Source organism: Pseudomonas sp. FSL R10-2964 (genome assembly GCF_009600035.1).
Taxonomy (GTDB): domain Bacteria; phylum Pseudomonadota; class Gammaproteobacteria; order Pseudomonadales; family Pseudomonadaceae; genus Aquipseudomonas; species Aquipseudomonas bubulae.
Genome location: NZ_WIWH01000014.1, coordinates 55,986 through 113,335 on the forward strand (window position 1 = coordinate 55,986; position 57,350 = coordinate 113,335).

Consider the following 57,350-nt stretch of genomic DNA (forward strand, 5'->3'; position numbering starts at 1 on the left):
CCCGGACATGAATCACCCCATCCATAGCACTTGCCCCGCCAGGCGCGCGTTGCGCACAGGGGGGATGAATGACGATACGCAAGGAAACGGTCCCGAAACACAGGCGTTGCTTAGACCAAGACCGGAGCTAAGCCCCAGATTTATCAGCGCCGATGACGCTGCGGTCTATGCCCATGACCTGATCGGCAACCGTCGTGACAAAGAGTACGGTGGTTTTATCCTGAGCAAGGACGGCCGGTTTTACGCGACATTGCCGGTGTGCAGCGACGGGAACCTGTTTCGTCCGTCCGATGTGCTTTCGCGAGCCTCTAATGGCGATATGGTGCCGCCGCAAGGCTACGTGCTTGAAGGCCTCTATCACTCACATGCAGCGTTCCAGCGAACAATTTTGGCAGGTGATCCCGAAAGCGAGTTGCAGGACAATTTTTTCTCGTTGATGGACTTGCGCATGGCCATAGCCTTTCGCCATAACTATCCGCGTTTGTACTTGTCCAGCGTGGATCAAAGCCTGATCTGCTATGCGGCCAGCGGCTCGGCCCAGGAGCTGGCGCTGGAACCGTTGCTGATGCTGGTACACCCGCAAACGCCTGATCACCTTGAGCAGTCGTATCCGCCTAGCATTTTTCTGCCCAGCCACCTGCTGTCGATGGTGCATGTCGCCGGGGAGCTGACTGTGGTGCTTGCGGGCTCGTTCTGGCGCAGGCGCGGCAGGATTTCCGCGGGGTGGCGGGAATGGCAGGCGCAAATCCTCTGGGAGGCCGACGTGCCGCCCATTTATGGGCCCGCTCTTGCCAGTGCCGATGCCGCTGCATTGTTTGCCCACAGCCAACTGAGCCAAGGTCGCCAGACCCAGCAGGCGGGCTTTATCCTCAAACATTCGCAAACTTCATCGTTTATTTGCACCCGGCCCCTGTCAACGGTCTACCGCACGTTCGACCGACCTGAGGTTTTTCCCAGGAACAGCGGCGGCATACCGCAATTGCCAGAGGGCTATCAGATGAACGCGGTGTATCACACGGCGGATGTCCATCGCTATACCGTGCCTGTGGCGCAGGCTCGCGTGTTGAGCGACTTTTTGAGCCCGGACAACCTGTGGGTCGATTTCTTATTGATGCAGGCGACCCCCGGCACACGTGCCTATTTTTCTGCACCGGAGGGGGCGTTATTGTCCTGTAGGCGCTTTTCGGAAGACGCCGAGCGCGAGTTGATCGCCAGCGTTACCCACCCGGATGACTTCACCAGCCCATTGGACAGGCAGTTGGCCCGGGGCCAAGTGGACGCAACGGCTTATGTGCGACGTGTCGCGGCTGCGTTTGTCCTCCAGGTGGTAAAGACAGACGCAGTCTGGACTCAGGCGGGCCAGGTCATGGACAACTGGGTGCCGTTTGCACCCGTTGTCGAATAAGCGGGTTATTGCTGCTCGACGTTGCGTGCGTGGCGATAGTCGCTGACCGCGTCATACACCGCCTTGCGCAGGCGGTTGATCCCGCCAATCGGCCGGTGTTCCTCAATGCCATGCCATGGGCTGAACGACAGGTTGTCACAAGCCAGATTCTGGCCTGGCGTGTCAAAGTCCTGAGCTGGCACCTTGACCCGTGCGACGGTTTCAAAGGGCGCGTCCGATTCTTTCCACTCGATGCTGGTGTCTTCGATCGGCATAAAACGATTGGCGTCCTGACGCTGGATCTGCAGCACAAAGCAGGCGGGCACCCGATCCGTTGACAGTTGCTGGTTCAAGGCGTTACGCAAAAAATTGGGCAGCGCCTCATTCTGCTTGGGCAGGCTGTAAGCCGGGCAACTGTCGGGGTCAGGGGCTACGCGGTACTTGGCATTGGCTGTGCCGAACTTGTAGGGCGACACAGAAAAATATGTCGTTTGTGTCGGGCTGGTCGGGGCAGGCGCCAGGGTAGCCAGGGCGATAAACAGATGGCGCACTTGCCAGCTGCGCGGGTCCCAGGACGGGAAAAACGCCAGGACCTTTTTGCCATCGGCTTGCGCGCCGATGTTCTGGCGGTATTCAGCGACATCGCTGACAAAGAAATTGGGATGGTTGAACATCACAAAGTCCTGCTCGGTGCGCCCTTGCTGGCCTGGCATCAGTTGAGTACCGGGCACGTCCTGCAACTTGATGGCCATGCCGCGGGCATCGCGAATGCTGTCGAACTGCGGGTAGGCGTTGCCATTGGACAGGCGCATCACCGCTTGCCAGGTTTTGCCCGGCGTGGCAAACACACCCTGGCGCAGCGCCGGGTCGAGGTCGGCGAGCACCTCGACTTCGGCCTTGACGCAGCCGTGGGCCTTGGCATGGGCATCGCGCAAGTAGCGGGTGTTTTCGCGGTGCTGGTCGACGATGCGGATTGCGGTCTGGATGGTGTCCCGGGTCATGGCGGCTTCACCGTCCGGGATCTGCTCGCGCGCCGAAACCGGCCCGCGATGTTGCCAGGCGTACCAGCCGGAGGCCAGCGCCCAACCGAGCAAGCCCAGGGCAACGAGCAGTAAAAGCAGCTTGCCCAGCCATTTGCCGAGTCGAAGCCAGAAAGTGGTCAGCATGCAAACATCCTTTTAGCGATTTTTTTCAGATGACGGAGATCTTTCATGGCTGTGGCAATTCCTGCTCAAGAGGACCGCCGAGCACTTTCAGGTACTCCAGCAATGCCCAGCGTTCTTCGGGTTGCAGCAGCCGCCCGATGACCCCGTTGCCGCGAGGGCCGGCGCGGAACTCGTGACCGCTGTTGTGGTTGCCGCTGATGCGGGTGTCGAGTACAAAACCGCCGTCAAAGGCCTCGGTGCGATAGCCCAGGTGGCGCGGGTCATATTCAAAACTGCCGCGATAAAAGGTCTGATCACGCTCGGCCTGAGGCGAGAGCAATTGGTACACCGTAGGCACCGAACCATTGTGCAGGAAGGGTGCTGTGGCCCAGATCCCGTCCAGCGGCCGCGCCTTGTAGGCACGCACCTCCAATACGCCGATCGGCAAGCCAAAGCCGTTGAGGCGATCCTGTTCTTCGGGGCCGATATTGGCATCGTGATAGGCACGCTTTTCAACAAAGGCGGTGACATAGGCCAGGCCCTTGGCCACAGACAGCTTGCTCATGTCCAGAGGTGCGTCGGTCCTGGGGTACAGGTCGACGTTCATCCTGGCCAGCTCCTCTGCGTCCCATTGCAGCGCACTGAGGTCGTAGCGGTTGTCGGCGATATTATTGGCGGTATTGGGGTCGGTACCGATCACTTCCACAGGCAGCAACTTGAGTTGCTTGACCATCCGCCCGTTTTCTTCAACTTCAGGCGGCACATGGCAACCGGCGCAGTTTTCGCTGAACAGGGTTCGACCCTTGGCCGCCAGTGGGCGGTCAATTTTACCGAACAGCGCTTCAGGCCAGACCGGTGGTTTGAGCTTTTGCAGGGTTTCTTCGATCAGGTGCAGATCGTTGACGCGAACACTGGACGGATAACGGGCATCGCCCTGCAGGGGTTGGCCATGTTTGTCGAAAAAGTTCAGGGTCGCGCCCACGCCAAGCGCCTCACCGATGTTGCGTGCCATCGGCTGCTTGGCTGACCCGTTCCACTGCACCCAGTCGAAGGTCCACATGTCCCACAGGTGCGGATAGTCTACCGGGGCATTGGCTACGCGATAGTTGTCGGGGGAAATCGCGTCGCCGAAACTGGCGTTGGCGATCCGGCCGAAGGCATCGGTACGGCCCGGGCCTTCGAGTGTCGGATAAAGGCCGCGATGGGTATCGTTCCAGGCCACGCCAAGGAAGGTGTCCAGCGATGCCTTGAAGTCCTTGCGCAGTTGCTGGTGCTGCGCATCATATTGATCGCCCAGTACGGTGCGGGCGAATCGTTCGAATTTCCACGGGTTGTAGTAGGTCGCTGCGAGGCTGGCGACCAGCGCCTGGCCGAAGCTGCCGCCGCGCAGGGTTGGCACGCTCGATGGCAGCACATGCTGTGCCGGAGCCCCGTCAATGCGCACCGCCTGGCCTTTGAAACGCAATTCGCCGGTGTGGCAGGCCGCGCAGGTGATATCCAGATACTCCACGTTGCTGCCGGGGTTCTGGTGGCGGGTAAAGCCTACTGGCAGGTTACCCGGGTTGGCAGCACTGGCCTGCTGCTTGGGGTCCACCAGAAAGCCGAAGCGCGCCAGGTACTCGGGGGCCGCGAAGGGTTGTTTGGAAAACGGCAGCTCCAGGGCGCTGAACCAGTCGTAATGCAGGCCTTTAACCTGAGTGCCCTGGGGGGTGTAGTAGTAGGTCTGGCGCTCAGCAGGACTCCACTGATCCAGGTAGTGCAGTTGCTGCACAGGCTGGTAGGCTGGCAGTTTTGGATTGGCAACAAAATAGATCACCAGGCCAAGGCCCATGGCTACAGCCACCAGCAGCCCCAGCAGAACACGGTAAAACAGACGCACAGTAACGCTCCTTGTAAAAATAATTACAGCCTTATGCCTCAGCTGCGGTCAGGCATCAAGAGAGCAGGGGGGTGCATTGCCGGGTTTACCGATGTGTTAACAAAAGTTGCGGCTAAAATGAATTGTTATTAATGCATGAACTTATCCACCAATTGCCTCTCTTATGCCGGTAGCCATTGGTCGCGGCCGCCTGATAAGCTCGCGGCTTTATTCGATTGCCCATTTGGCGCATGAACAAGGAAATAGCATGAAACAGCATCGGTTGGCGGCAGCTGTGGCCCTGGTAAGCCTGGTACTGGCGGGTTGTGATTCGCAGACCAGCGTAGAGCTGAAAACTCCGGCGCAAAAAGCCTCGTACGGCATTGGCCTGAACATGGGCAAGAGCCTGGCTCAAGAAGGCATGGATGATCTGGATTCCAAGGCCGTAGCCCAGGGCATCGAAGATGCCGTCGGCAAAAAAGAGCAAAAGCTTAAGGATGACGAACTGATCGAAGCGTTCGCAGCCCTGCAAAAACGTGCCGAAGAACGTCTGACCAAAATGAGTGAAGAAGCCTCTGCGGCAGGCAAAAAATTCCTCGAAGAAAATGGCAAGAAGGCCGGTGTTGTCACTACCGCTTCCGGCTTGCAGTACGAAGTTATCAAGAAAGCCGATGGCCCTCAGCCAAAAGCTACCGACGTAGTCACTGTTCACTATGAAGGCAAACTGATCGACGGCAAGGTGTTCGACAGCTCGGTTGAGCGCGGCAGCCCGATTGATTTGCCGGTTAGCGGCGTGATCCCGGGTTGGGTTGAAGGCCTGCAACTGATGCACGTTGGCGAGAAGTACAAGCTGTATATCCCTAGCGAACTGGCTTACGGCGCGCAAAGCCCGAGCCCGGCTATCCCGGCCAATTCGGTGCTGGTATTCGACCTGGAGCTGCTGGGCATCAAAGACCCTGCAAAACCGGCACAAGACGCTGCCCAGTAAGCAGCTTCTGGTACAGGCAACGCCCCGTCTCGACGGGGCGTTGTCGTTTATGTAGTCCACCTTTTGTTTCTGTAGGCTTTGTCCTGCAGTATTTTCAATACCCATAAGTTCTCTTGGCTAGTAGTTGCTGACTGCCAAGTCAATGAATTTATGGGTTTTTTTATGTGTGTAAAAAATGCCCGATCTGAGTACAGCCCTTATGGGACGGGCCTTTCAGGGTTGAAAAACAGCTCTGTTCACAAGGTTATCCACAATTTGTGTGGATAACATTTTCAGCAAATGACGGCTTTTTCGGTTGTTTTCACAAATTATTCACTTTTGAGTGAAAACCCCAGAGACCTTCGCGGCTGATAGGATTAAGCTCAAAGGGAAAGTTCTGACTCGATTTACGAAAAAAGTCTGACGGGGTTTAGTAATGGATCTTCAAATCATCAAGCGTAATGGTGAGCCTGAATACGCCGTTCTTTCATGGGAGAGTTATCAGGCACTGCTCAAGGCTGCTGGAGTCCAGGAGCCAGTTGCCGAGCCTGACAAGGATCTGCAGCCACCGGCACCCGAGCAGGTGCACCCCGGACTCGATCAGTTGCGTCACTTGCGCGAGAACAAGGGCCTGGCCCTTGAGGTGCTGGCACGCACGGTAGGCATTAGTCCGTCATATCTGGGAATGATCGAAACCGGCGAGCGTCTGCCAGACCTCGCTATCCGTCGCAGCTTGGCCTGGGAGCTTGGTATCGCAGGCTGGAGGGAAGCATCATGAACGTGCGCATCAGTCGTCAACACTGGGATGGGTTGTTGGCTGAACTCGATCAGGCGCGTCGACAGCGCCACTTGCTGACTTACCGTGCATTACTGGAACGGTTGCAATTGCCGAGCCCCGCCATGTTGACCCTCACCGCCGCACTTGAACATCTGGCGGCGATGGATGCCAAGGCCGATCAGCCATTGCGCAGTTCGTTGGTGATCAGCCAGGGTGCAAGCCGTCTGCCACGTACCGGTTTTTTCGAATGCGTGGAGCGCCTCGGGCGTTTCCCCGGCCCGCCGGACGGGATTGCCGCTGCGTCCTGGCATGCCTCTGAGGTGGTGCGGGTGTTCGAGTATGTTTACGAGCACGAGGAGGCTTGAGTGCTCTGGCGGCTCAAGGCGCGCCTGAGTTACTGGCTGGCGCGCAAGTTGTTTCACTGGCCATGGTGTGTCCGTCAGCCGCGTATCTGGCGCTGGATGGAGGGCCAGTTCGCACGCATGGCCAACCTCGGCAGCACCAGTGCCCAAAGTTTCTACGGCCATATCCTGGCCTTTCGCGGTCAAGGGATGGGCGCCAGGGAGGAGGGGGTGCGTTTGTTGCGTCTGGCGGCACTCAGTGGTGACGCCAAGGCAGCCTACCAGGTAGGCGTTTTCAGCCTGGCAGGGACGCTGAGCAAGACGCCTGACGCTGCCGAGGCTGCACGCTGGTGGACGATGGCGGCAAAAGCCGGGCACCCGCTGGCAGGGCACAAGCTGGCGGTGCTGTATCAACAGGGTGGCCCGGGGTTGATGGCTGACCCGCAGATGGCCAGGCTTTACCGTTAGCCAATAAAAAGGGCGGCCCGCATCATGCGGGCCGCCCTGTTTTTACCGATCTGACTTACTTCTTGGCCACCTGTGAGGTGAGCTTGAGGTAGTCCAGCAGAATCCGCCCGGTTTCACTCAGATAGGCGTCATCTTCCGGCTTGGTCTTTTCAGGCTCGACCGGCAGTGCATCTTCGTCTTCTTTCTTCATTTCCTTGAGCGGCGCTTCGCCCTTGGCCTGGCGGCGGGCGTTTTCCATCACCAACTGCTTGGCATCGATATCGGCGTGCTGGGCGCGACGCTCGGCTTCGTTGAGGCTGACGGTCTTTTCGGCCATCAGCTTCTCGGCCAGGGCCAGTTTGTCACGGATAAAGATGAACTCGGCATCCTTGGCCACCCGGGCTTCGTGCTCGGCCTTGAGCTTGTCGATATAAGGCTTGAACGGGTCGACGGCGGGCTTGATCGCAGGACGGATAGTGTCCCACGGCATGGCTTCGGGCAGTGCGCTTTCGCCGATTTCCTTGGTGTCGATAATCGACGGGAAGGCGACGTCAGGCAGAACGCCCTGATGCTGGGTGCTCTGGCCGGAAACCCGGTAGAACTTGGCCAGGGTCAGTTTCAGCTCACCGTGATTCAGCGGCTGGATGGTTTGCACCGTGCCCTTGCCGAACGTCTGGCCGCCGATAATCAGCGCGCGGTGGTAGTCCTGCATGGCACCGGCGAAGATCTCCGAAGCCGAAGCCGACAGGCGGTTGACCAGCAATGCCATCGGGCCTTTGTAGAACGCCCCCGGGTTTTCGTCTTCAAGCACGTCGACCTTGCCGTCTGCATTACGCACCAGCACGGTCGGGCCCTTGTCGATAAACAGACTGGTCAGTTCGGTGGCTTCCTGCAACGAGCCGCCACCGTTGTTGCGCAGGTCGATAATCACGCCATCGACTTTTTCTTTCTGCAACTCGGTCAGCAGTTTTTTAACGTCACGGGTGGTGCTCTTGTAGTTCGGGTCGCCAGCACGGAACGCCTTGAAGTCCAGGTAGAACGCCGGAATTTCAATCACGCCCAGCTTGTAGTTCTTGCCATCCTGCTTGAGGTTGAGGATCGACTTTTTCGCCGCCTGCTCTTCAAGCTTCACCGCTTCACGGGTGATGGACACGATCTTGCTGGTCTGGTCATTGGGTGCGTTGCTCGCCGGAATCACTTCCAGGCGCACCACGGAGCCTTTAGGGCCACGAATCAGCTTGACCACTTCATCCAGACGCCAGCCGATCACGTCGACCATCTCTTTGTCGCCCTGGGCAACGCCGATGATCTTGTCTGCCGGTGCGACCTGCTTGGTTTTATCGGCCGGGCCTGCCGGCACCAGACGGACAATTTTTACCTGGTCGTTATCGCTCTGCAACACGGCGCCTATGCCTTCCAGCGACAGGCTCATATTGATATCGAAGTTTTCCGCGTTATCTGGCGACAGATAGTTGGTGTGCGGATCGTAAGACATGGCGAAGGTGTTGATATACGCCTGGAAGATGTCTTCGCTGCGGGTCTGGTCAAGGCGCGACAATTGATTCTTGTAGCGCTTGGTCAACAGTTCCTGGATTTTCGCAGGCTCTTTGCCGGCGATTTTCAGACGCAGGACTTCATCCTTGATGCGTTTGCGCCACAGGTTGTTGAGTTCGGCTTCGGTCTTGAGCCATGGAGCGTCCTTGCGGTCGATCTCCAGGGTTTCCTTGGCATTGAAGTCCAGCGAGTCAACGCCCTTGTTCAACTCGGCAAGCGCAAAGTCCAGGCGCGATTTGACGCGATCCAGATAGCGTTTGTAGATAATGAAACCGGGGTTCAGATCGCCGCTTTTGAGGAAGTCGTCAAACTGGAATTTCCATTTGTCGAATTCGGCAATATCGCTCGCCAGAAAGTAACTGCGCGAAGGGTCGAGCAGCTTCAGATAGCTGTCATAGATGATTGCCGAGCGGGCATCATCCAGTGGCGGCTTGCTGTAATGATGGCGCTTGAGCAGCTCAACAACGTTAAGACTGGCAATTACCTCATCACGATCGGGCTGAAGGTTATCCCAACTGTTAGCGGCGAACGTATTGGCCGAAAACGGCAAAACGCCTAGGCCAATGAATAGGGCAAGTGCGGTGCTAGGGAATAAATGCTTCATGCTGATTCGACGCGGGGGCAATTGATAACGCATATTAGGCCGTCTTTGAAGTCGCCGGTTCCATCAAGGACCGGTCGCATAATGCAAAAAGCCCGGTGCAACAGCTCCGGGCTCAGTCCAGACTCACTATGGAGGCACTGTGAAAGCATTGCAAGGCGTTGAAGGTCAAGTGAAGTGGGTTGAAGAGCCAAGCCCCACCTGTGATGTAGGGCAAATCCGTATTCGTGTGGCGGCAGCCGGACTCAATCGGGCCGATCTGTTGCAAAGCGCCGGCTTGTATCCGCCGCCGCCGGGGGCCAGTGAGGTATTGGGCCTGGAGTGTTCAGGTGTGGTCAGCGAAGTAGGGCCAGGGTCGTCCTGGCAAGTGGGTGATCGCGTCTGTGCCTTGCTGGCCGGGGGTGGCATGGCCGAGGAAGTGGTGGTTGATGCCCGTCATGCACTGCCGGTGCCTGAAGGTTTGTCGCTGCTGGAGGCTGCGGCATTGCCCGAGGTGTACAGCACGGCATGGCTGAACCTGTTTCAACTGGCCGCGCTCAAGCCGGGCGAAAAAGTATTGCTGCACGCGGGGGCAAGTGGTGTTGGTTCAGCGGCCATTCAGCTGTGCAAAGCCTTTGGTAGCCCGTGCTGGGTGAGCGTGGGCTCGGCCGAGCGCCTGGCTTACTGCCAGGCGCTGGGTGCCCAGGGTGGCGTGGTGCGTACCGAGGGGCTGGACAGTCTCAAGGCGCTGGGGCCTTTCGACGTGGTGCTGGACCCTGTGGGGGCCAACTATGCCGAATCCAACCTCAAACTGCTGGCCCAGGACGGGCGCTGGGTGTTGATTGGCCTGATGGGCGGGCGCAAGGCCGAGCTGGATCTGGCGCTGGTCCTGGGCAAGCGTATTCAGTTGCTGGGCTCGACCCTGCGCAGCCGCAGCGATCAGTTCAAGGCGGATTTGCTCAGTGATCTGGGGCAGCAGGTATGGCCATTGTTTACCGAAGGCCGCCTGAGTCCGCAACTGGCCAAGACCTTCCCGATTGAGGACGCGCAGGCAGCGTTTGCCGAACTGGCCAGCAACCAGGTGTCGGGCAAGCTGGTGCTGGTGATCGACAGCAGCTTAACCTGATCCTCTGTGGGAGCTGGCTTGCCTGCGATACAGGCGATAGGGTCTGGCAGGCAAATCGCGGTGATGCCATCGCAAGCAAGCCCGCTCCCACAGTTTCAGGGGGTCATTTCCAGTGATGAATCGGCCACCCGGCCTTTTCAGCCTGTTCGCGCAGCACCGGGTCCGGGTTTACCACATGGGGGTGATCGACCTTGAGCAGCAGCGGCAAGTCGTTGCGCGAATCGGAGTAAAAGCTCGCGCCTTCCAGGTTTTCTTCCTGCTCATCCAGCCACTCCAGCAGGCGCGTAATCTTGCCTTCGCGGTAAGTCAAAGTGCCCACCGTGTGCCCGGTATAAAAGCCGTGAGCCACTTCCAGCTCAATGCCCAGCACTTCATCGATACCCAGGCGCTCGGCAATGGGTTTGACCAGGTGGGTGCCCGAGGCCGAAATGACCAGGATCCGGTCGCCCGCCTTGCGGTGCGCGGCAATGGTTCTGGTTGCGTCACTGAAGATGATCGGTTCGATATAGTCCTCAACCCAGGGCTCGACCAGGTGCGCGACTTCTTCGGGGCTGCGGCCGATCAGCGGCTCCAGGCTGAAAGCCATATAGTCTTCCATGGCCAGCTCGCCCCGGCTGTAGGCGGCCATCAGTTCGTTGTTGCGCTGCATGAACGACACCGGGTCGACCCAGCCCAGGCGGCCCATCTGCTCGCTCCAGAGGGTGGCGCAGTCGCCATGAATCAGGGTTTCGTCCAGATCAAAAATTGCCAGGGCCATCAGCGCAACTCTCTCTTCAGTGAATTCAGGAACATCAGGCTACCTCACAAAGGGTGCTCGAATCGATGGATAGCGCAACGGCTTGGCCGTCCGGGTACAAATCGCCGGGCGCACGGTTGAGTACGTCGACGATCAATTGCACGCCACGCACCTCGACGCGATAGCGGATCACGTTACCCAACAAGCTGTGGCTGAGAATCACCCCGTCCGGCTCACCCTGCACACTCAACCCCAGGGTTTCCGGGCGAATGGCGATGCGGCTGCTGACCGGGCGCTGCAACAGGCGGCTGGCAGTTTGCGCGTCCAGCAGGTTGTAGTTGCCGATAAAACCTGCGGCGAAGGCATCTGCCGGGGCCGCATAGAGGGTCTGAGCATTGCCGCTCTGCACGATATGACCCTTGTTCATCAGAAAAATGCGGTCGCTCATCACCAGTGCTTCTTCCTGATCGTGGGTCACGAAGATAGTGGTCAGGCCCAGCTCGCGCTGGATGGTGCGGATCTGCTCGCGCAAGTGCTTGCGAATTCGCGCATCCAGCGCCGACAGCGGCTCATCCAGCAGCAGCAGGCGCGGACGCGTCACCAGTGAGCGGGCCAGGGCCACACGCTGGCACTGACCACCTGACAACTGGTGCGGATAGCGCTTGGCGAAGTCATTCAGCTCCACCAGTTGCAAGGCTTCGGCCACGCGTTTGTGGCTGTCATCGGCCTTGACCTTCTGCATGCGCAGGCCGAAGGCCACGTTTTGTTCGACAGTCATGTTGGGGAACAGCGCATAACTCTGAAACACCATGCCGATGCCACGTTTTTGCGGGCTCACTGGCACGATGTCCTGGCCATCGAGCAGGATCTTACCGCCATCTACCGGCGTCAACCCGGCGATACAGCGCAGCAGCGTGGACTTGCCGCAACCGGACGGACCGAGCAGGGTGACGAATTCACCCTTGGCGATGCTGCAGTTGATATCACTGAATACCGGGGTGCCGGAATAGGATTTTTGCAGGTGTTCAACGCTGACGAAGCTCATTGGCTTTTGTCCTTGTTCAGGAAGGTGGCAACCCAGGTCAGCACCAGTACAAAGAGGAAATAGGATATGACCAGCGCGCTGGTGAAGTGGCCGCTGCTGTTGCGCATATTGTTCAGGAATACCTGCAAGGTCTCGTAGCGGGTGCCGACCAGGATATTGGCGAACACAAACTCGCCAAACAGGAACGAGAATGACAGCAGCAGGGCTACCATCAGGCCTTTACGCAAATTGGGCAGCACCACCAAAAATGCCGCCTGCCAGGTGCTGGCACCCAGCAGTTGGGCCGCGTCCATCAAGTCGCGCAGGTTGATCGCCTGCAAGTTGTTGGTGATCGCGCGGTACATGAACGGCAGTGCGACGGTGAAATAACAGCCGATCAGGATCCACGGCGTACCGACCATTTGCAGCGGGCCGGAACCATAGAGTTGCAGCAAGCCTACCGATGACACCACCGGCGGCACGGCGAAGGGCAGCAGGATCAGGATGTTCATCAGCGCATCCAGCTTGGGGAAGTGGTAATGCACCACAAACAGCAGCGGCAGGATCAGCACTACGGACAGCACCAGCGCCGCGACGCAGACCAGCAGCGACTGGCCGAAGGCCTTGAGGAAGCGCGGGTCGCTCCACAGCTGGTCATACCACTTGAAGGTAAAGCCGCTGGGCAACACCGTGGCTGACCAACTGCTGGCGATGGAGTAGATAAACGTGCCCAGCAGCGGTAGCAACAAAATCAGAAACAGCAGCCAGACCACACTGCGGTGGTACAGGCTGGCGGAAGTGGTTTCAGCGCGCGACATGGTAGCTCCTCTTTAACAGCCACTGATGCACCAGGGTTACCAGGGTCATCAGCCCCACTAGGATCACCGCCAAGGCGCTGGCCATGTTCGGATCCAGGCTGATATCGCCTGACACCATCGCGGCAATGCGGATGGGCAGTACGTTGAAGTTGCCGGTGGTCAAGGCATACACCGTGGCATAGGCCCCCAGGGCGTTGGCCAGCAGGATAACGAAGGTGCCGAGCAGTGCCGGGGTCAGTACCGGCAGGCCGATAAACCGCCAGAACTGCCAGCTGTTGGCGCCCAGCAGGGAGGCCGATTCGCGCCAGTCCTCGCGCAGGGCATCGAAGGCAGGGTAAAGCAGCAGCACGCCGAGGGGGATCTGGAAGTAGGTGTACAGGATGATCAGGCCGGTTTTCGAGTAGAGGTTAAAATCCTCGATGATCCCTGCCTGTTTGAGCATGATCGTGATACTGCCGTTAAACCCCAGCAAAATGATGAAGGCGAAGGCCAGCGGTACGCCGGAGAAGTTGCTGGTCATGTTGGCGAATGCGTTGACGAAATTGCGCAGCCGCGAATCCACCTTGCGCAGCGAATAGCTGCCCAGTATGGCAATGATGATGCCGAACAGGCTGGACCAGACACTGATCTCCAGGCTGTGTTGGATGGCCTGCAGATAGAATTTGGAGTTGAAGATCTTGATGAAGTTGGCCAGGCCCCAGCCACTTTCTTCCGATTGCACACTGTGGATCAGCACCCACACCAGCGGGGCGATCTGAAACACGATAAAAAATACCGCGAAGGGCACCAGGCACAGGACTGCAAGCCATTTGCCCCGGGTCATGGCGCGGGCCTCAGCAGCTCGCGGCACAGCGGTTTGTCGTGAGCTACGCCAAGCAACTCGCAGATCGTGCCGCACAACTCGAGCTGTTTTGGCATGACATCCGGGTTCAGGCTGAACGCATCGCCCAGCACAAACAGTGGCACTTCACGCTCTTCGGGCAGCAAGCCGTTATGGGAGCGATCGTTGTTCATGCCGTGGTCAGCAGTGACCAGTACTTGGTAGCCGGCCTGCAGCCAGCCTTGCAGATAGTCGGCCAGGATAATGTCGGCCGAACGCGCACTGTTGCGGTATTGCGCGGTATCGAGGCCGTGTTTGTGTCCGGCATCGTCGATATTCATGGGGTGGACCAGTAAAAAATTCGGCTTGTGCGCCAACCGCAGGCTTTCTGCGTCGGCGAACAGGTGGGAGTCAGGGTAATGATCACTCCAGTAGAAATGCCCGTATTGGATTGGCAAGTCCCCAGCCAGGGTATGGCGATCCCGGGCAATCACGAATGGCGAGCGGTTATAGAGCTCACTGACCCAGTGATAGGCCGCTGCCGCTGTGATCAATCCGGCATCACGAGCGTAATGGAACACGCTGCGCTGGTTGGACAGGCGCGAGACATTATTGTGGACAATGCCGCTTTCAATCGGCGGCACGCCGGTGAGGATGCACTCGTAGAGCGGGCGCGACAGGGCTGGCAACTCGCAGGTGAGCTTGTACAGTGCGGCCCGTTCTGCACTGACATAGGCCTGCAAATGGCCCATGGCAAGGCGGGCGACCTCAAAGTTCAAGCCGTCGAGCACTACCAGAATGACGTTGTGTTTCATGTAGGACTCCGCTGGCGCAGCGCAAAAGCTGTTGTCGGAGCGGGCTTGCTCGCGATGGGTACAACCCGGCACATCAGATGGATCGAGTCGATGGCATCGCGAGCAAGCCCGCTCCCACGCAGATCAAGGCGCAGGGTTACTGCATATTGATGATGACTTCTTCCTGCCACAGCTGCGGCAAGGCCTTGGAGGTCTTTTCCCAGGCGTCGGCGTCTTTGATCGGGGTGACATTTTTGTACTGGTCGTTGGACAGCAGCTTGGCCTGCACGTCAGCCGGCAGCTTCAGGTGCTCGGCACGAATCGGCCGTGCATTGCCCCGCGCCAGGTTGGTTTGCCCGGCATCGCTGAAGATGAATTCACGGGTCAGCTTGGCGGCGTTCGGGTGTTTGGCGTATTTGTTGATGATGGTGGTGTAGCCCGAGATCACCGAACCGTCGGACGGGATCAGCACCACATAGTCATCCGGGTTGGCCATTTTGGCTTTGTAGCTCAAGCCGTTGAAATCCCAGACCACGCCGACTTCCACTTCACCTTTCTCCATCGTGGCGATGGTCGGGTTGGCCAGTGACAGGCGGCCTTGCTTGGCGATGTCGGCAAACATCAACAGGGCCGGTTGCACGTTCTTTTCATCGCCGCCATTGGCAATGGCTGCAGCCAGCACGCCATTGGTGGCCTGTGCCGCGGTGCTGACATCACCGATCGAGACCTTGTATTTACCCGACTTCAGGTCAGCCCATTTGGTCGGCACTTCAGAGCCGTGCAGCAGCTTCTTGTTGACGATAAACGCAATGGTGCCGGTGTAGGCCAGGGCCCAGTTGCCGTCTTTATCCTTGGCCCAGTCCGGGATCTGTTCCCAGGTGGTTGGCTTGTACGGCTGGGTTACGCCTTTGGCCACGGCAATCGGGCCAAAGGCGGCGCCCACGTCACCGATGTCGGCACTGGCGTTGTCTTTTTCCGCGGCAAACTTGGCCACTTCCTGGGCCGAACTCATATCAGTGTCGATGTGCTTGAGGCCGTAGAGCTTGTTCAGATCGGCCCAAGTGCCTTTCCAGTTGGCCCAGTCATCGGGCATGCCGACGCTGTTGACCGTGCCTTCAGCCTTTGCTGCGGCTTCCAGGGCTTTTAAATCGACATCGGCGGCCATGGCCGATGTGCACAGGGCAATGCTTGAACCTAACAGTGATGCGAGGAAAAACTGTTTCATCCGAAGCTCCTTGGGCGTTTTCAACGCTGGGTTTTATTGCTCTTTTGCGGTGGGTTGGTCTAGGTCAGCAATACCTGAGCCAATTTAAGCCCGGCAGATGACACTTTAATGTCGGCATTGGTTGTGCAAGGCATATCGCCAGCCAGCGTGTGTGTTCCGGCTAAGCGTAGACCATCGGGAAGGCCCCGGCTGGCAAGGGGTTTGGCGCATTTTGACGGGTATATGAGCGCCCTCTTGTCATCGAACAGTCATATGTTCTGCCTAGGCTGACAGGTTCAGGGAGTGACCGTTTGACGGCCATGTTTGCCCACTTTTGGTGCTGGACTAGTCCAGCCAGGTAACGTTGATGCGAGAAGGTGCACCCAAGGCGGTAACAGCGATAAGTCGCACGCTGCAAGAGCAGATTGAGCACGGTCTACTGGCGGGAGGCAGTCAGCTGCCGGCCGAGCGCAAACTCAGCGAGTTATTCGCCACCACCCGCGTCACCGTGCGCGAAGCGTTGTTACAGCTTGAATCCCTGGGGCTGGTGTATCGGGAGGAGCGGCGCGGCTGGTTTATTTCGCCGCCGCGTCTGGCGTACAACCTGATGCAGCGCAGCCACTTTCATGCCATGGTCACGGCCCAGGGGCGAGTGCCAACCACCGAGGTGATATCGGCGCGCCTGCTGCCGGCCACGGCTGCGGTGTGTGAGCGCTTGCAGCTACCAGCGTTATCCAGCGTGATCCAGATCTGCCGGGGCCGGCGGATTGACGGGCGGCTGGTGCTGTATGTGGAGCACTACCTGAATCCGCAGTACTTCCCGCAGATCCTTGACCTTGATCTGACGCAGTCGATTACTGAGCTGTATGCCCGGCATTACGATTTGCATTACGGCCGGGTGCGTTTTGAGATTGTGCCTACGGCGCTGCCGGTAGAGGCTGCAGCGACGCTCAAGGTATCAACCGGCAGCCCGGGTTTGCGCATTGCGCGGGTCAATTACGACCAGCACGAACGGCTGATCGACTGTGATCTGGAGTATTGGCGACATGATGCGATTCATGTCGGGGTGGATGTGCAGGAGCGTTGAACAAACCTGCTTTTGTGGGAGCGAGCCTGCTCGCGATGCATACTGCGCGGTCTGTCAGGAGAACCTGGCCGATATCATCGCGAGCAGGCTCGCTCCCACAAGTTATTGGCTCAATCCTTTTGCAGGATACCGCTGCCCGCCGTCACCACCTGCACACTCAAGCGCGGGGTGGCCAGGTCCAGCCCGGCCTCATCCAGGTGACGCTTGAGCGACAGGTTGAACGCCCGCGACACTTCCCATTGCTTGATCGGTGCCGTCTTGAAACGGGCACGCAAAATGGCGCTGCCGGACTCGAAACTCTCGACCCCCTGAATCTCCAGCGGCGACCAGATATTGCGCCGCTGCAGCGGGTCGGTACGCATCTTTTGCCCGACTTCACGCATCAGCTTGATGGCGTCGTCGATTTCCATGTTGTAGGGGATGGCGACGCGGAAGATGGCGTAGCCAAATTCCCGGGAGTAGTTTTTGATGCTTTTGATTTCACTGAACGGGATGGTATGCACGATGCCGTCGATATCGCGCAGGCGCACGGTACGAATGGTCAGCCCTTCAACCGTGCCCAGATGCCCGCCGACATCGACGTAGTCGTCGATGGCCAGGGAATCTTCGATAATGATAAACAGGCCCGTGATCAGGTCGGCAACCAGTGACTGAGCACCAAAACCGATGGCCAGACCGATTACGCCGGCACCCGCAAGCAGGGGGGTGACGTTCATGCCCATATTGGCCAGGGCGACGATCAGCGCAATGATGAAGATCGCGGCAAACAGGATGTTGCGAATCAGCGGCATCATGGTTTGCGCGCGGGCATTGGCCAGGCCCTTGCGCGATCGGGTCAGGGCATGGTGGATGGCGGTGTCGGCGAGAATCCAGATCAGCCAGGCAAACAGCAGCGTACCGCCAAGGCCGAACAGTTTGACGCTGATCTCGTGGCCTTCGCCCTCGGTAAAACCGATCAGCGACATACCCCACACCCGTAGCCCCAGCTCGATGAATACCAGCCACACAATCAGGTGGGCCAGGGTGTAGACGAAACTTTTCAGACGCTCGGAATACAGCGCATGGCGCTTGTGGCCACGTTGCGGCTTTTGCGCATGACGGCGCACCAGCCCGTTGATCACCATGCACAGCACCACCAGCACGGTACAGATCAGCGACTGGCGCAGCGCGGTGCTGGTGTCGCCTGCCGAGATAAACGTGGCGGCCAGCGAGATGCCCACCAGAATCAGCGCCGCGACATACCAGTAAGTGCCGAGGATCTCGATGCTGTCGCTCAGGGCGCGACGGGTCAGGCGGCGCGACAGGGGTTGATTGCGGATCAAGTGGGCGATAGGGCGGCGGAAACGGATGATAAACAGGCCGGTGGACAGCGCCGCCATCACATTGGCAAAGGTCGCCGCGGTATGCGCCAAGTGCACGCCCAGGGTGGCCACCAGTCGCGGATCGCTCAGTGCTTCGCCAAAGGCTGCGAAGCTGCCGATCCACCACAGCGGGCGAAATGCCTGGTGCCGCAGGATATGCAAGGCGCGGTGCCGGTGGGGGCCATCGAGCAGCGAGAAAAGGATCACGCAGATGGCCGAGAAACAGGTGCCAATAACCAGCGCGTACGCCAGCACCATTGCCAGGTCCTTGCCCAGCGAAGACGGCAGGGAGTAACTCATGTACACCGTGATCATCAGCGCGACCATCCACGGCCCCAGCTTGCGCAAGGCAAAGCGCAGCATGTCGACGGCCTTGGGGTGTTGCGGCAATTCCTCGCTCAGGCCAAATCGCAATCGCACCCGGTGGCTGACCCAGATCAGCAGGGCGGCCAGCAGGCTCCAGATCATGATGACCAGGGCAAAGCCAAAAATGATCGGCAGCCATTCATTGGCTGGCAGCATCAATGCAGAAAGTTCTTCCTTGGCCTGGGAGATTTCCTTGGTCCAGCGATAGGTTGGACTGTCATCGCCGGAAAACTGCTTTTCGAGATCGGCCAGGGTGCTGCCGATCAACCCCAGAACGCCTATCTCGGCTTCGGGCTGGGCTTTTTTGGTGGCATCGCGAAGTTTTTTCAGGTCGGCCAACAGCTTGCTGCGCTGCTGATCGTTTTCGAGGTTCTTGATCACCTCGTCCAGCGATTGGCCCAGTGGCTCGGTAGGTTGTGCCTGGGTTTTGTCCGAACTGCCCAGCATGCCCGGCAAACCGACGGCCTGCGCAGAGGTCATGGGCAAGAGCGTCAGCAGGCAAACCAGCAGGAAACAAGGCAGGGCGACAAGACGGGAAAACACTGGGCGATCAACCTCGAGGGGGAGCGAATTGGCCGAGTGTACGCTAGGCCCCGTGATCATTCATTTCTTGTCACATAAATAAATGATCGCGGGCCCGGGGCGGGAAAATGTCGGGGCTACTCATTCAGTTTGGCGAGGATTTTGAAGATGATGGTGCCGAATATCAGCAGCATGCCAGCCCAGATCATCAGCACGCCGATGCCACTACTGCGTTCGCGAAAGTTGAAGCCAATGGTCAGCAGCAGCATGCCGCAGATAATTGGAATCATCATGGAGTGGAAGGCAGTGGTTTCAAACATGGTGAGAGGGACCTGTGCAAGTGAGTGCCCCAAGTCTAGGTCGGTTTGCGCAGATGTGTGGTGATGTGTATCAAAAATGAATCAGCCAGACGCAGAACCTTGAAGCCGCTGCCGCAGTCTGCGACGGGTTGCGCAGCGACCCTGCTTTATCGAAGGTCCTGCGGCCCTTATCGCAGCCTGCGGCAGCGGCTTCAAGGAATATGCCTTACGGCAACTGGTTGCTGGCGTAGAACGCGCTCAGCACTTTGACCAGATGAGCCAGGTCATGGCTGCCGGCCAGTTCGCGGATCGAGTGCATGGCGAAGGTCGGCAGGCCGATATCCACGGTGCGCACGCCCAGGTGGCTGGCAGTGATCGGGCCAATGGTCGAACCGCAACCCATGTCGCTGCGCACCACAAAACTTTGCACGGGTACTTCCACGGCCATGCACAGGTGGCGGAAGAATCCGGCGGTTTCGCTGTTGGTGGCGTAGCGCTGGTTGCTGTTGACCTTGATCACCGGCCCGGCATTGAGCTTGGGCCCGTGATTGGCATCGTGCTTGTCAGCATAGTTGGGGTGAACGCCGTGGGCGTTGTCTGCCGAGACCAGCAGAGATTTCTGGATCGTGCGTACGTACTCGTCGCCCTCAGGCAACAGGCGTTGCAGGATTTGCTCCAGCATCGGGCCATCGGCGCCGCAGGCCGAGCACGAGCCGACTTCTTCGTGGTCGTTGGCCACGAACAGACAGGTTTCTTCGGTCTCGGTGGTGAGCAGGGCTTGCAGGCCTGCGTAGCAGGACAGCAGGTTATCCAGGCGCGCACCGGCGATAAAGTCGCCGTTGAGGCCGATCACCGCAGCGCTTTGGGTGTCGTAGAAACTCAGCTCGTAGTCCAGCACCACGTCGGCATTGAGGCCGTGCTCGCGGGCCAACTGGTCGGTGAGCAGCGCGCGGAAGTCAACGCGCTCATCACCGGCCACCTGGGCCAGGATCGGCGGCAGTTCGGTCTGCGGGTTGATCGCCCAACCTTCGTTGGCAGTGCGGTTGAGGTGGATCGCCAGGTTGGGGATAGTCGCAATCGGCGCCTTGAAATCGATCAGCTGGCTTTCGACCTTGCCATCGCGGCGGAAAGTGACGCGCCCGGCCAGGGACAGGTCACGGTCGAACCAGGGCGCGAGCAATGCACCGCCGTAGACCTCGACGCCCAATTGCCAGAAGCCCTGGCGTTGCAGTTCGGGTTGTGGCTTAACCCGCAGGCAGGGGCTGTCTGTGTGGGCGCCAACCATGCGGATACCGCCGTGCAGGGGCGAATGGCGACCCAGCTTGAAGGCGACGATGGAAGAGTCATTACGGGTGACGTAATAGCGGCCATTGGCTTCGGTGAACCAGGTTTCGCGCTCGTCGAGGCGCTGGTAGCCGGCGGCCTCAAGGCGCTGAACAAGACTGGCAGTGGCATGAAAGGGGGTAGGGGAGGCCTTGAGGAAGTCGATCAGGCCTTGGTTCAACTCTTCGCGCATAAGTTACTCCAGACAGCAAGGCCGCGAGTTTAGCGCATTGATCGCAAGATTTGGCTCTCTAATGCAGCTCTTGTGGGAGCGGGCTTGCTCGCGATGGCATCAGTGCGATGTTCCTGCAAAACCGCGTCGCCTGTATCGCGAGCAAGCCCGCTCCCACAAGGGGTGGTAGGTATTTAGAACGGTGCCGGGCACTCAAAGCGCAGGCGTTCACCGGTTTGCGGGTGGGTGAAGCTCAGCATGCTCGCGTGCAGGCACAAACGCGGCCATGCGGCCAGGGCTTGCGGGTGCGCATACAGGCCATCACCGAGCAGCGGGTGGCCGATTGACAGCATGTGCACGCGCAACTGGTGCGAACGGCCGGTAATCGGTGTCAGCTCAACGCGGCAGTAATCGCCACACCGCTCCAGGATCTTCCAGAAGGTCAGTGCGTTTTTACCGAATTCATGGTCAACCACGTGCCGGGGTTTGGTCGGCGGGTCGTAGCGCAGGGGCAGATCGATGCTGCCGCTGTCCAGCTCGGGCTGGCCCCAGGCTAGTGCGGTGTAGGCCTTTTCGGTTTCGCGGTCGTGAAACTGGCGGGAAAGCTCACGGTGAGTGTCAGCGTCCCGCGCCAGCAAAATAATACCGGACGTTTCCCAATCCAGACGGTGGACAATGCGCGCCTCGGGGTAGCCGTTTTCTTGCAGGCGGGTAATCAAACAGTCCTTGTTGTCATCGGCCCGACCCGGCACCGAAAGCAGCAAGGTCGGCTTGTTGACCACCAGAACGCCAGCGTCCTCATGGATAATGTGAATATTGGACAACGGCATTAAAACAGCCTCTTGAAAAACGCCAACGGCGACAAAGGAGCCTCCCCTGCAGGGAAGGCACCGAGGTCGCCGTGGTGCCCGCCGGATCGATTAACGATCTGGCAGTGTGATGTTGAGTTCCAGAATCGAGCAGCTACCTTCGTTTTCAAGGGCGATCTGTACAGAATCGTCGCCGATGTTGACGTATTTGCGGATCACCTCGACCAGCTCTTTTTGCAGGGCAGGCAGGTAGTCCGGGGTGCTGCGTTGGCCACGCTCGTGCGCCACGATGATCTGTAGACGCTCTTTCGCCACCGACGCGGTTGTTGGCGTTTTGCGGGTACGAAAGAAGTCAAAAATGTTCATTGTTTAGTTGCCTCCAAACAGGCGCTCGAAGAATCCCTTCTTCTGTACATCAAGGAACCGGTGCTCCACGGTTTTGCCCAGCAGGCGATCAACGGCATCGCTGTAGGCCTGACCGGCGTCGCTTTGATCGTCAAGGATCACTGGCACGCCCTGGTTGGATGCCTTGAGAACAGCCTGGGACTCCGGGATCACGCCCAGCAGGGCCACGGCCAGAATCTCTTTGACGTCTTCAACGCCGAGCATTTCGCCTTTGGAAACGCGATCAGGGTTGTAGCGGGTCAGCAGCAGGTGTTCCTTGATCGGATCCTGGCCCAGTTCGGCGCGGCGCGACTTGCTGGCCAGCAGGCCCAGCATGCGGTCCGAGTCACGTACCGAGGACACTTCCGGGTTGGTCACGACTACCGCTTCGTCAGCGAAGTACATGGCCAGGTGGGCACCGGTTTCGATACCGGCCGGGGAGTCGCAGACCACGTATTCGAAGGTTTCCTTAAGCTCCATAAGAACTTTTTCGACGCCTTCCTTGGTCAGCGCGTCCTTGTCACGGGTCTGGCTGGCGGCCAGCACGTAGAGGTTTTCCAGGCGCTTGTCTTTGATCAGCGCCTGCTGCAGGTTGGCTTCACCGTTGACCACGTTGACGAAGTCATACACCACGCGGCGCTCGCAACCCATGATCAGGTCGAGGTTACGCAAGCCGACGTCAAAGTCGACGATCACTGTTTTGTGGCCGCGCAGAGCGAGGCCGGTACCGATAGCGGCGCTGGTGGTGGTCTTACCCACACCACCCTTGCCGGATGTAACCACTAGAATCTTGGCCAAGGTGTTTCACCCCTAAGGAAAAAGGACTTTTTAGCCCCTGAATAACATCTCTATGAACGACTGCAGGTGAACAGCCTTGGCGGGTCATTGTTCAAGTCGCGTTTACGCTGTGTAAACGCTGCCTGATTGCTTGTCCCTACAAGGAAAAGTCTGTTTTCACTACGATTTTGAGATGCTTGGAAAATGGCGAGAGTATCCGTTAAAGCCGGGTGATGTTCAACATGTCACTTGACAGACTGATCTGAACACCTGTTCCCCACAGAGGATCCCGACGCAGGTCTTCGGATACCTTGTACTTGCCCGCAATTGACACTAGCTCGGCGCTCAGCTGCTGGCAAAAAATCCGTGCCTTGGTGTTGCCCTTGTGCCCGGCCAGTGCGCGGCCCCGCATAGGCCCGTACACATGGATGTTGCCATCGGCCATAAGTTCCGCACCGGGGCTGACTGAAGCGATCACCACCAGATCACAGCCTTCGGCATACACCGTCTGGCCGCCGCGTACCGGGCTGGTGATGATCCTGGTCGGCTTGATCGCCGGCTCTGGCGGTTTTTCCGGTTTTTTTGCCTCGACCACCACTTCAACCGGATCAATCGGCCGCTCACGGGCGCCGGAGGGTGGCAGTACAGGCAGGTCGATGGCAATGGCGGCAGCGATGTCCTCGATGCGGTTGGCGCGAATGGCCAGGGTGCGCAGGCCATGTTGGCGGCAGACGCGCATCAGCCCCGGCAAATCGATGGCGCCTTCACTGGCGGGCAGCTTGTCCAGCGCCAGTACCAGCGGGGTATTGCTGAAAAAATTCGGGGCCTGGGCCACTTTGGCGGCCAGTTGGCGGTCCAGGGCTTCAAGGTTGTTGTGCGCAAGTTCCAGCACCGTGATGGCGAGCATACTGCCCTTAAGCTGGAACACGGGGGCTTGGTCTAGCGATTCGGTTTGGCTCATGGTTGCTTAACGCGACTTGTCACTTAAAGTGCTGAGACTTATAACGAGAACGCCGGCAGGCCGCAAGCCGGGTCTAACGATGTAGAATGGCCGACCCTTGTGTCTGTCCGGAATCATTAATGGATCGCCCGCGTTTTCGTGCCGCTTTTTTTCATCCGCGTTTCTGGCTGCTATGGCTGGGTCTCGGCGTGCTGTGGCTGGTCGTGCAACTGCCTTATAAAGTACAACTGTGTATCGGCCGTGGTCTCGGCGCCCTGATGTATCGGGTGGCCGGTGATCGCCGACGTATTGCCACGCGCAACCTTGAATTGTGTTTCCCTGAAAAGACCCGCGCCGAGCGCAAGCAGTTGCTCAAGGACAACTTCGCCTCGACCGGTATCGCCTTCTTTGAAATGGCCATGAGCTGGTGGTGGTCAAAACCGCGTCTGGCCAAGCTGGCCCATGTCGAGGGGCTGGAGCACCTGAAGCAGGCTCAGCTTGAAGGCAAGGGGGTAATCCTGATGGCACTTCACTTTACCACCCTGGAAATCGGCGCTGCCTTGCTGGGTCAGCAACACACCATCGACGGCATGTACCGCGAACATAAAAACCCGCTGTTCGACTTTATCCAGCGTCGTGGCCGTGAGCGGCACAATGTAGATTCGCTGGCTGTCGAACGTGATGACGTGCGCGGAATGCTCAAGCTACTGCGCTCAGGGCGGGCGATCTGGTATGCGCCCGACCAGGACTACGGCGCCAAGCAGAGCATCTTTGTGCCTTTGTTCGGTATCCAGGCGGCCACTGTTACCGCCACCAGCAAGTTCGCCAAACTGGGCAAAGCGCAGGTTGTGCCCTTTACTCAACAAAGACTGGCCGACGGCAGTGGTTACAAGCTGGTCATTCATCCGCCACTGAGGGATTTCCCCGGAGAAAGCGATGAGGCTGATTGCCTGCGAATCAATCAATGGGTTGAGCGGGCGGTGCGTGAATGCCCCGAGCAGTATCTGTGGGCCCATCGCCGCTTCAAGACCCGCCCGCCCGGCGAGCCGAAACTGTACGACAAACGCGGCTGAGGCGGCCGCACTGGCGTGACTGCGGTTGCGCCGGTGACGGGCCTGATACTGTCTGGTGGTGGTGCGCGGGCGGCCTATCAAGTCGGCGTGCTGGCGGCGATTGCCGAGTTGCTGCCTGCCGGTGCCATCAACCCGTTCCCGGTGATTGTCGGGACGTCAGCGGGCGCGATCAATGCGGTCAGCCTGGCTAGCGGGGCGATGGATTTCACCCGCGCGGTCGAGCACCTGACCCTGTTCTGGCAGGGCTTTGAAAGCAGGCGCGTGCTACGCAGCGACTGGTCGGGGGTTTTGCACCAGGCCACGCGTTTTTTTGCTCACAGTCTGCTCGGGCTAGGCTCGCATGTGCCGGTGGCGCTGCTCGACAGTTCGCCCTTGCGCGATCTGCTCCAGGACCGGATCAACTTCCCCGGTGTTGAACAGGCGATTGCCGGGCATCACCTACGGGCTGTCGCGGTTACTGCATTTGGCTATTCTTCCAGTCAGGCGGTGACCTTTTATCAAGGCAAGGGCACCATCAATGGCTGGTTGCGCCATCGGCGCATCGGCATGCCCACCGCTTTGACGGTTGAACATCTGCTGGCCAGTTCGGCCATCCCTCTTCTGTTTGCTCCGGTCAAAATCGGCGAAGAGTATTTTGGCGATGGCGCAGTGCGGCAGTCGGCGCCAATCAGTCCGGCGCTGCATCTGGGAGCCAACCGGGTGCTGGTGGTGGGGGTGAGCGGCAACCCGCGCGGGCCGGACCTTCAGGCCGGCCAGTCGCACTACTACAACGCTCAACAACCGACGCTGGCGCAAATTGGCGGGCATATGCTCAACAGTACGTTTATCGACAGCCTGGAAAGCGATATCGAGCTGCTTGAGCGGCTCAATCACTTCAGTCGCCTGCTGCCCAGGCAATCCGACAACCTCGGTTTGTCCCCCGTGGAGGTGCTGGTGATTGCGCCGAGCCAGCCTATAGACGAAATCGCGGCCCGCCATCGGCATGAGCTGCCGGCCGCGCTGCGCATGTTCCTGCGTGGCCCCGGTGCGACCAAAACCAGTGGTGCAGGGGTGCTCAGCTACCTGCTGTTCGAGGCGGGTTATTGTCGGGAGTTGATCGAGTTGGGGCGACGCGATGCGATGGCCAAGCGCGATGCGCTGTGCCAGTTTTTGCGGGTTTGAACTACTCGCTTTTGTAGCCGCTGCCGCAGGCTGCGATAAGGGCCGCCGGCCCTTCCTCGGGGTCGCTGCGCAACCCATCGCAATCTGTTGCAGCGGCTACAGGTTTACTCGGCAATCTGCAATTTGCGCGCTTCAGTGTAGATGTAACGCAGCTTGTCGTATTCGAATGGCGAGTCGAACTGACCATAACGGAAGCTGGTGGTATAGCGTTTGTCGACAGCGCCCAGCACCCAGATCTCGGGATGGCGAGTGCTCTCGTGCGGCACGTTCAGGAAGTTGATCTCCTGGTTGACGCCATAGTCGACCACCAGGCCCGTGGTGTCGCGCAGGTTCGACGGGCCAAGGATCGGCAGCATCAGGTATGCACCGCCGGGTACGCCATAAAAGCCCAGGGTCTGGCCGAAGTCTTCACTTTGACGGGGCAGGCCCATGGCTGTGGCCGGATCCCACAGCCCGCCGATGCCGATGGTCGTATTCAGCAACAAGCGCCCTGTGGTTTCCATCGAGCGATGACCCTTGAGCTGCAGCAGGCTGTTGAACAGGTTGGGGACATCCCCCAGGTTGTTGAAGAAGTTGCTCACACCCGTGCGCAAAAAACTGGGCGTGACATAGCGATAGCCATTGACCACCGGGAGGAACACCCACTGGTCGAAGCGGTAGTTGAAATGGTAGATCCTGCGGTTGATCGGCTCCAGCGGGTCATAGATGCTCAGAGCGTTCATGGTGGCGCGCTCGAACTCACGCTGATCCAGGCCCGGATTGAACTTCAACAGTTTCAACGGCTGGGTAAACCCGTCGACATCGGGGGTCAGTTCCGTGTGAGCTTTGCTGTTGTCGGCTTGGGCGAAGCCGGCGCCGAGCAGGGCGGCGAGAAGCAATAATTGTTTAGCCACGGAAGAACTCCAGCATATCGTCAGCGTTGACTCGGTAATTGATGTTGCCGCAATGGCCGCCATAGGGGTAAACCGTCAGGCGATTACCGAAGGTTTTACGCAGGAATCCGAGGTCGCCAGGGCCCAGGATGATGTCGTCGGCGTTATGCATGACGGCAATCTTCGGGCTGTTTTTCAGGTAATCCTGCAGGGCGTACAGGCTGACCTGATCGATCAACTGCAGCAGGCTGCCGCCATCGGTCTTGGCGCGCCACATGGGGATCACCTGCTCGGTCAGGTAGCAGTCAAAGTCACACTGCAGCGAACGCTTGAGGAAAGGTGTCAGGCTGGTGCCCTCGGTGATCGGGTAGTTCGGCGGGGTGATCAGGCCACGGCGGTTGATCAGGTCCGAGGTGAACACGATATCGGCTGACGAGAAACGAAACACCGTGCCGATCAGCATGGCCATTTGCTCGTTGGTCAGGCGCTCCTTGGAGTTTTGCAGGTCATACACCAGTGCCGCATTGAGGTCGACCCGGCCTTTATCCTGGAAGTAGCGGGTCAGCTTGCCCAGCACCAGTTCGTAGAACGTGGTGGAGTTGTTGATGCCTTTGACCTCGGTCTGCACCAGCTTGTCGAGGTTGCTGATGGAGGTGAAGAGATTGACCGGCGGGTTGAGCATCAACACTTTTTTGAAGTTGAAGCTTTTGCGTGTTTCATCCAGGTGGCTGACAAAGGCAGCATCCAGCGCACCCAGGCTATAACCCGCGAGGTAGTAGTCTGTAACGGGCAATTTGGCCTGTTGGGCGCGTACAGCCTGCATCACATGATACAAATCCTCGGCGTCGTACTGGCTGATGCCGGGTGTGGCCAGGCGCGAGGCCGAACTCATGAAGTCATAGCTGGTGGGCGATGACAGCTGAACGACGTGATAGCCTTCCTGATAGAAGAGCTTTTTAAGGTATTCGTTGAGGCTGCTGTCGTAGGCAGCACCGGTGCCGGCAATCAGGAACATCAAGGGCGCCGGGTGATCCTGTTTGGCCATGCGGTAAGTGAGCTTTTTCACCGCCCAGAAATTGGCCGGCAGTATGTGCTCACGTTCAGGGCGCAGGTTGAGGGTGTAGTCCGACTGGTTGATATCATCTTCGTCGGGCAGCAGCGGGCGCATTTGCGGCGGAGTGGTGGCGATCGTAGCTTCAAACGGATTGGTTATCGGGTAGCCATACGTTGCGGGGTCGACATCGACCGCCTGCGCGGACGCACTCAAGATAAGGCCGCCCAGTAAGGCAGCGAAGGGCAGAGAACGGAGCATGGAGGCTATCCCTAAATAAGATGCGCAAAAGTTTCGCAGGCTATGACCACAGGGCTCGTACTGAAGTGCCATTCAATGGCACTAAATAATTCCCCAAACAGTCCCGAACAGGCAAAAAGTCACTCAAGATACACGCTGAATGACTTTAGTTAACAGATATCTGATTGCAAGGCTTGTATAGCTGTAGATGGGGATTAAGCTGGGCGCCGTTTTTGCCTATCGGAGTTTGTTATGCGACCTCGTTTGCCGTGGATCTTGCTGCTTATCGCTCTGCCTGTATGGTTGCTCGCCAGTTATGGGCTGCGATACGGCTTGATGGAGGACTCGCAGTGGGTGGGGACCTGTGTGGCAGAGGCTGCGCGCTGGGAATGCCAGTTGCGGGCAAACCTGGGCTTGTTGATTCATTTCCGGGTATTGGGCTGGGTCGCGCTGGTGCTGTCGATTATTGCTTTTTGCGTGCGTGGTCGTGTCGGCTGCGCACTGGCGGTGCTGGCCCTGCTGTTCGGCCTGCCCGCACTGGCGTTGTATAACGCCAGCCTCGCAGTGTTTGCCGTGGTGATCGCCGGGTTGCGCCTGGTGCGGGCCGCGAAGTAAGAGTTTGAAACATTTGTGGGAGCGAGCCTGCTCGCGAAAGGTCTTTGAGGCCTTCGCGAGCAGGCTCGCTCCCACAGGGGGATTGCACTAGAAAGGTGTCATGCGCGCTTGCGCACACTGCGCCACAGCGCCATCACCATCAGTACGCTGACCAGCGCCCACATCCAGGCCTGTTCATTGTGCAAGCCTTCGCGGTACAGCTGCACCGGTATGCCTGCCCCGATGATCAAGGCCAGCAGGCCGAACTCACGGCGCGGGCCGCCCACCGGGCGTAGCAGATAAACCAGTGCAGGCAGGAGCAGGGCGGCACTCGGGAAACTTCGATAGCGCGGTTCAAACACCAGCCCAAGCATCATCACCGCTGCGGCAAACCCGGCGGCTGCCAGCCACCAGCCCGCACGGCGCTCCAGTGCGTTGAACAGGCGTTCTCGCCAGCCGTCTTTCTGGCCCAGGGCCAATGCACCATGGGTCAGTACGATCAGGTTCAGGCCAACCAGCAAGCCAGCCCATAGCCACTCGCCAGCAAAGCGGCTGGTGACTGACGCCAGCTCGGCCCATGCCACGATGCTGCATCCCGCCACCGCACCCAGTGCTGGCAGTGTCAGAGCGGCGCGTTTTGTACGGACCCGGCCGCCAATCAGCAGTGTGCCCACAAACAGGACGGCGCCAAAGCCCAGCCAGACCGGCCAGTGCGGCAGGTTGGATACCGGGCCGGCGAGGATACCCTTGTCCTGGCGATCGGCATCAAACAAACCCCAGTAGCCGCCTACCGCCCCCTCGCTGCCACGCTTCCAGGGTTGGTCGAAGGCTTCGATCAGGTTGTACTTCCAGCCGTTTTGTTCGGCCAGGGTGACAAATCCACGAATGAATTTTGCTTCGTTTACCCGGTTTGGCTGGGCAGTTTCCCGCTGGCGACCTTCGCTCGGCCAGCCGGTCTCGCCGATCAGGATATCTTTGGGGGCGAACTTGTTGCCGAATACCTGGCGAACCTGCGCTACATGTTGTACCGCCTGGTCAATGCCGGCAGGGTCATCTTCCCAGTAAGGCAGCAGGTGGATGGTCAGAAAGTCCACGGCCGGGGCAATTTCCGGGTGTTGCAGCCAGAACTCCCAAACGTCTGCATACGTCACCGGTTGCTTGACCTGGCTTTTCACCTTGTCGATCAGCCGGACCAGCTGCGGGGCAGTGACCTCCTTGCGCAGCAAGGCTTCGTTACCGACTATCACTGCGCTGACCACATCCGGGTTGGCATTGGCTGAAGCGATCAGGGCTTGCACTTCCTGCTCCGTGGCCACGGGGTCGCGGCTGACCCAGGCGCCTGCCATCAGCTTGAGCCCGTGTTTGCGTGCCAGCTCGGGCAGAGCTTCAAGGCCCGCCTGGGAATAGGTGCGGATGCATTGAAAGCGCGTGGCCAGCAACGCCAGATCGGCATCCAGACGCTCTGCCCGTGGCACAAAAGGCTGGTCGAACGGCGACTGGTCCTTATCGAACGGCGTATAGGATGCACATTGCAGTTTATGGGTCGGTGTTGCTGCATCGGGCAATATCACCGGTTGGCCCAGGCCGTACCAGAAGCCGGCAATGGCAAATGCGCCCAGCAGGCAGGCAAGGAGATAAGGCAGCACGGGGAAGCGGACAGTCGCAGACATGGTCGGGCCGTATGGGAGCAAAGCCGCGCATCTTACCTGCAATTGAGCAGGCGCAGCGCCTGTGTATGATTTTGACATCTAATGTTTGTCAGTCTGGCCGTCCAGCGTCCGCACGCATCAATTTGGCTGTGATCGCCATGTCGCTGCTGGTTGTATGGGGGTCGTCGTCAGAGCAGGACGCTAAACAGGCGCGGTTGATTATCCGGAGCAAGTGATACGAGGCTGTAAAGCCTTGCAGGAATCTTGAAGTGGCCCGGCACTCGTCGGGCCCGGCACTGTGGGGAATCAAAGATGAAGATGCGACGAATTTTGAGCGCAGGAGCAGTCTTGGTGCTGGCGATGAGTGCGGGTTTGGCGAGCGCGCAGAACAAACCGACCCTGAATATAGGTTATGTGGATGGCTGGTCCGACAGCGTGGCCACCACCCATGTCGCGGCAGAGGTGATTAAACAGAAGCTGGGTTATGACGTGAAATTGATGCCGGTAGCCACCGGCATCATGTGGCAGGGGGTGGCCACGGGCAAACTCGATGCCATGTTGTCCGCCTGGTTGCCGGTGACCCACGGCGAATATTGGACCAAGAACAAGGACAAGGTGGTCGATTACGGGCCCAACTTCAAAGATGCAAAAATTGGCCTGATCGTGCCTGAATACGTAAAGGCACAGTCGATTGCTGACTTGAAGGGCAGCGATGAGTTTAAAAACAAAATTGTCGGTATCGATGCCGGGTCGGGTGTCATGCTTAAAACCGATGAGGCCATCAAGGATTACGACCTCAAGGGTTACAAGTTGCAGGCAAGTTCCGGGGCGGCCATGACCTCGGAGCTTGGGCGTGCCTATGCCAAGAACGAACCGATTGCCGTCACCGGCTGGGTGCCGCACTGGATGTTTGCCAAGTGGAAACTGCGTTTTCTTGAAGATCCCAAAGGCGTTTATGGTGCCGCAGAAACCGTTAACAGCATCGGCAGCAAGGAGCTGAATAAAAAAGCGCCGGAAGTTGCGGCATTTCTGGAGAAGTTTTCCTGGAATTCAAAAGACGAAATTGGTGAGGTGATGCTGGCCATTCAAGAAGGTGCCAAGCCTGAAGTGGCGGCCAAAGAGTGGGTTGCCAAACACCCGGAGCGTGTTGCCCAGTGGACCGATAAATAATCGCGAAGCGTCTAGCTCGCAGTACACAAGACCGCCTGGTGTTTTCGCCAGGCGGTTTTTGCATTTTCGGGCGGGGCAATGGTTGTCATCGTCCTTGCAGGCTAGGTAAACCGGGGGCTGCAGCAAATCAGAGGCTCTACTACTAAAGTCGTCTGGAATAGAATTTGCGCCGCCCTAATAGTGAAAACGTTCCATCTCATCTGTGCTGCGAGGACAAAAATAATGAACGACAGCATTTATATCTCGATTCAAAACAGCCCGCGCTTCAAGGAGCTGGTAAAAAAGAGAGAGCGTTTTGCCTGGCTTCTTTCGGCAATCATGCTCGGGTTATATGCCGCTTTTATCCTGTTAATTGCTTATGGGTCGCACATCATGGGGACCAAACTGAGTCCCGATTCGTCCATTACCTGGGGTATTCCGATTGGTGTGGGGCTGATTGTTTCGGCCTTTATCCTGACCGGTATCTATGTACGCAGGGCCAATGGCGAGTTTGATGAGCTGAACAATGCAATTCTCAAGGAGGCTGGGCAATGATCGGGCGCTTATTGGCAACGCTGGGCGCTACAGCCCTTGCACCGGCAGTTTGGGCGGGGGAGGCCCTGACTGGGGAAGTGCAAAAACAACCGCTCAATATTTCGGCGATCATCATGTTCGTCGTCTTTGTGGGTGCGACCCTGTGCATTACTTACTGGGCATCGAAACGCAACAAGTCGGCAGCCGATTACTATGCAGCTGGCGGCAAGATTACCGGTTTCCAGAACGGTCTGGCGATTGCCGGCGACTATATGTCGGCAGCCTCCTTTCTGGGTATTTCCGCGCTGGTGTACACGTCCGGCTATGACGGCCTGATCTATTCGATCGGCTTTCTGGTGGGCTGGCCCATCATTCTGTTCCTGATTGCAGAGCGTCTGCGCAACCTGGGCAAATACACCTTTGCCGATGTGGCCTCGTACCGCTTGGGGCAAACCCAGATTCGCTCGTTGTCAGCCTGTGGTTCGCTGGTGGTGGTAGCGTTCTACCTGATTGCGCAAATGGTCGGTGCCGGCAAGCTGATCCAGTTGTTGTTTGGTCTGGATTACCACGTTGCGGTGATCCTGGTAGGTATCCTGATGTGCATGTATGTGTTGTTCGGCGGCATGCTGGCAACTACCTGGGTGCAAATCATCAAGGCGGTCATGTTGCTGTCGGGTGCCACGTTCATGGCCGTGATGGTCATGAAGCATGTGAACTTTGACTTCAACGCACTGTTCGCCGAAGCAGTGAAGATTCACCCTAAAGGTGAAGCAATCATGAGCCCGGGCGGGTTGGTCAAAGATCCTATCTCTGCATTCTCCCTCGGTTTGGCCCTGATGTTCGGTACTGCTGGCCTGCCACATATCCTGATGCGCTTCTTTACCGTGAGCGATGCCAAGGAAGCGCGCAAGAGCGTGTTCTACGCAACGGGCTTTATTGGCTACTTCTATATCCTGACCTTTATCATCGGTTTTGGCGCAATCATCCTGGTCAGTACCAACCCGGACTTCAAGGACGCGGCTGGCGCCTTGCTGGGTGGTAACAACATGGCGGCTGTGCACCTTGCGGACGCGGTTGGCGGCAGCATGTTCCTGGGCTTTATTTCGGCAGTGGCTTTCGCCACCATTCTGGCGGTTGTTGCGGGGCTGACCCTGGCGGGCGCTTCTGCGGTGTCCCATGACCTGTATGCCAGCGTGATCAAAAAGGGCAAGGCCAACGACAAGGAAGAGATTCGGGTCTCGAAGATCACCACTATTGCATTGGCGGTACTGGCAATTGGCTTGGGTATCTTGTTTGAAAGCCAGAACATCGCGTTTATGGTGGGCCTGGCGTTCTCCATTGCTGCGAGCTGCAACTTCCCGGTCTTGCTGCTATCCATGTACTGGAAAAACCTGACCACCCGTGGCGCCATGATAGGCGGCTGGATGGGGCTGGTAAGCGCGGTTGGCCTGATGATCCTGGGCCCGACCATCTGGGTGCAGATCCTGCATCATGAAAAGGCCATCTTCCCTTACGAGTACCCGGCGCTGTTCTCCATGATCATCGCGTTTGCGGGTATCTGGTTCTTCTCCATTACGGACAAGTCCAAATCGGCAGAGAAGGAGCGTGCGTTGTTCTTCCCGCAGTTTGTGCGTTCGCAGACGGGGTTGGGGGCGAGCGGTGCGGTGGATCATTAATCCGTAATAGACAGTATGTTTAATCGAATCCCCCTGTCGCAAGGCAGGGGGATTTTTTTGTGCCTATTCTCGCTGTGCAAGTGCGAAGTTCCGTAGCAGCTGCTACAAGACGCACACACAAAAAAATACGGCCTCTATAAATAGAGGCCGTATTGTCTGCAATCAGGGCACTATCGTGGGATATGCCTTACTTGCGGTCTTCCAGCTTGGTGATGTCACGCTGCTCGTAGCCGGTGTACAGCTGGCGCGGACGGCCAATCTTGTACGGGCTGGAGAGCATTTCTTTCCAGTGCGAGATCCAGCCCACTGTACGGGACAGGGCGAAGATCACGGTGAACATGCTGGTCGGAATGCCGATCGCCTTGAGGATGATCCCCGAGTAGAAGTCGACGTTCGGGTACAGCGAACGTTCGATGAAGTACGGGTCGGTCAGGGCGATCTCTTCCAGGCGCATGGCCAGTTCGAGTTGCGGATCGTTGGTGATGCCCAGTTCCTTGAGAACTTCGTCGCAGGTCTTTTTCATGACAGTGGCGCGTGGGTCACGGTTTTTGTAAACCCGGTGACCGAAGCCCATCAGCTTGAACGGATCGTTTTTGTCCTTGGCCTTGGCGATGAACTTGTCGATGTTGGACACATCGCCAATTTCGTCGAGCATGGTCAGCACGGCTTCGTTGGCGCCGCCGTGGGCAGGGCCCCACAGTGCAGCGATACCGGCAGCAATACAGGCGAACGGGTTGGCACCCGAAGAACCCGCCAGGCGCACGGTAGAGGTCGACGCATTCTGTTCGTGGTCGGCATGCAGGATAAAGATCTTGTCCATTGCCTTGGCCAGTACCGGACTGATCGGTTTGATCTCGCACGGCGTATTGAACATCATGTGCAGGAAGTTTTCGGCGTAGGTCAGGTCGTTACGCGGGTACATCATGGGTTGACCCATGGAGTACTTGTAAACCATCGCTGCAAGCGTCGGCATCTTGGCAACCAGGCGGATCGCGGAAATTTCGCGATGCTGCGGGTTATTGATGTCCAGGGAGTCGTGGTAGAAGGCCGAGAGGGCGCCGACTACACCGCACATGACCGCCATCGGGTGGGCGTCACGACGGAAGCCGTTGAAGAAAGTCTTCAACTGCTCGTGAACCATGGTGTGGTTCTTCACGGTGCTGACAAATTGAGCCTTCTGCTCTGCGGTCGGCAGTTCGCCGTTCAGCAGCAGGTAAGCGGTCTCAAGGTAGTCAGAGTGTTCAGCCAGCTGTTCGATCGGGTAGCCGCGGTGCAGCAGGATACCGTTGTCACCATCAATATAGGTGATCTTCGACTCGCAAGATGCGGTCGACATGAAGCCAGGGTCAAATGTGAATCGGCCCGTGGCCGTCAGGCCTCGCACATCGATTACATCGGGACCCACGGTGCCAGTTAAAATGGGCAGCTCGACGGGGGCTGCGCCCTCGATGATCAACTGCGCTTTTTTGTCAGCCATGTGGCCTCCTATTTATGCTTGAAATCATCAGACAGACCCCCCACGCAGGGCCCGCACCACTATAGTGAGATAAATTCGAATGTCAATTTGCCTAAAGTCTTGCTGTACAAGGCTTTGAGAAGCGTTTTTTCGCGAATATCCCAGCCGTTTACGCCTTTTATGCCAAGAGCGCAATGCGCTATTAGGGGGTGGGTGTTTGCGTTGTCATTAGTAACCTAACTGTCTATACTCGGCAGCCGACCGCCAGAGGCTTTTGGGCCTGTTTAGATGGGGGTCGTCACTCCCGGGTGGTGGGTACCTGACCAGTGCGCATCCCAACAAACTTGCCCTGATTGTTAGGGGCTCTTCAGTGTGAAAAAAGCCGTGAATAGCCAACGACCTGTAAACCTAGACCTAAGGACCATCAAACTCCCCATCACCGGCGTTACGTCATTTCTGCACCGTGTATCGGGCATCATTCTTTTTCTCGGCCTGGGCATCATGCTTTATGCATTGAGCAAATCCCTGGGTTCCGAAGAAGGTTATGCCGAGGTGAAGGCATGCTTGACCAGTCCGCTGGCCAAATTCGTTGCGTGGGGCCTGCTCTCTGCCTTGCTGTATCACCTGGTTGCCGGTGTGCGCCACTTGATCATGGACATGGGCATCGGTGAGACGCTTGAAGGCGGCCGACTGGGCTCGAAAATCGTAATCGTCATTTCCGTGGTGATGATTGTTCTGGCGGGAGTTTGGATATGGTAACCAGCGTTACGAACCTGTCGCGTTCGGGCCTCTATGACTGGATGGCACAACGTGTGTCTGCGGTTGTTCTAGCGGCTTATTTCATCTTCCTGATCGGGTACCTCGTTGCGAACCCTGGCATTGGCTACGCCCAATGGCATGAGCTGTTCGCAAGCAACTGGATGCGTATTCTCAGCCTGCTGGCCCTTGTTGCTCTGGGCGCACACGCCTGGGTCGGCATGTGGACCATCGCGACCGACTACCTGACGCCAATGGCGCTGGGCAAGTCCGCAACAGCAGTACGTTTCCTCTTCCAGGCAGTCTGCGGCGTTGCAATGTTCGCTTACTTCGTCTGGGGTGTGCAGATTCTTTGGGGTATCTGATTCATGGCTAACACAGTTAATACACTTTCGTTCGACGCCATCATCATTGGCGGCGGCGGTGCCGGCATGCGCGCTGCTCTGCAGCTGGCTCAAGGCGGTCACAAGACTGCTGTAATCACCAAGGTTTTCCCGACTCGTTCGCACACCGTATCGGCCCAGGGTGGCATCACCTGCGCGATCGCGTCTGCAGATCCAAACGATGACTGGCGCTGGCACATGTACGATACCGTCAAGGGTTCCGACTATATCGGTGACCAGGACGCTATCGAATACATGTGTTCCGTAGGTCCGGAAGCCGTGTTCGAGCTCGAGCACATGGGTCTGCCGTTCTCCCGTACCGAACAGGGTCGTATCTACCAGCGTCCTTTCGGCGGTCAGTCCAAGGACTTCGGCAAAGGCGGCCAGGCTGCCCGTACTTGCGCTGCAGCCGACCGTACCGGTCACGCGCTGTTGCACACCCTGTACCAGGCCAACCTCAAGGCCGGCACTGTATTCCTGAACGAATACTACGGTGTCGATCTGGTTAAGAACGAGGCTGGCGATTTCGTCGGCATGATCGTTATCTGCATCGAAACCGGTGAAACCTCTTACGTTCGCGCTAACGCGACCGTACTGGCGACTGGCGGTGCAGGCCGTATCTACTCGTCCACCACCAACGCCCTGATCAACACCGGCGACGGTATTGGCATGGCGCTGCGTGCTGGCGTGCCGGTACAGGACATCGAAATGTGGCAGTTCCACCCGACCGGTATTGCCGGCGCCGGTGTACTGGTTACCGAAGGTTGCCGTGGTGAAGGTGGCTACCTGATCAACAAGCATGGCGAGCGTTTCATGGAGCGTTATGCTCCGAACGCCAAAGACCTTGCTGGTCGTGACGTTGTTGCTCGCTCGATGGTTAAGGAAATCATCGCGGGCAACGGTTGCGGTCCTGATGGCGACCACGTAATGCTGAAGCTCGATCACCTCGGTGAAGAAGTGCTGCACAGCCGTCTGCCAGGTATCTGCGAACTGTCGAAAACGTTCGCACACGTTGACCCGGTATTGGCTCCGGTTCCAGTGGTTCCGACTTGCCACTATATGATGGGCGGCGTTGCCACCAACATTCATGGTCAGGCGATCACTCAGGACGCCGACGGCAACGACCAGATCATCCCTGGCCTGTTTGCAGTAGGTGAAGTGGCTTGCGTATCCGTACACGGTGCCAACCGTCTGGGCGGCAACTCGCTGCTCGACCTGGTGGTATTCGGTCGTGCTGCCGGCCTGTTCCTTGAGCAGACCCTTAAAGAAGGCGTTGATTACGCTCGTCCACGCCAGTCCGACATCGACGCTGCCCTGGCACGTCTGGACGGCCTGAACTCGCGTACCGACGGCGAAGACGTGGCAACCCTGCGTAAAGAGCTGCAAAGCTGCATGCAGAACTACTTCGGTGTATTCCGTACCGGCGAATACATGCAGAAGGGTATTGCTCAGCTGGCTGATCTGCGCAAGCGCATCGCCAACGTGAAAATCAACGATAAGAGCCAGGCGTTCAACACGGCCCGTATCGAAGCCCTTGAGCTGCAAAACCTGCTCGAAGTGGCTGAAGCGACTGCAATCGCTGCTGAAGTTCGTAAGGAATCGCGCGGTGCTCACGCCCGTGAAGACTTCGAAGATCGTGACGACGTTAACTGGCTGTGCCACACCCTGTACTTCCCGGGTGACAAGCGCGTAGCCAAGCGTGCGGTGAACTTCTCGCCGAAAACCGTTCCGACCTTCGAGCCAATGGTTCGTACTTACTAAGGGTGGCCGATATGTTGAAAGTCAGTGTTTATCGTTACAACCCTGATCAGGACGCCGCTCCGTTCATGCAGGAATTCGAGGTCAATACCAATGGTAAAGACCTGATGGTGCTGGATGTACTGGCCCTGATCAAAGAGCAGGACGAGGGTTTCTCCTATCGTCGCTCTTGCCGTGAGGGCGTTTGCGGCTCAGACGGCATGAACATCAACGGCAAGAACGGCCTGGCGTGTGTAACGCCGCTGTCCGCTGTCGTTAAAGGCAACAAGCTGATCGTTCGTCCACTGCCAGGTTTGCCGGTTATCCGTGACCTGGTCGTCGATATGAGCATCTTCTACAAGCAATACGAGAAAGTTAAGCCGTTCCTGCAGAACGACACGCCGGCTCCGGCCATCGAACGTCTGCAATCACCAGAAGAGCGTGAAAAGCTCGACGGTCTGTACGAGTGCATCCTGTGCGCTTGCTGCTCGACCTCGTGCCCGTCCTTCTGGTGGAACCCGGACAAGTTCCTGGGCCCTGCTGCACTGCTGCAAGCCTATCGTTTCCTGGCTGACAGCCGTGACACCAAGACCAGTGAGCGCCTGGCTTCGCTGGATGACCCGTTCAGCGTATTCCGCTGCCGCGGGATCATGAACTGCGTAAACGTGTGTCCGAAGGGCCTGAACCCGACTAAGGCCATCGGTCACGTGCGTAGCATGCTGCTGCAAAGCGGCGTGTGATCCAAAGCAGTACCGCAGCACCGCTGTAACCGTAGATGCTACGGCGCAGGCTTCAACCGGCGCCGTAGTTTTAACCTGAGCAACAGCTCATAAAGCTGCGGCTCTTATTTTGAAGAAATGAGACCAGCAGGGGCATCCGGGCTGGTACCCGGACTATCAGCGTGATCCTAAGTGGCTTGTTTTAGTCGCTGTATTCGGACTTTCTCAAGCATGCTCTGGTGTTCTCGTCGATGGTGTCCCCTAACCGAGGGTGACCAAGCATGCAAGAAAGCGTGATGCAGCGCATGTGGAACAGCGGCTATCTTTCAGGTGGTAACGCTGCCTATGTGGAAGAGCTCTATGAGCTCTACCTGCACGACCCTAACGCTGTGCCAGAAGAATGGCGCACCAAATTTCAGACGTTGCCTGTTGAAGGCAACTCTGCCAACGATGTTTCGCACTCCACAATCCGCGACCATTTCGTGCTGCTGGCAAAGAACCAGCGCCGCGCTCAACCGGTTTCTGCCGGGAGCGTGAGCAGTGAGCACGAGAAGAAGCAGGTTGAAGTGCTGCGATTGATCCAGGCCTATCGGATGCGCGGCCACCAGGCAGCCCAGCTTGATCCGCTGGGGCTGTGGCAGCGTCCTGCACCTGCAGACCTGTCGATCAATCATTACGGCTTGACCAATGCCGATCTTGATACGACCTTCCGTGCCGGCGACCTGTATATCGGCAAAGAGGAAGCGAGCCTACGCGAAATTCTCGAAGCGTTGCAGCAGACATATTGCCGCACCATTGGCGCAGAGTTCACGCACATCGTCGATTCCGAGCAGCGCCACTGGTTTGAACAGCGCCTCGAAAGCGTACGCGGCCGCCCGACTTACTCGGCTGAAGTCAAAAGCCATCTGCTTGAGCGCGTGACTGCTGCTGAAGGTCTGGAAAAGTACCTGGGGACCAAATACCCGGGCACCAAGCGTTTCGGCCTGGAAGGCGGCGAAAGCCTGATTCCTTTGCTGGACGAGCTGATCCAGCGTTCGGGCAACTACGGCACCAAGGAAATCGTTATCGGCATGGCCCACCGTGGTCGCCTGAACGTATTGGTGAACACCTTCGGCAAAAACCCGCGCGAGCTGTTCGACGAGTTCGAAGGCAAGAAAAAGATCGAGTTGGGTTCCGGTGACGTTAAATACCACCAGGGCTTCTCCTCCAACGTCATGACTGCCGGTGGTGAAGTTCACCTGGCAATGGCGTTTAACCCCTCCCACCTGGAAATCGTTTCTCCAGTGGTTGAAGGGTCTGTACGCGCTCGCCAGGACCGTCGTAACGACAGCACCGGCGAAAAGGTACTGCCAATTTCCATCCACGGTGATGCTGCTTTCGCAGGTCAGGGCGTGGTCATGGAAACCTTCCAGATGTCGCAGACTCGCGGCTTCAAGACTGGCGGTACGGTTCACCTGGTGATCAACAACCAGGTCGGCTTCACCATCAGCAATCCGGAAGACTCCCGTTCTACCGAGTACTGCACTGACGTCGCGAAAATGATTCAGGCGCCGATCCTCCATGTCAATGGTGATGATCCGGAAGCCGTATTGTTCGTGACTCAGCTGGCTATCGACTACCGCATGCAGTTCAAGCGTGACGTCGTGATCGACCTGTTCTGCTACCGCCGTCGCGGTCACAACGAGGCCGATGAACCAAACGGTACCCAGCCGCTGATGTATCAGCAGATCGCCAAGCAGCGCACCACCCGTGAGCTGTATGCCGAGCGCCTGACACAAGAGAAAGTGGTGGACGCAGAACGCGTTCAAGCCAAGATCGACGAATACCGCAACGCGCTGGACAACGGCCTGCATGTTGTGAAAAGTCTGGTCAAGGAACCGAACAAAGAGCTGTTCGTGGACTGGCGTCCGTATCTGGGCCACGCCTGGACTGCGCGTCACGACACCCGTTTCGATCTGAAAACCCTGCAAGAACTGTCTGCCAAGCTGCTGGAAATTCCAGAAGGCTTTGTGGTTCAGCGCCAGGTTGCGAAGATCTACGAAGATCGTCAAAAAATGCAAGCCGGCGGCCTGCCGATCAACTGGGGTTATGCCGAAACCATGGCATATGCAACCCTGCAGTTCGAAGGTCACCCGATTCGCATGACCGGTCAGGACATTGGTCGCGGTACGTTCTCGCACCGTCACGCCGTGTTGCACAACCAGAAAGATGCTGGCACCTATATTCCCCTGAAGCACCTGTTCGAAGGTCAGCCTCGCTTTGACCTGTACGACTCGCTGCTGTCCGAGGAAGCGGTGCTGGCGTTCGAATACGGCTATTCCACCACCACGCCGAACGCGCTGGTGATCTGGGAAGCCCAGTTCGGCGACTTCGCCAACGGCGCCCAGGTTGTAATCGACCAGTTCATCACCAGCGGTGAGCACAAGTGGGGCCGTCTGTGCGGTCTGACCATGCTGCTGCCACACGGTTATGAAGGTCAGGGCCCGGAGCACTCCTCTGCACGTCTTGAGCGTTACCTGCAATTGTGTGCCGAGCACAACATTCAGGTGTGCGTACCGACCACTCCGGCACAGATCTACCATCTGTTGCGCCGTCAGGTTATCCGTCCGCTGCGCAAGCCGCTGATCGTCCTGACACCGAAGTCGTTGCTGCGTCACAAACTGGCAATCTCGACCCTGGAAGATCTGGCCGAAGGTTCGTTCCAGACCGTTATTCCGGAAATCGATGCGCAGGATCCGGCGAACGTCGGTCGCATCGTGCTGTGTAGCGGCAAGGTCTACTACGACCTGTTGGAAAAACGCCGTGCCGAAGGTCGTGATGACATCGCTATCGTGCGTCTTGAGCAGCTGTACCCGTTCCCTGAGGACGACTTGATTGAAGTCCTGGCTCCGTACAAAAACGCCAAGCATATTGTCTGGTGTCAGGAAGAGCCGATGAACCAGGGTGCCTGGTACTGCAGCCAGCATCACATGCGCCGCATCATCAGCGGTCACGACAAGTCGCTCGTACTCGAGTACGCGGGCCGTGACGCTTCTGCTGCACCTGCTTGTGGTTACGCATCGATGCACGCTGAGCAACAGGCAAAACTGTTGCAAGACGCGTTCACTGTTTAACGCCTTCGCGCACTGAAACCGAATTTAAGGAACCAAAGAACATGGCTATCGAGATCAAAGCCCCAACATTTCCGGAATCGGTTGCCGATGGCACCGTTGCCACCTGGCACAAGCAACCGGGCGACGCTGTAAAGCGCGACGACCTGATTGTCGACATCGAAACCGACAAGGTAGTGCTGGAAGTACTGGCCACTGCTGACGGCGTGCTGGGCGCTATCGTCAAGAACGAAGGCGACACCGTTCTGTCCGACGAAGTGCTGGGCTCCATCGTTGAAGGCGGCGCTGCTGCTGCCGCTCCTGCTGCTGCCGCTGCACCGGCCGCCCAGGCTGCTGCTCCGGCTGCCGATGGCGAAGACGATCCTGTTGCTGCTCCGGCTGCACGCAAGATCGCTGAAGAAAACGGTATCAACATCGCTTCCGTTGCCGGTACTGGCAAAGGCGGTCGTGTGACCAAGGAAGACGTAGTTGCTGCGGTAGCTGCCAAAAAAGCCGCTCCTGCTGCTGCGCCGGCCAAGGCCGCTGCACCTGCCGCTGCCGCTCCGGTATTCGCTGCTGGCGACCGCGTAGAAAAACGCGTTCCGATGACCCGCGTTCGTGCCACCGTGGCCAAGCGTCTGGTTGAAGCTCAGTCGAACATGGCGATGCTGACCACTTTCAACGAAGTGGACATGACTGAAATCATGGCACTGCGTTCGAAGTACAAGGATCTGTTCGAGAAGTCCCACAACGGCGTACGCCTGGGCTTCATGTCGTTCTTCGTGAAAGCAGCTACCGAAGCACTGAAACGCTTCCCGGCCGTTAACGCCTCGATCGACGGTTCCGACATCGTTTACCACGGCTTCGCCGACATCGGTGTAGCTGTTTCCAGCGACCGTGGTCTGGTGGTTCCGGTTCTGCGTAACGCCGAACTGATGAGCCTGGCTGAAATCGAAGGCGGCATCGCTGCCTACGGTAAAAAAGCCCGTGACGGCAAACTGTCGATCGACGAAATGACCGGTGGTACTTTCACTATCACCAACGGTGGTACTTTCGGTTCGATGATGTCGACCCCGATCGTTAACCCGCCGCAAGCCGCGATCCTGGGCATGCACAACATCCTTCAGCGTCCAATGGCAGTCAACGGTCAGGTAGTTATCCGTCCGATGATGTATTTGGCTCTGTCTTACGATCACCGCTTGATCGATGGCAAAGAAGCTGTAAGTTTCCTGGTAGCAATCAAAAACCTGCTGGAAGACCCGGCTCGTCTGCTGCTGGATATCTAATAGAAGCTGCTGCAAGTTTCAGGTGCCAGGCTGCGGGAAAAAGCAGTCTGGCTTTGGCTTGCAGCTTGCTGCTGACAGCTTGTAGCTAATAGAGGATCTATTTTCATGTCTCAGAAATTTGACGTTGTAGTGATTGGTGCGGGCCCTGGCGGCTATGTTGCAGCCATCAAGGCTGCGCAACTGGGCCTTTCGACTGCTTGCATCGAAAAATACACCGACAAGGAAGGCAAACTGGCGCTGGGCGGTACTTGCCTGAACGTTGGCTGCATTCCATCCAAGGCGCTGCTGGACAGCTCCTGGAAGTACCACGAAGCCAAGGATGCATTCGCCATCCACGGCATCACCACCGGTGAAGTGAAGATGGACGTTGCTGCGATGGTTGGCCGTAAAGCCAACATCGTTAAAGGTCTGACTTCCGGCGTTGCGACCCTGTTCAAGGCCAACGGCGTTACTTCCCTGCAAGGCCACGGCAAACTGCTGGCCGGCAAGCGTGTTGAGCTGACCAAGCCAGACGGCAGCGTTGAAATCATCGAAGCCGAGAACGTGATTCTGGCTTCGGGCTCGCGTCCGATCGACATTCCACCTGCTCCAGTCGACAACAACGTGATCGTTGATTCGACCGGCGCCCTGGAATTCCAGTCCGTGCCAAAACGTCTGGGCGTTATCGGCGCTGGCGTGATCGGTCTGGAACTGGGTTCGGTATGGTCCCGTCTGGGCGCTGAAGTGACTGTTCTGGAAGCCCTGGACACCTTCTTGATGGCTGCTGACGCTGCCGTTTCGAAAGAAGCCTACAAAACCCTGACCAAACAAGGTCTGGACATCAAGCTGGGCGCTCGCGTCACCGGTTCCAAGGTCAACGGCGAAGAAGTCGTTGTGACCTACACCGACGCCAACGGCGAACAGACCATCACCTTCGACAAGCTGATCGTAGCCGTGGGTCGCCGTCCGGTGACTACCGAGTTGCTGGCAGCTGACAGCGGCGTGACCATCGACGAGCGCGGTTTCGTGTTTGTTGACGATCATTGCGCAACCAGCGTACCGGGCGTATTCGCCATTGGTGACGTGGTTCGCGGCATGATGCTGGCACACAAGGCTTCCGAAGAAGGCATCATGGTTGTCGAGCGCATCAAAGGTCACAAGACCGAGATGAACTACGACCTGATTCCATCGGTTATTTACACTCACCCGGAGATCGCGTGGGTTGGTAAAACCGAGCAGGCCTTGAAAGCTGAAGGCGTTGAGGTTAACGTCGGCACCTTCCCGTTCGCCGCCAGTGGCCGTGCCATGGCAGCAAACGACACCGGTGGCTTTGTCAAAGTCATTGCTGATGCCAAAACTGACCGCGTACTGGGCGTCCACGTGATTGGCCCGAGCGCTGCAGAGCTGGTACAGCAGGGCGCGATCGGTATGGAATTCGGCACCAGCGCTGAAGATCTGGGCATGATGGTTTTCTCCCATCCGACCCTGTCCGAAGCCTTGCACGAAGCAGCACTGGCTGTGAATGGCGGCGCCATCCACATTGCCAACCGTAAGAAACGTTAAGACCAGACAATAAGAAACCACGGCGGTTTGCCCGTCGTGAGCCTTGCTAGCAAGCCTCACCGCGGAACTTCCGCCGGACGCAGTCTTGTCTTGTTTTAACCGGGCCCGGCTCCGCTCAAGCGGATGTCGGGTTTGTTGAAACAGCACAAGCAGCAGTCACAGGTGGTGCGGCACTAATAGTAGTGCAGCGCCGAATGCGCAGTACCTAACGAAGACGGTAAAAAGCATGAATCTTCACGAGTATCAGGGTAAGCAGCTGTTCGCTGAATACGGCCTGCCAGTATCCAAGGGTTATGCAGTAGACACCCCGGAAGCAGCCGCAGAAGCTTGCGACAAAATCGGTGGGACCGAATGGGTTGTAAAAGCCCAGGTTCACGCAGGTGGTCGCGGTAAAGCGGGCGGCGTTAAGCTGGTTCGCAGCAAAGAAGACGCTAAAGCATTCGCACAACAGTGGTTGGGCAAGCGTCTGGTGACTTACCAGACTGACGCCAATGGTCAGCCGGTCACCAAGATCCTGGTTGAGTCGTGCACTGATATCGCTAAAGAGCTGTACCTGGGCGCTGTCGTTGACCGTTCGAGCCGTCGTATCGTGTTCATGGCTTCCACCGAAGGTGGCGTGGACATCGAGAAAATCGCTCACGACACTCCAGAAAAAATTCTGAAAGCAACGATCGATCCACTGGTTGGCGCACAGCCATTCCAGGGTCGCGAGTTGGCTTTCCAGCTGGGTCTGGAAGGCAAGCAAGTTGCTCAGTTCGCCAAGATCTTCGTAGGTCTGGCCAAACTGTTCAAGGATCACGATCTGGCCCTGCTGGAAGTGAACCCGCTGGTTATCAAGACTGACGGCGATCTGCACTGCCTCGATGCCAAAATCAACATCGACGCAAACGCCATGTACCGTCAGCCTAAGCTGAAAACTTTCCACGATCCGTCGCAAGACGATCCGCGCGAAGCGCACGCTGCCAAGTTCGAACTGAACTACGTAGCGCTGGAAGGCAACATCGGCTGCATGGTTAACGGCGCTGGTCTGGCCATGGGCACCATGGACATCGTTAACCTGCATGGCGGCAAGCCAGCCAACTTCCTCGACGTTGGCGGTGGTGCTACCAAAGAACGCGTTACCGAAGCGTTCAAAATCATCCTGTCCGACAGCAATGTCGCAGCAGTGCTGGTTAACATCTTCGGCGGCATCGTTCGTTGCGACATGATTGCCGAAGGCATCATCGGTGCAGTGAAAGAAGTCGGCGTGAAAATCCCGGTAGTTGTGCGCCTTGAAGGCAACAACGCTGATCTGGGCGCTAAAGTACTGGCAGAAAGCGGTTTGAACATCATCGCTGCTACCAGCTTGACCGACGCTGCTCAACAAGTTGTTAAAGCTGCGGAGGGCAAGTAATGAGCGTCCTGATCAATAAAGACACCAAAGTTATCTGCCAGGGCATCACTGGTTCGCAGGGCAGCTTCCACACCCAGCAAGCCATCGAATACGGCACCAAGATGGTCGGTGGCGTTACTCCGGGCAAAGGCGGCACCACTCACCTGGACCTGCCTGTTTTCAACACCGTGAAAGAAGCCGTAGAAGCAACTGGCGCAACCGCCAGCGTTATCTACGTACCGGCTCCTTTCTGCAAGGACTCGATCCTTGAAGCAGCGTTCGGCGGCATCAAGCTGATCGTGTGCATCACTGAAGGCATTCCTACCCTGGACATGCTGGACTGCAAAGTTAAGTGCGACGAACTGGGTGTTACCCTGATCGGCCCTAACTGCCCGGGCGTTATCACGCCAGGCGAATGCAAGATCGGCATCATGCCAGGTCACATTCACTTGCCAGGCAAAGTAGGCATCGTGTCGCGTTCCGGCACCCTGACTTACGAAGCTGTAAAGCAAACCACTGACGCCGGTTTCGGCCAGTCGACTTGCGTAGGCATCGGTGGTGACCCGATCCCTGGTTCCAACTTCATCGACATCCTGAAGCTGTTCCAGGAAGACCCGAAGACCGAAGCGATCGTTATGATCGGTGAGATCGGCGGTTCGGCTGAAGAAGAAGCGGCTGCCTACATCAAGGCAAACGTGACCAAGCCGGTTGTTTCCTACATCGCTGGTGTGACTGCCCCTCCAGGCAAGCGCATGGGCCACGCAGGCGCAATCATCTCTGGCGGCAAGGGTACTGCAGACGAGAAGTTTGCTGCCCTGGAAGACGCAGGCGTAAAAACCGTGCGTTCGCTGGCAGACATCGGCAAGGCTCTGTCCGAGCTGACTGGCTGGGCAATGAAGTAAGCCTCGCGCTTAACTGACTGCTCTACCAGGCAAAGGCCACCTTCGGGTGGCCTTTGTGCGTTTGGGGTCAAGCAAAACCCTTGTGGGAGCGGGCTTGCTCGCGATGCAGGCGCCGCGGTCATTCAGATAAATCGCGTCGTTACCATCGCGGGCAAGCCCGCTCCCACAACGTGCGGTTTTGAGCTATCCAGGGCAGGCAAAACCACACCAAAGCATTTTTCGATGTCGTCCAGGCGACAACTGCGTTCGTTCATCGGACAGTCCGCCCTCTAACAGTGCGCTGTAGGAAAAAACTCGGTAATCTTGCCAGCATTCCGCAGTTCTGCGTGTGCATCCCAAAAGGAAGCCACGCGCTAGAAGGGTTGGTCTTATACGGATCGACAGCATTTCCCACATCCGCACGGGAAATTCCCCTCTAAATCCCGATTCAGTAGTGTGGTATTTCCGTAATGAAAGTATTGAAAGGCCAGGACATCCTGGCACTTGGGTTTATGACTTTTGCCCTGTTCGTTGGGGCAGGCAACATCATTTTCCCGCCAATCGTTGGCCTGCAGGCCGGACCTAACGTCTGGATGGCTGCATTGGGCTTCCTGATCACCGCAGTCGGTCTGCCGGTAGTCACCGTTATTGCCCTGGCCAAGGTCGGTGGCGGCATGGACGCACTGAGCAGCCCGATCGGCAAGATCGCCGGGGGCTTGTTGGCAGCCGTGGCCTATCTGGCTGTTGGCCCGTTGTTCGCGACCCCGCGTACCGCCACCGTATCCTTTGAAGTCGGCCTGGCACCTTTGACCGGTGAAAGCCCACTGGCGCTGTTTCTGTACAGCTCGGTGTACTTCCTGATCGTGTTTTTCGTGTCGTTGTACCCGGGTCGCCTGCTGGACACGGTAGGGCGCTTCCTTGCTCCGTTGAAGATCATCGCCCTGGCCATTCTCGGCATTGCTGCCGTTGCCTTGCCTGCAGGTGATGTTGGCGTCGCGACCCCCGAGTACGTGGCCGCACCGTTCTCCCAGGGTTTTATCAATGGCTACTTGACCATGGATACCCTGGGTGCGCTGGTGTTCGGTATCGTGATCGTGAATGCCATCCGTTCCCGTGGTGTTGAATCACCCAAGCTGATTACCCGCTACGCCATCATTGCCGGCCTGATCGCCGGTGTCGGCCTGGCGCTGGTCTACATCAGCCTGTTCCGCCTGGGTGCGGGCAGCCATGAAGTGGCGACGGGTGCAACCAATGGTGCGGCGGTACTGCACGCCTATGTACAACACACCTTCGGTTCGCTGGGCAGCGGTTTCCTTGCCGTACTGATTGCACTGGCTTGCCTGGTAACGGCCGTTGGCCTGACCTGTGCCTGCGCTGAATACTTCAGTACTGTGCTGCCACTGTCTTACAAGACGCTGGTGATCATCCTTGCGCTGTTTTCGCTGGCCGTGTCGAACCTTGGCTTGACCCAGTTGATTGCGTTTTCCATCCCGTTGCTGACGGCGATCTACCCGCCTTGCATCGTGTTGGTGGCGCTGAGTTTCTGCAAAGGCCTGTGGAATGCCCAGAGCCGGATCGTTGGTCCGGTCATGCTGGTGTCGTTCTTCTTTGGCTCGATCGACGCGCTTAAAGGTGCTGGCCTGGGTGAGTGGATTCCGGCCCAATTGGCCAATATGCCATTTAGCGAGCAGGGCCTGGCGTGGCTGGTGCCTAGTCTTGTGACCCTGCTGGGCGCAGTAATCTGCGACCGTCTGCTGGGCAAACGAGTTGAAGCAATGGCGTAATTACCCGGTTCGCCAAAAGCGTTGCCGAGTCAATAAAAAAGCCCTGCATCTTAATGGATGCAGGGCTTTTTTAATGGGCGTGTGTTCAAGCATGCAAACACTAGCCATTAACGTTCAGATACAACAAAGCCCGCACTTGGCGGGCTTGGTTTTATATCGCAGAAAGTCGTGTTACTTGCTTTCTGTAGTTGCCGCAGGTGCAACCGGAGCAGTCTGGCCGGCTTCTTCAGCAGCGGCTTTATTGGACTCGGCTTGTGCTTTTGCAGCTTCGGCGTTCTCTTTGGCCGCGTCGTTTACTTTGTCTTGTGCTTCAGACATTTTTTCTTGCGCTTGCTCAGAATGCTGGGCAGCGTCCTGGGCTTTGTCTTCGGATTTTTTGTCGCAGGCAGCCAGGCCAAGCGAAGCAGCCAGCATCAAGGCAACAGCAAAAGTATTACGCATGGGGTGTTTCTCCTTATGAGTAGATCTACGGGGCGTTTGAGCATGGGCTGATGGCTTAAGTTCCATGCTCGAACACATATATAAGTAAAGCAGCGCGGGCGGAAACTATTGGTAAAAAACTTGAGCCACTGGTTCGGCCCTTGAAATTTGCATCATTGGCCCCAACTTTCATCACATCCCGCCGCTAACCCTTACGGGCGTGGCCACTGCCATCCAATCGGAGTTTGATAACAATGAGCGTGGAAACTCAAAAAGAAACCCTGGGCTTCCAGACCGAGGTCAAGCAACTGCTGCACCTCATGATCCATTCGCTGTACTCCAACAAGGAAATCTTCCTTCGCGAACTGATCTCGAACGCCTCTGATGCTGTCGACAAATTACGTTTTGAAGCACTGTCCAAGCCAGATCTGCTGGAGGGCGGTGCCGAGCTTAAAATCCGTGTGAGCTTCGACAAAGACGCCAACACCGTCACCCTCGAAGACAACGGTATCGGCATGAACCGCGATGACGTGATCACCCACCTGGGTACGATCGCCAAGTCCGGCACTGCCGACTTCATGAAAAACCTCACCGGCGACCAGAAAAAAGATTCGCATCTGATCGGTCAGTTCGGCGTGGGTTTCTACTCGGCCTTTATCGTTGCCGACAAGGTTGACGTGTACAGCCGCCGTGCCGGTACCCCGGCAAGCGAGGGCGTGCACTGGTCTTCGAAGGGCGAAGGCGAGTTTGAAGTGGCCACCGTCGAGAAGGCCGACCGCGGCACCAAAATCGTGCTGCACCTCAAGCCTGGCGAATCCGAATTCGCTGACGGCTGGCGCCTGCGCAACATCATCAAGAAGTACTCCGACCATATCGCCCTGCCTATCGAACTGCCTAAAGAGCAGACCGTTGCCGAAGGCGAAGAGGCGCCTGCACTGGAATGGGAAACCGTTAACCGTGCCAGTGCCCTGTGGACCCGTCCTCGTACTGAAGTAAAGGACGAGGAATATCAGGAGTTCTACAAGCACATTGCCCATGACTACGAGAACCCGCTGGCCTGGAGCCACAACAAGGTTGAGGGCAAGCTCGAATACAGCTCGCTGCTCTACGTTCCGGCCCGTGCACCGTTTGATCTGTACCAGCGTGAAGCGCCTAAAGGCCTGAAGCTGTATGTGCAGCGTGTCTTCGTGATGGATCAGGCCGAGTCGTTCCTGCCGCTGTACCTGCGCTTTATCAAGGGCGTGATCGACTCCAACGACCTGTCGCTGAACGTGTCGCGGGAAATCCTGCAAAAAGACCCGATCATCGACTCGATGAAGACGGCGCTGACCAAGCGTGTACTCGACATGCTGGAAAAACTGGCGAAGAACGAGCCTGAGAAATATCAGGGCTTCTGGAAAAACTTCGGCCAGGTGATGAAAGAAGGTCCGGCCGAAGATTTCGCCAACAAGGAAAAAATCGCCGGTCTGCTGCGTTTTGCTTCGACCCACGGCGACGACGGCGAACAGAATGTTTCCTTGACCGACTACCTGGCCCGCGCCAAGGAAGGTCAGGACAAGATTTACTACCTGACCGGCGAAACCTACGCGCAGGTTAAAAACAGCCCGCACCTCGAAGTCTTCAGCAAAAAAGGCATCGAAGTCCTGCTGCTGACCGACCGCATCGACGAGTGGCTGATGAGCTACCTCAGCGACTTCGACGGCAAGAGCTTTGTCGACGTGGCCCGTGGTGACCTCGATCTGGGCAATCTGGACTCGGAAGAGGACAAGAAAGCCGCAGAAGAAGTGGCCAAGGCCAAAGAAGGTCTGGTTGAGCGCATCAAGGCTGCCTTGGGTGAGAGCGTCAGCGAAGTGCGCGTGTCGCATCGTCTGACTGATTCCCCGGCGATTCTTGCCATTGGTGAGCAGGATCTGGGCATGCAAATGCGTCAGATCCTCGAAGCCAGCGGTCAGAAAGTGCCTGAGTCCAAGCCTATCTTCGAGTTCAACCCGGCTCACCCGCTGATCGAGAAACTCGATGCAGAGCAGAGTGAAGAGCGTTTTGGCGACCTGTCGCACATCCTCTTCGATCAGGCAGCCCTGGCAGCCGGTGACAGTTTGAAAGACCCTGCGGCCTATGTCCGTCGGCTAAACAAATTGTTAGTAGAGTTGTCGGTCTAACCTCGCTATAAAAACCCGCTTCGGCGGGTTTTTTTTGTTTCAAATTCAGGAGTTTTTGATGAAATCCATTTCGGTCAGCTCTGTGGCTTATCAAATCGACGGCCAACCTTACGAAGGCCGTTTGGCCTTTGATCCGAGCCGTGAAGACCCGTTGCCGGGTTTGCTGATGGCGCCCAACTGGATGGGCATCAGCGCAGGCGCCGAAGAGATTGCCAAGTCGGTGGCAGAACAGGGTTATGTGGTACTGATCGCCGATTTGTATGGCCAGGGCACCCGGCCCGGCAACGCCGACGAGGCCGGTGCGGCGATGATGCCGCTCAAGAATGACCGTGCCTTGCTGCGCAAGCGTATGTGGGCAGCGTATGACATGCTGAAAAATCAGGGCCTGGCCCAGGTCGACAGCAACAAGCTGGCAACCTTTGGTTTCTGTTTTGGCGGGTGCTGTTCACTGGAACTGGCACGCAGCGGTGCACCGTTGCAAGCTGCGGTGTCATTCCACGGCACGCTGGACACACCTAACCCGATCGATGCCCAGAGCATCAAGGGCTCGGTGCTGGTGTTGCACGGGGCGCTGGACCCATTGGTGCCAAGCGAGCAGTTACCGGCATTTGAAGCCGAAATGAACGCGGCGAGTGTGGACTGGCAGTTGACCAGCTATGGCGGCGCAGTACATTCGTTCACTGACCCCCACGCCAATGTGCCGGGCAAGATGATGTACGACGCCAAAACTGCGGGTCGGGCGTTCACCGCCATGCATAACTTGCTGGATGAAGTGTTTCGCGATTAATCGCAATCACGACAGTCTGTGGGAGCGGGCTTGCTCGCGATGCTGACGGCTCGGTCTGTCAGACAACACCGGGCGATGCTATCGCGAGCAGGCCCGCTCCCACAGTGGTCACGCCGAGCGTTCCATCACCTCGCTCACCGTCAAATCCCGCATCAACAACCCGTAGTTCAAGTCCACCTGTTCGGGGATCGGCAGGTACACCGTGTGGCCATCACCCGGCGCCACTTGGGTCGGCAAGCCTGCACTGTTAAGCAAACGTTCCAGATCAAAGTGATAGTTGCCGTGGGGTGTCATCAGCTCCAGATGATCGCCCAAAGCAAATCGGTTTTTCACTTTGACTTCGGCCAGGCCGTTGCGACGCTCACCGGTCAATTCGCCGACAAACTGCTGACGATGGGACAGCGAGCTGCCATGCAGGTAGTTCTGGTATTCATCGTGTACATGGCGGCGCAAGAACCCTTCGGTATAACCACGCTGGGCCAGTGACTCCAGATCGGTCATCAGGCTGCGATCAAATTCACGACCTGCCACTGCATCATCAATCGCCTTGCGATATACCTGAGTGGCGCGCGCGCAGTAAAAGTGCGACTTGGTGCGGCCTTCGATCTTCAGCGAATGCACACCCATCTCGGCCAGCCGTGCCACATGCTGCACGGCGCGCAGATCCTTGGAGTTCATGATGTAAGTGCCGTGCTCGTCCTCGAACGCGGTCATCGGTTCATCCGGGCGCTGGGATTCGTGCATCACGAATACTTCGTCAGTGGGTGCACCTACGCCCAGGGTAGGCTCAACCACATTGACGATATTGCCCAGCTCGTTTTCTGTACCCGGTCTGGCCTCGTACTTCCAGCGGCAGGCATTGGTGCAGCTGCCCTGGTTGGCATCTCGCTTGTTCATGTAGCCAGATAACAGGCAGCGCCCGGAGTAGGCCATGCATAGCGCGCCATGTACGAAAATCTCCAGCTCCATATCGGGTACTTGCTGACGGATTTCTTCGATCTCTTCCAGCGACAACTCCCGGGACAGGATGATGCGGCTCAGGCCTTGCTGGCGCCAGAATTCAACACTGGCCCAGTTCACGGTATTGGCCTGCACCGACAAATGAATCGGCACATGGGGGAAGTTTTTGCGCACCAGCATGATCAGCCCCGGGTCGGACATGATCAGCGCATCCGGTGCCATGGCAATCACCGGCTCCAGATCCTTGAGAAAGGTACGCAGCTTGGCGTTGTGCGGGGCGATATTGACCACCACGTAAAAACGCTTGCCCTGAGCCTGGGCTTCGGCGATGCCAATGGCCAGGTTGGTGTGGTCGAATTCGTTGTTGCGCACGCGCAAGCTGTAGCGTGGTTGGCCCGCATACACCGCGTCGGCGCCATACGCGAAGGCATAGCGCATATTTTTCAGGGTGCCGGCAGGGGCGAGGAGTTCGGGCGGAGCAAGGCGCATAGTCAGTTCGTTCGCAAAAAAGGCGCGATGGTAGTCGAGCCCTTGCTCCCGGCTATTGATCTGGATCTATGCTTTGCGCGGCCAGGTCAGCATCACAATGCCCGCGACCACAATCAGGCCGCCGATGATCTGGCCGCTGCTGAGCAACTGGTCAAGAATCAGCCAGCCAAACAGCAGGCTCGCCACCGGTTCGACGTTCATTACCGGTGCGTTGCGGGCCATGTTCAGCCGCGTCATGCAGATAAACAACAGGCAGAAGCCCAGCCCGTAAAGCGCAACCAGAAAGGCCAGGGCTGTCCAGCCGGTAGACGAGGAGGGCAGCGACACCCCGCCCGGCAGCACCCCGCTGACCCCGGCCAGGGCTGCCGCACAAAATACGATAAGCATGGTCAGCATGCTACGCACCGTACCGCGCAGGCTCGAGAGTTTGTGATCGGTGATCCATAGCGCACAGGCAAACACGCAAGCAGCAGCAAAGCCGAAGAGGATGCCTTCGAGCCACTGTGCCTCGGTACTGTGCTGGCTGGACAAACGCTCGGGCACGTCGAGGGCAAACACCAGGCCGCACATGATCAACCCCATCAGCAGTGCCGCCCGCAGGGTGGGTGCCGCACCGCCCAGGGCCCAGGTCAGCAGTACCAGCAGGATCGGCGCCATATTGCCGATCAACAATGCCAGGGCCACGGGGATACGGGCCACGGCTGAATAAATGCAGAAGCTTTGTGCTGCGATCAGCAATCCCAACAGCAATTGCCAACGCCAGTTGGCGGGGGTCAGGCGGGGGCGTTCACGCTGCCACAGCACCAGGCCGGTCAATACCAGCAAGGTCACGCCAGCACGACATAGAATCGCCAGCAGCAAACCGGTGTCGTGGTCGAAGGCAATCCGGGCGGCGATATGATTGCCCGCAAAAGCGCAGGCCAGCAGTACCAGAATCAATACTGCGATATGGCGGGGGAACAACGCAGGAGCAGACATAAGCAACCAGCCTCCTTGGCTGGAAATAGAGCCGCTTTAATATCCCTGTGGGAGCGGGCTTGCTCGCTCCCACAGGGGTAAGGCGGGGTTACAGCACCAGGTTTGGCAACCACAGCGAGATGGCCGGAACGTAGGTCACCAGCATCAGCACCATAAACAGTGCCAGGTAGAATGGCAGCAGTGCTTTAACGGTGTTTTCGATGGTGACCTTGCCCACGGCTGCACCCACGAACAGCACCGCGCCCACCGGCGGTGTGATCAGGCCGATGCCCAGGTTGACCAGCATGATCATGCCAAAATGTACCGGGTCGACACCGATACCGATGATCACCGGCAGCAGGATCGGGGTGAGGATCAGGATCAGCGGCGCCATGTCCATCACGGTGCCCAGCAACAACATGACGTTGATGCACATCAGGATCACGTAGCGGTTATCCGACAGGGTCAGGAACGCGGTGGTGATCTTCATCGGGATTTCCATCAGCGTCAGGATGTAACCGAAGCTGGCAGCAAAGCCGATCAGGATCATTACGATGGAAATGGTACGCACCGCCCGATGCATCAGCTTGGGCAGATCACGCCACTTGTAGTCGCGGTAAATGAACATGGTGACGAAGAACGACCACACCACCGCGACCGCCGCCGACTCGGTGGCAGTGAAGACGCCAGTGAGGATGCCGCCAAGGATGATGACCATGGCCATCAGGCCCCACATCGCTTCACCGGCGATTTTCAGCGCGGTGCGCAGCGGGATCACTTCACCCTTGGGGTAGTTGCGTCTGCGCGCAAAGATCATGCACAGGCCCATCATCACTGCGCTGAGCAACAACCCCGGCATGATCCCGGCCATAAACAGCGAAGCAATCGATACCGTGCCGCCCGCTGCCAGCGAGTACAGCACCGAGTTGTGGCTGGGCGGGGTGAGCAAAGCCTGTACCGAGCCGCTGACCGTTACCGCCGTGGAGAACTCACGGGGGTAACCGGCGCGCTCCATTTCCGGAATCAGTACCGAGCCCACGGAAGCGGTGTCGGCGACGGAAGAGCCGGAAATCGCGCCAAAGAAGGTCGAGGCGACGATATTGACCAGCGACAGGCCGCCGCGCACAAACCCTACCAGTACCCCGGCAAAGGCCACCAGCCGACGTGACATGCCGCCTTCGGCCATGATGGCACCGGCCAGGACAAAAAACGGGATGGCCAGCAGCGAGAACTTGTTAACCCCGCCAGCCACTTGAATCATCAGGGCATCGAACGGGATATCGATCCACCAGGCGCCGACCAGTGCCGACAGGCCCAGCGCGTAGGCGACCGGCATGCCGATAAGGATCAGGGCGATAAAACTGCCCAACAATACGAAAGCGTCCATTTATACGGCCTCTTCGCTGGCTTCTACAATGTCGAACCGCACGGCACGGCGGTGGCTTTGGTCACCCAGGAAGAGTTTTTCCAGGACGAAGATCAGGGTCACGATGCCGCCCAGCGGGATAGGCAAATAGGAGATGCCTACGCGCAAACCCGGCATTTCGCCAAGAAACTGGTTCCAGGTGGTCGCGCACAGTTTGAAGCCCTTGACCGTCATGAACAGGCAGACGATGACCATCAGGATTTGCACCAGCACCGCGGCCAGTTTGCGGACATGGGCCGGCATGCGCTCGACCGCCATCGCCACTGCCATATGGGCACCGGCACGGTAGCTGGCGGCAGCGCCAAAGAAGGTAAACACCACCATCAGCAGAATGGCGGTGGGCTCGGGCCAGCTGGAGCCGCTGCCCAGCACGTAGCGGGCAAAAATGCCCCAGGGGATGATCAAGGTCATGGTCAGCACCGACAAACCGGCGATCCCGATGCAGGCCCTGTACAGCAAGTCATTAAAGCGCAGTACGGTATTTTTCATGGGGCTCACCACTACGCGGCAAACGGGCTTGCGCCCGTTGCGGCGGCGTTATCGGACTGGCTTATTGGACGGCTTCGATGCGCGAGATCAGATCTTTGTAGTTGGCACCGTACTTGTCGCGAACCGGCTGGGTGGCGTCGTAGAAGGCTTTTTTCTGCTCCGGGGTGAGGGTGATGAATTCCACGCCTGCGGTCTTGAGCTTGGTTTCGCTCTCCGCGGATTTTTTGTCCCAGATCACTCGCTCTTCCATTTGCGCTTCACGGGCCAGTTTTTGCACCAGGGCTTGTTGCTCGGGGCTGAGTTTGGCCCAGGTGGTCTTGGCGATCACGATCGGCTCGGGGAGGATCAGGTGGTCGGTCCAGGTGAAGTACTTGGCGTTCTGGTAGTGGTTGTGCTCAAGGAAGGTCGGCGGGTTGTTCTCTGCGCCATCGATCACGCCGGTCTGCAGGGCGCTGAAAATCTCGCCGGTGGCCATGGCAATGCCATTGCCGCCCATGTCGTTGATGGTGTCGATAAATACCGGGTTGCCTTGTACGCGGATTTTCATGCCTTTGAGGTCGGCAATCTCACGTACCGGTTTTTTTGTGTACAGGTTGCGTGTGCCGCCGTCCATCCAGGCCAGCGCGACCATATTGAAGTCGGAGTTGGTGATTTTATCCAGCATCTCCTGGCCGATTTCGCCGTCGATGATCTTGCGCATATGGGCTTGGTCGCGGAACACGAACGGCAGGTTGAAGGCATTGGTTTCCGGTACTACCGGACCAAGGATGCCGAGGCTGACCCGGGTCATCTGCACCGCGCCGGACTGCAATTGTTCGACTACTTCTTTCTCTGAACCCAGTACGCCACCAGCAAACATCTTGAAAGAAATATCGCCGTTGCTCTGTTCCTGAAGCTTTTTGCCCATTTCCTGTTCGGCCAGCACCGGCGGATAGCCAGTGGGATGAACCTCGGCGAACTTGATCTTGATTTCGGCCTGGGCCACGCCTGAGAGGCAGAAGGCCAGGGGGAGAGCAGCAATCAGCAGGGTGCGTTTGAAATCC

At 57.9% G+C, this 57,350-nt stretch carries 51 protein-coding genes (1 of these 51 only partly in view); 25 read left to right on the forward strand and 26 right to left on the reverse strand.

Annotation, left to right across the window (positions count from 1 at the left end; genetic code table 11):
• The first annotated feature begins 7 nt into the window (after window positions 1-7).
• Complete coding sequence (locus GHN92_RS09915; protein WP_133144919.1) at window positions 8-1,405, forward strand: DUF4329 domain-containing protein; 1,398 nt, start codon at window positions 8-10, stop codon at window positions 1,403-1,405.
• Window positions 1,406-1,410: 5 nt separating this feature from the next.
• On the opposite strand, the gene GHN92_RS09920 is transcribed toward GHN92_RS09915, so the two are convergent.
• Both GHN92_RS09920 and GHN92_RS09925 read right to left on the reverse strand, forming a co-directional pair.
• Window positions 1,411-2,550, reverse strand: coding sequence for a catalase family protein (locus GHN92_RS09920; RefSeq protein WP_133144920.1), 1,140 nt, complete (start codon window positions 2,548-2,550; stop codon window positions 1,411-1,413).
• 43 nt (window positions 2,551-2,593) lie between these two features.
• Window positions 2,594-4,408, reverse strand: a complete 1,815-nt coding sequence (locus GHN92_RS09925) for a di-heme-cytochrome C peroxidase (RefSeq protein ID WP_095002142.1) — start codon at window positions 4,406-4,408, stop codon at window positions 2,594-2,596.
• A 247-nt stretch (window positions 4,409-4,655) separates the two neighbouring features.
• Here GHN92_RS09925 and GHN92_RS09930 point away from each other — a divergent pair, with 247 nt between their 5' ends.
• The 4 genes from GHN92_RS09930 to GHN92_RS09945 all read left to right on the forward strand — a co-directional run bounded on the left by GHN92_RS09930 (window position 4,656) and on the right by GHN92_RS09945 (window position 6,941).
• The gene (locus tag GHN92_RS09930; protein WP_095002141.1) at window positions 4,656-5,375 is read left to right on the forward strand and encodes an FKBP-type peptidyl-prolyl cis-trans isomerase; all 720 of its coding nucleotides are present in this window, start codon (window positions 4,656-4,658) and stop codon (window positions 5,373-5,375) included.
• A gap of 415 nt (window positions 5,376-5,790) precedes the next feature.
• The gene (locus GHN92_RS09935) at window positions 5,791-6,132 is read left to right on the forward strand and encodes a helix-turn-helix transcriptional regulator (RefSeq protein WP_095019103.1); all 342 of its coding nucleotides are present in this window, start codon (window positions 5,791-5,793) and stop codon (window positions 6,130-6,132) included.
• Entirely contained in the window at window positions 6,129-6,497 is a 369-nt protein-coding gene (locus GHN92_RS09940; RefSeq protein WP_095002139.1) for a hypothetical protein, read from the forward strand. Before GHN92_RS09935 ends, GHN92_RS09940 begins: the two co-directional genes overlap by 4 nt.
• Entirely contained in the window at window positions 6,498-6,941 is a 444-nt protein-coding gene (locus tag GHN92_RS09945; RefSeq protein ID WP_095019105.1) for a tetratricopeptide repeat protein, read from the forward strand.
• A gap of 55 nt (window positions 6,942-6,996) precedes the next feature.
• Here GHN92_RS09945 and GHN92_RS09950 read toward each other — a convergent pair whose 3' ends face one another.
• Window positions 6,997-9,078, reverse strand: coding sequence for a carboxy terminal-processing peptidase (locus GHN92_RS09950; protein ID WP_169916690.1), 2,082 nt, complete (start codon window positions 9,076-9,078; stop codon window positions 6,997-6,999).
• Window positions 9,079-9,217: 139 nt separating this feature from the next.
• On the opposite strand from GHN92_RS09950, the gene GHN92_RS09955 reads away from it, so the two are divergent.
• On the forward strand, window positions 9,218-10,180 hold the full coding sequence (locus tag GHN92_RS09955) for an NAD(P)H-quinone oxidoreductase (protein WP_095002136.1): 963 nt from the start codon (window positions 9,218-9,220) through the stop codon (window positions 10,178-10,180).
• 103 nt (window positions 10,181-10,283) lie between these two features.
• Here GHN92_RS09955 and GHN92_RS09960 read toward each other — a convergent pair whose 3' ends face one another.
• From GHN92_RS09960 to GHN92_RS09985, 6 genes are all read right to left on the reverse strand, one after another.
• A complete protein-coding gene (locus GHN92_RS09960; protein ID WP_095002135.1) occupies window positions 10,284-10,937 on the reverse strand; it encodes an HAD family phosphatase in 654 nt (217 codons plus the stop codon).
• Between the two features lie 34 nt (window positions 10,938-10,971).
• Window positions 10,972-11,961 carry an ABC transporter ATP-binding protein gene (locus GHN92_RS09965; protein ID WP_095002134.1) on the reverse strand — a complete coding sequence of 330 codons (990 nt, stop codon included), beginning with the start codon at window positions 11,959-11,961 and terminating at the stop codon, window positions 10,972-10,974.
• The gene (locus tag GHN92_RS09970; protein WP_095002133.1) at window positions 11,958-12,758 is read right to left on the reverse strand and encodes an ABC transporter permease; all 801 of its coding nucleotides are present in this window, start codon (window positions 12,756-12,758) and stop codon (window positions 11,958-11,960) included. The genes GHN92_RS09965 and GHN92_RS09970 overlap by 4 nt, the downstream gene beginning before the upstream one ends.
• Window positions 12,745-13,581 (reverse strand): ABC transporter permease subunit, encoded by an 837-nt coding sequence (locus GHN92_RS09975; RefSeq protein WP_153380004.1) that lies wholly within the window; start codon window positions 13,579-13,581, stop codon window positions 12,745-12,747. Before GHN92_RS09975 ends, GHN92_RS09970 begins: the two co-directional genes overlap by 14 nt.
• Window positions 13,578-14,393, reverse strand: coding sequence for an alkaline phosphatase family protein (locus GHN92_RS09980; protein WP_095020262.1), 816 nt, complete (start codon window positions 14,391-14,393; stop codon window positions 13,578-13,580). The genes GHN92_RS09975 and GHN92_RS09980 overlap by 4 nt, the downstream gene beginning before the upstream one ends.
• Before the next feature lie 136 nt (window positions 14,394-14,529).
• Window positions 14,530-15,597, reverse strand: a complete 1,068-nt coding sequence (locus GHN92_RS09985) for an ABC transporter substrate-binding protein (protein ID WP_095002130.1) — start codon at window positions 15,595-15,597, stop codon at window positions 14,530-14,532.
• Between the two features lie 346 nt (window positions 15,598-15,943).
• Between GHN92_RS09985 and GHN92_RS09990 the strand changes: the two genes are divergently transcribed.
• Window positions 15,944-16,663, forward strand: coding sequence for a UTRA domain-containing protein (locus tag GHN92_RS09990; RefSeq protein ID WP_095002129.1), 720 nt, complete (start codon window positions 15,944-15,946; stop codon window positions 16,661-16,663).
• A gap of 110 nt (window positions 16,664-16,773) precedes the next feature.
• Here the strand turns inward: GHN92_RS09990 and GHN92_RS09995 are convergent, their stop codons facing one another.
• From GHN92_RS09995 to minC, 7 genes are all read right to left on the reverse strand, one after another.
• Entirely contained in the window at window positions 16,774-18,933 is a 2,160-nt protein-coding gene (locus GHN92_RS09995; protein ID WP_095002270.1) for a mechanosensitive ion channel domain-containing protein, read from the reverse strand.
• Between the two features lie 116 nt (window positions 18,934-19,049).
• Window positions 19,050-19,232 carry a hypothetical protein gene (locus GHN92_RS10000; RefSeq protein WP_095002128.1) on the reverse strand — a complete coding sequence of 61 codons (183 nt, stop codon included), beginning with the start codon at window positions 19,230-19,232 and terminating at the stop codon, window positions 19,050-19,052.
• Window positions 19,233-19,437: 205 nt separating this feature from the next.
• The gene (locus tag GHN92_RS10005) at window positions 19,438-20,727 is read right to left on the reverse strand and encodes a M18 family aminopeptidase (RefSeq protein ID WP_153379983.1); all 1,290 of its coding nucleotides are present in this window, start codon (window positions 20,725-20,727) and stop codon (window positions 19,438-19,440) included.
• A gap of 173 nt (window positions 20,728-20,900) precedes the next feature.
• The gene (locus GHN92_RS10010; protein ID WP_095002126.1) at window positions 20,901-21,536 is read right to left on the reverse strand and encodes an RluA family pseudouridine synthase; all 636 of its coding nucleotides are present in this window, start codon (window positions 21,534-21,536) and stop codon (window positions 20,901-20,903) included.
• 90 nt (window positions 21,537-21,626) lie between these two features.
• Window positions 21,627-21,881 carry a cell division topological specificity factor MinE gene (gene minE, locus GHN92_RS10015; protein WP_016780154.1) on the reverse strand — a complete coding sequence of 85 codons (255 nt, stop codon included), beginning with the start codon at window positions 21,879-21,881 and terminating at the stop codon, window positions 21,627-21,629.
• Window positions 21,882-21,884: 3 nt separating this feature from the next.
• Window positions 21,885-22,697 (reverse strand): septum site-determining protein MinD, encoded by an 813-nt coding sequence (gene minD, locus GHN92_RS10020; protein WP_029611321.1) that lies wholly within the window; start codon window positions 22,695-22,697, stop codon window positions 21,885-21,887.
• 199 nt (window positions 22,698-22,896) lie between these two features.
• Window positions 22,897-23,637, reverse strand: coding sequence for a septum site-determining protein MinC (gene minC, locus GHN92_RS10025; protein WP_095002125.1), 741 nt, complete (start codon window positions 23,635-23,637; stop codon window positions 22,897-22,899).
• A 119-nt stretch (window positions 23,638-23,756) separates the two neighbouring features.
• Here minC and GHN92_RS10030 point away from each other — a divergent pair, with 119 nt between their 5' ends.
• Together GHN92_RS10030 and GHN92_RS10035 are read left to right on the forward strand one after the other, a co-directional pair.
• Window positions 23,757-24,689, forward strand: coding sequence for a lipid A biosynthesis lauroyl acyltransferase (locus GHN92_RS10030; protein ID WP_133144923.1), 933 nt, complete (start codon window positions 23,757-23,759; stop codon window positions 24,687-24,689).
• 15 nt (window positions 24,690-24,704) lie between these two features.
• Window positions 24,705-25,850: a patatin-like phospholipase family protein gene (locus GHN92_RS10035; RefSeq protein ID WP_095002123.1), complete on the forward strand. Its 1,146-nt coding sequence runs from the start codon at window positions 24,705-24,707 to the stop codon at window positions 25,848-25,850.
• A gap of 104 nt (window positions 25,851-25,954) precedes the next feature.
• Here GHN92_RS10035 and GHN92_RS10040 read toward each other — a convergent pair whose 3' ends face one another.
• Together GHN92_RS10040 and GHN92_RS10045 are read right to left on the reverse strand one after the other, a co-directional pair.
• Window positions 25,955-26,743 (reverse strand): VacJ family lipoprotein, encoded by a 789-nt coding sequence (locus GHN92_RS10040; RefSeq protein ID WP_095002122.1) that lies wholly within the window; start codon window positions 26,741-26,743, stop codon window positions 25,955-25,957.
• On the reverse strand, window positions 26,736-28,034 hold the full coding sequence (locus GHN92_RS10045; RefSeq protein WP_095002121.1) for a serine/threonine protein kinase: 1,299 nt from the start codon (window positions 28,032-28,034) through the stop codon (window positions 26,736-26,738). Before GHN92_RS10045 ends, GHN92_RS10040 begins: the two co-directional genes overlap by 8 nt.
• Window positions 28,035-28,265: 231 nt before the next feature.
• On the opposite strand from GHN92_RS10045, the gene GHN92_RS10050 reads away from it, so the two are divergent.
• Window positions 28,266-28,628: a hypothetical protein gene (locus GHN92_RS10050; protein ID WP_095002120.1), complete on the forward strand. Its 363-nt coding sequence runs from the start codon at window positions 28,266-28,268 to the stop codon at window positions 28,626-28,628.
• A gap of 98 nt (window positions 28,629-28,726) precedes the next feature.
• Here the strand turns inward: GHN92_RS10050 and GHN92_RS10055 are convergent, their stop codons facing one another.
• Window positions 28,727-30,277 carry a beta (1-6) glucans synthase gene (locus GHN92_RS10055; RefSeq protein WP_153379985.1) on the reverse strand — a complete coding sequence of 517 codons (1,551 nt, stop codon included), beginning with the start codon at window positions 30,275-30,277 and terminating at the stop codon, window positions 28,727-28,729.
• Between the two features lie 291 nt (window positions 30,278-30,568).
• Here GHN92_RS10055 and GHN92_RS10060 point away from each other — a divergent pair, with 291 nt between their 5' ends.
• The 3 genes from GHN92_RS10060 (at window position 30,569) to GHN92_RS10070 (ending at window position 33,615) form a co-directional block, all read left to right on the forward strand.
• Complete coding sequence (locus GHN92_RS10060; RefSeq protein ID WP_095019110.1) at window positions 30,569-31,426, forward strand: glycine betaine ABC transporter substrate-binding protein; 858 nt, start codon at window positions 30,569-30,571, stop codon at window positions 31,424-31,426.
• Window positions 31,427-31,648: 222 nt separating this feature from the next.
• The gene (locus tag GHN92_RS10065) at window positions 31,649-31,960 is read left to right on the forward strand and encodes a DUF485 domain-containing protein (protein ID WP_095002117.1); all 312 of its coding nucleotides are present in this window, start codon (window positions 31,649-31,651) and stop codon (window positions 31,958-31,960) included.
• The gene (locus GHN92_RS10070) at window positions 31,957-33,615 is read left to right on the forward strand and encodes a cation acetate symporter (protein ID WP_095002116.1); all 1,659 of its coding nucleotides are present in this window, start codon (window positions 31,957-31,959) and stop codon (window positions 33,613-33,615) included. The genes GHN92_RS10065 and GHN92_RS10070 overlap by 4 nt, the downstream gene beginning before the upstream one ends.
• A gap of 187 nt (window positions 33,616-33,802) precedes the next feature.
• Here the strand turns inward: GHN92_RS10070 and gltA are convergent, their stop codons facing one another.
• Entirely contained in the window at window positions 33,803-35,092 is a 1,290-nt protein-coding gene (gene gltA / locus GHN92_RS10075; protein ID WP_095002115.1) for a citrate synthase, read from the reverse strand.
• A 351-nt stretch (window positions 35,093-35,443) separates the two neighbouring features.
• Here gltA and sdhC point away from each other — a divergent pair, with 351 nt between their 5' ends.
• The 10 genes from sdhC (at window position 35,444) to brnQ (ending at window position 48,620) form a co-directional block, all read left to right on the forward strand.
• Window positions 35,444-35,830 carry a succinate dehydrogenase, cytochrome b556 subunit gene (gene sdhC / locus GHN92_RS10080; protein WP_019828563.1) on the forward strand — a complete coding sequence of 129 codons (387 nt, stop codon included), beginning with the start codon at window positions 35,444-35,446 and terminating at the stop codon, window positions 35,828-35,830.
• The gene (sdhD, locus tag GHN92_RS10085) at window positions 35,824-36,192 is read left to right on the forward strand and encodes a succinate dehydrogenase, hydrophobic membrane anchor protein (protein ID WP_153379987.1); all 369 of its coding nucleotides are present in this window, start codon (window positions 35,824-35,826) and stop codon (window positions 36,190-36,192) included. The genes sdhC and sdhD overlap by 7 nt, the downstream gene beginning before the upstream one ends.
• A gap of 3 nt (window positions 36,193-36,195) precedes the next feature.
• On the forward strand, window positions 36,196-37,971 hold the full coding sequence (gene sdhA / locus GHN92_RS10090) for a succinate dehydrogenase flavoprotein subunit (protein ID WP_016780168.1): 1,776 nt from the start codon (window positions 36,196-36,198) through the stop codon (window positions 37,969-37,971).
• 11 nt (window positions 37,972-37,982) lie between these two features.
• Complete coding sequence (locus GHN92_RS10095; RefSeq protein ID WP_016780169.1) at window positions 37,983-38,687, forward strand: succinate dehydrogenase iron-sulfur subunit; 705 nt, start codon at window positions 37,983-37,985, stop codon at window positions 38,685-38,687.
• A gap of 260 nt (window positions 38,688-38,947) precedes the next feature.
• A complete protein-coding gene (locus tag GHN92_RS10100; RefSeq protein ID WP_020467780.1) occupies window positions 38,948-41,779 on the forward strand; it encodes a 2-oxoglutarate dehydrogenase E1 component in 2,832 nt (943 codons plus the stop codon).
• Window positions 41,780-41,820: 41 nt separating this feature from the next.
• Window positions 41,821-43,041: a 2-oxoglutarate dehydrogenase complex dihydrolipoyllysine-residue succinyltransferase gene (gene odhB, locus GHN92_RS10105; protein WP_083369842.1), complete on the forward strand. Its 1,221-nt coding sequence runs from the start codon at window positions 41,821-41,823 to the stop codon at window positions 43,039-43,041.
• 105 nt (window positions 43,042-43,146) lie between these two features.
• Window positions 43,147-44,583, forward strand: a complete 1,437-nt coding sequence (gene lpdA, locus GHN92_RS10110; protein WP_016780172.1) for a dihydrolipoyl dehydrogenase — start codon at window positions 43,147-43,149, stop codon at window positions 44,581-44,583.
• Between the two features lie 226 nt (window positions 44,584-44,809).
• Window positions 44,810-45,976 carry an ADP-forming succinate--CoA ligase subunit beta gene (gene sucC / locus GHN92_RS10115; RefSeq protein WP_016780173.1) on the forward strand — a complete coding sequence of 389 codons (1,167 nt, stop codon included), beginning with the start codon at window positions 44,810-44,812 and terminating at the stop codon, window positions 45,974-45,976.
• Entirely contained in the window at window positions 45,976-46,857 is an 882-nt protein-coding gene (gene sucD / locus GHN92_RS10120) for a succinate--CoA ligase subunit alpha (RefSeq protein ID WP_095002114.1), read from the forward strand. The genes sucC and sucD overlap by 1 nt, the downstream gene beginning before the upstream one ends.
• A 449-nt stretch (window positions 46,858-47,306) precedes the next feature.
• Window positions 47,307-48,620: a branched-chain amino acid transport system II carrier protein gene (gene brnQ, locus GHN92_RS10125; protein ID WP_153379989.1), complete on the forward strand. Its 1,314-nt coding sequence runs from the start codon at window positions 47,307-47,309 to the stop codon at window positions 48,618-48,620.
• Window positions 48,621-48,791: 171 nt separating this feature from the next.
• On the opposite strand, the gene GHN92_RS10130 is transcribed toward brnQ, so the two are convergent.
• Window positions 48,792-49,061: a hypothetical protein gene (locus tag GHN92_RS10130; protein ID WP_095019112.1), complete on the reverse strand. Its 270-nt coding sequence runs from the start codon at window positions 49,059-49,061 to the stop codon at window positions 48,792-48,794.
• 233 nt (window positions 49,062-49,294) lie between these two features.
• On the opposite strand from GHN92_RS10130, the gene htpG reads away from it, so the two are divergent.
• Both htpG and GHN92_RS10140 read left to right on the forward strand, forming a co-directional pair.
• Window positions 49,295-51,199, forward strand: a complete 1,905-nt coding sequence (gene htpG / locus GHN92_RS10135) for a molecular chaperone HtpG (protein WP_153379991.1) — start codon at window positions 49,295-49,297, stop codon at window positions 51,197-51,199.
• A 58-nt stretch (window positions 51,200-51,257) separates the two neighbouring features.
• Window positions 51,258-51,986, forward strand: a complete 729-nt coding sequence (locus GHN92_RS10140) for a dienelactone hydrolase family protein (RefSeq protein ID WP_095026113.1) — start codon at window positions 51,258-51,260, stop codon at window positions 51,984-51,986.
• 108 nt (window positions 51,987-52,094) lie between these two features.
• Here the strand turns inward: GHN92_RS10140 and yegQ are convergent, their stop codons facing one another.
• The 5 genes from yegQ to GHN92_RS10165 all read right to left on the reverse strand — a co-directional run.
• A complete protein-coding gene (yegQ, locus tag GHN92_RS10145) occupies window positions 52,095-53,435 on the reverse strand; it encodes a tRNA 5-hydroxyuridine modification protein YegQ (protein ID WP_133144927.1) in 1,341 nt (446 codons plus the stop codon).
• 66 nt (window positions 53,436-53,501) lie between these two features.
• Window positions 53,502-54,413 (reverse strand): DMT family transporter, encoded by a 912-nt coding sequence (locus GHN92_RS10150; protein ID WP_095019115.1) that lies wholly within the window; start codon window positions 54,411-54,413, stop codon window positions 53,502-53,504.
• Between the two features lie 88 nt (window positions 54,414-54,501).
• Window positions 54,502-55,779 carry a TRAP transporter large permease gene (locus GHN92_RS10155; RefSeq protein ID WP_153379993.1) on the reverse strand — a complete coding sequence of 426 codons (1,278 nt, stop codon included), beginning with the start codon at window positions 55,777-55,779 and terminating at the stop codon, window positions 54,502-54,504.
• Window positions 55,780-56,307 carry a TRAP transporter small permease gene (locus tag GHN92_RS10160; protein WP_095002108.1) on the reverse strand — a complete coding sequence of 176 codons (528 nt, stop codon included), beginning with the start codon at window positions 56,305-56,307 and terminating at the stop codon, window positions 55,780-55,782. It lies immediately after the preceding gene.
• A 61-nt stretch (window positions 56,308-56,368) separates the two neighbouring features.
• A protein-coding gene (locus tag GHN92_RS10165; RefSeq protein ID WP_095002107.1) for a TRAP transporter substrate-binding protein crosses the window boundary here: on the reverse strand, window positions 56,369-57,350 show its 3' portion. 2 nt of this gene lie beyond the right edge of the window; 982 of the gene's 984 nt are visible here — the last part of the coding sequence; only part of the start codon is in view: it crosses the right edge, with 1 base visible at window position 57,350; it ends in the stop codon at window positions 56,369-56,371.

Coding starts and splice junctions, on each gene's coding strand:
- brnQ (WP_153379989.1), top strand. CDS start 47,307: ATGAAAGTATTGAAAGGCCAGGACATCCTGGCACTTGGGTTTATGACT.
- sdhA (WP_016780168.1), top strand. CDS start 36,196: ATGGCTAACACAGTTAATACACTTTCGTTCGACGCCATCATCATTGGC.
- GHN92_RS09930 (WP_095002141.1), top strand. CDS start 4,656: ATGAAACAGCATCGGTTGGCGGCAGCTGTGGCCCTGGTAAGCCTGGTA.
- GHN92_RS10005 (WP_153379983.1), bottom strand. CDS start 20,727: ATGCGCGAAGAGTTGAACCAAGGCCTGATCGACTTCCTCAAGGCCTCC.
- GHN92_RS10095 (WP_016780169.1), top strand. CDS start 37,983: ATGTTGAAAGTCAGTGTTTATCGTTACAACCCTGATCAGGACGCCGCT.
- sdhD (WP_153379987.1), top strand. CDS start 35,824: ATGGTAACCAGCGTTACGAACCTGTCGCGTTCGGGCCTCTATGACTGG.
- minE (WP_016780154.1), bottom strand. CDS start 21,881: ATGAACATTTTTGACTTCTTTCGTACCCGCAAAACGCCAACAACCGCG.
- GHN92_RS09970 (WP_095002133.1), bottom strand. CDS start 12,758: ATGTCGCGCGCTGAAACCACTTCCGCCAGCCTGTACCACCGCAGTGTG.
- GHN92_RS09985 (WP_095002130.1), bottom strand. CDS start 15,597: ATGAAACAGTTTTTCCTCGCATCACTGTTAGGTTCAAGCATTGCCCTG.
- GHN92_RS10060 (WP_095019110.1), top strand. CDS start 30,569: ATGAAGATGCGACGAATTTTGAGCGCAGGAGCAGTCTTGGTGCTGGCG.
- GHN92_RS09990 (WP_095002129.1), top strand. CDS start 15,944: ATGCGAGAAGGTGCACCCAAGGCGGTAACAGCGATAAGTCGCACGCTG.
- GHN92_RS09960 (WP_095002135.1), bottom strand. CDS start 10,937: ATGGCCCTGGCAATTTTTGATCTGGACGAAACCCTGATTCATGGCGAC.
- GHN92_RS10045 (WP_095002121.1), bottom strand. CDS start 28,034: ATGCTCCGTTCTCTGCCCTTCGCTGCCTTACTGGGCGGCCTTATCTTG.
- sucC (WP_016780173.1), top strand. CDS start 44,810: ATGAATCTTCACGAGTATCAGGGTAAGCAGCTGTTCGCTGAATACGGC.
- GHN92_RS09920 (WP_133144920.1), bottom strand. CDS start 2,550: ATGCTGACCACTTTCTGGCTTCGACTCGGCAAATGGCTGGGCAAGCTG.
- GHN92_RS10130 (WP_095019112.1), bottom strand. CDS start 49,061: ATGCGTAATACTTTTGCTGTTGCCTTGATGCTGGCTGCTTCGCTTGGC.
- htpG (WP_153379991.1), top strand. CDS start 49,295: ATGAGCGTGGAAACTCAAAAAGAAACCCTGGGCTTCCAGACCGAGGTC.
- gltA (WP_095002115.1), bottom strand. CDS start 35,092: ATGGCTGACAAAAAAGCGCAGTTGATCATCGAGGGCGCAGCCCCCGTC.
- GHN92_RS09935 (WP_095019103.1), top strand. CDS start 5,791: ATGGATCTTCAAATCATCAAGCGTAATGGTGAGCCTGAATACGCCGTT.
- GHN92_RS10065 (WP_095002117.1), top strand. CDS start 31,649: ATGAACGACAGCATTTATATCTCGATTCAAAACAGCCCGCGCTTCAAG.
- GHN92_RS09975 (WP_153380004.1), bottom strand. CDS start 13,581: ATGACCCGGGGCAAATGGCTTGCAGTCCTGTGCCTGGTGCCCTTCGCG.
- GHN92_RS09980 (WP_095020262.1), bottom strand. CDS start 14,393: ATGAAACACAACGTCATTCTGGTAGTGCTCGACGGCTTGAACTTTGAG.
- GHN92_RS09950 (WP_169916690.1), bottom strand. CDS start 9,078: ATGAAGCATTTATTCCCTAGCACCGCACTTGCCCTATTCATTGGCCTA.
- GHN92_RS10070 (WP_095002116.1), top strand. CDS start 31,957: ATGATCGGGCGCTTATTGGCAACGCTGGGCGCTACAGCCCTTGCACCG.
- yegQ (WP_133144927.1), bottom strand. CDS start 53,435: ATGCGCCTTGCTCCGCCCGAACTCCTCGCCCCTGCCGGCACCCTGAAA.
- GHN92_RS09965 (WP_095002134.1), bottom strand. CDS start 11,961: ATGAGCTTCGTCAGCGTTGAACACCTGCAAAAATCCTATTCCGGCACC.
- minC (WP_095002125.1), bottom strand. CDS start 23,637: ATGAGCCAAACCGAATCGCTAGACCAAGCCCCCGTGTTCCAGCTTAAG.
- GHN92_RS10160 (WP_095002108.1), bottom strand. CDS start 56,307: ATGAAAAATACCGTACTGCGCTTTAATGACTTGCTGTACAGGGCCTGC.
- GHN92_RS10000 (WP_095002128.1), bottom strand. CDS start 19,232: ATGTTTGAAACCACTGCCTTCCACTCCATGATGATTCCAATTATCTGC.
- odhB (WP_083369842.1), top strand. CDS start 41,821: ATGGCTATCGAGATCAAAGCCCCAACATTTCCGGAATCGGTTGCCGAT.
- GHN92_RS10155 (WP_153379993.1), bottom strand. CDS start 55,779: ATGGACGCTTTCGTATTGTTGGGCAGTTTTATCGCCCTGATCCTTATC.
- GHN92_RS10100 (WP_020467780.1), top strand. CDS start 38,948: ATGCAAGAAAGCGTGATGCAGCGCATGTGGAACAGCGGCTATCTTTCA.
- GHN92_RS09940 (WP_095002139.1), top strand. CDS start 6,129: ATGAACGTGCGCATCAGTCGTCAACACTGGGATGGGTTGTTGGCTGAA.
- GHN92_RS10010 (WP_095002126.1), bottom strand. CDS start 21,536: ATGCCGTTGTCCAATATTCACATTATCCATGAGGACGCTGGCGTTCTG.
- GHN92_RS10140 (WP_095026113.1), top strand. CDS start 51,258: ATGAAATCCATTTCGGTCAGCTCTGTGGCTTATCAAATCGACGGCCAA.
- GHN92_RS10055 (WP_153379985.1), bottom strand. CDS start 30,277: ATGTCTGCGACTGTCCGCTTCCCCGTGCTGCCTTATCTCCTTGCCTGC.
- GHN92_RS09915 (WP_133144919.1), top strand. CDS start 8: ATGAATCACCCCATCCATAGCACTTGCCCCGCCAGGCGCGCGTTGCGC.
- GHN92_RS10030 (WP_133144923.1), top strand. CDS start 23,757: ATGGATCGCCCGCGTTTTCGTGCCGCTTTTTTTCATCCGCGTTTCTGG.
- lpdA (WP_016780172.1), top strand. CDS start 43,147: ATGTCTCAGAAATTTGACGTTGTAGTGATTGGTGCGGGCCCTGGCGGC.
- sucD (WP_095002114.1), top strand. CDS start 45,976: ATGAGCGTCCTGATCAATAAAGACACCAAAGTTATCTGCCAGGGCATC.
- GHN92_RS10150 (WP_095019115.1), bottom strand. CDS start 54,413: ATGTCTGCTCCTGCGTTGTTCCCCCGCCATATCGCAGTATTGATTCTG.
- GHN92_RS10050 (WP_095002120.1), top strand. CDS start 28,266: ATGCGACCTCGTTTGCCGTGGATCTTGCTGCTTATCGCTCTGCCTGTA.